We start from the raw sequence: 53,666 nt of genomic DNA, 5'->3' as shown, positions 1-53,666 counted from the left end.
CTGCGCCAGCGAGTTGACGATGTACGTCATGCGGGCGCGCGCATCCGGCGTGTACTTGGAGTCGGGGAAGCGGGTGACCAGCTCGCGGAAGGATTCGAAGGATTCCTTGGCCGCCTTCTGGTCGCGCTCCGACAGGTCCTGGCGGGAGATGAACGAGAACAGGCCCAGGTTGTCGTTGAAGTTGACGATGCCCTTGAGGTACAGCGCGTAGTCGAGCGCCGGGCTGGCCGGGTGCAGCTTGATGAAGCGGTCCAGCGTGGCCAGGGCCTGCGCCTGCTCGCCGCTCTTGTAGTAGGCGTAGGCGCGCTCCAGCTGGGCCTGCTGCGCCAGCGGCGTGCCGGCGGCGCGGCCCTCGAGCTTCTCGAACAGCGGGATCGCCTTGTCGAAGTTGCCCGAGTTCAGTTCGTCCTGCGCTTCCGAGTGGATGCGGTTCGGGCTCCAGGAGGCGGTCTTGTCCTCCTCCTTCATGCTGGAGCACGCGGCCAGCACGCTGGCGGCGAGCAGCACAGGGACGACCGATAATTTGCCTCGAACGAGCACGCGCAACTTTCTGGACCAAGAGGGCGAGCCATTATATCGACCGACCTGTCGCACACGGGCAGCGAAGACCTGCTGGAAGAGCCTGGCGCCGAGGCGGAGACGCGCCCCTTCGCGATCGGCGCCGCGCTGCACGGCGAGCGCCTGGACCGCGCGCTGGCGCAGCTGGTGCCGGAGTTCTCGCGCAGCTACCTGCAGCAGCTGGTGGAGGCCGGCGCCGTGCGCCTGGGCGCGACGGTGGCGACGCGGCCGGCGCAGCGCGTGCGCGCGGGCGAGGTCGGCACGATCGAGCTGCGGCCCACGCCGCAAAGCCAGGCCTTCCAGCCGGAGGACATCCCGCTGGCGGTGGTGCACGAGGACGCGCACCTGCTGGTGGTCGACAAGCCCGCGGGCCTGGTGGTGCATCCGGCGCCGGGCAACTGGAGCGGCACGCTGCTCAACGCGCTGCTCGCGCGCGATCCGCAGGCGCGCGCGCTGCCGCGCGCCGGCATCGTGCACCGCCTGGACAAGGACACCAGCGGCCTGATGGTGGTGGCGCGCACGCGCGCCGCGATGGATGCCCTCGTCGCCAGGATCGCCGCGCGCGAGGTCTCGCGGCAGTACCTCGCGCTGGCGCACCGCCCCTGGCAGGGCGCGCCGCACCGGCGCATCGAGGCCGCGATCGGCCGCGACCCGCGCAACCGCCTGCGCATGGCCGTCGTCGATCCGCAGCGGCATCCCGGCAAGCCCGCCGCCACGGTGGTGGACCTGCTGGAGCAGGGCGTGGCGGGCTGCGCCCTGCTGTGCACCCTGGAGACGGGGCGCACGCACCAGATCCGCGTGCACCTGGCGCACATCGGGCATCCGCTCGTGGCCGATCCGCTCTATGGCGGCGCCCTCGCGGCGGGCCTGCAGAGGCAGGCGCTGCACGCCGCGCGGCTGGCCTTCGTGCATCCGGTCACCGGGGTGTCGCTGGCCTTCCACGCCCCGCTGCCGCCCGAGCTGCGCGCGGCGTGGTCCGCGTGGGGCCTGCGTTACAATGAATCCGAACGGCTCGCGAGCCAGCCCGCGGCGGCCGCCTTCGATGGCGGGTCCGGCCCGGCACCCGCTCCGGCGCCCTTCCCAGGGGCCCGGACGCGGCGGCAAGAACAATAAAGCCCTTGGCCCAGAATCGCGGCGCCCCGGGAGGCGCCCCTTCCATCACGACAAGACGATGAATACGGCGGATGCCAAGCGCGTCCTCGAGACCGCGCTGATCTGCACGCAGCAGCCGCTGCAGGTGCGCGAGCTGCGCGTGCTGTTCGCCGACGAGCTCGGCGCCGACACCATCAAGGAACTGCTCGCCGAGCTGCAGCTGGACTGGGCGCAGCGCGGCGTGGAACTCGTCTGCGTGGCCAGCGGCTGGCGCTTCCAGAGCCGGCCCGAGATGCGCGAGTACCTCGACCGCCTGCATCCGGAGAAGCCGCCGAAGTACAGCCGTGCCGCGCTCGAGACGCTCGCCATCATCGCCTACCGCCAGCCGGTGACGCGCGGCGACATGGAAGACATCCGCGGCGTCACGATCAACACGCAGATCCTCAAGCAGCTGGAAGACCGCGGCTGGATCGAGGTGATCGGCCACCGCGAGGCCGCCGGCCGTCCGGCGCTCTACGCGACGACGCGCCAGTTCCTGGACGACCTGGGCCTCGCCTCGCTCGACCAGCTGCCGGAGCTGCAGGGCCCGGCGCAGCAGGGCGTGTTCGAGGCGCTGGCCCAGCAGGCCGGCGAACCGCAGCCCGAGCTGGCCATGGATGCCGAAGCGGGCGAGGGCGCCGAAGGGGGCGCCGATGCCGACGCCGCCGCGTCCGCGCAACCCGGCGAGGCCGAGCCGGCCCCGGCCGCCCCCAACGGCGCCGGCCTCGGCGACCATGATCCGGCGCAAGCCATCGAGACCTGAACCCATGAACGACCCGATCGACGCGATGGCCCGCACGCCTGGGGAAGACGGCCTGCGGGAAGACGAGCAGGCGCGCGCGCAGGAGCAGGCGCCGGAAGCCGACGAAGCCGAACTCGAAGCCGAAGCCGAAGACGAAGCCGAGGGCCAGCGCGAACCGGCCCCCGCGGCGTCCGCCGCCGCCGAGCCCGGCATCCGCTTCGAGGACGTCGTCACCGGCCGCTTCGACGAGGAGGAGCAGGACGCCGACGCGGCCGCGCCCAAGCGCGTGCTGGCGCCCCAGCCGGAAACGCCCAAGCTGCACAAGGTGCTGGCGCAGGCGGGCCTCGGTTCGCGGCTGGAGATGGAGCAGCTGATCATGGAAGGGCGGATCTCGGTCAACAACGAGCCCGCCCACATCGGCCAGCGCATCCAGTTCGGCGACCAGATCAAGGTCAACGGCAAGCCGATCAAGGTGCGCATCGCGCCGCCGCCGCCGCGCGTGATCGCCTACCACAAGCCGGTCGGCGAGGTCGTCACGCACGACGACCCGCAGAACCGTCCCACCGTGTTCCGCAAGCTGCCCAAGCTGCAGCAGGGCAAGTGGCAGTCGGTCGGCCGCCTGGACCTGAACACCGAGGGCCTGCTGCTGTTCACGAGCTCCGGCGAACTGGCCAACAAGCTCATGCACCCGCGCTTCGGCCTGGAGCGCGAGTACGCGGTGCGCGTGCTGGGCGCGCTCACCACGGAGGAGCGCCAGCGCCTGCTGGACGGGGTGGAACTGGAGGACGGCCGCGCCGCCTTCGGCACCATCGACGAGGGCGGCGGCGAAGGCTCCAACGTCTGGTACCGCGTGACGATCAACGAGGGCCGCAACCGCGAGGTGCGCCGCCTCTTCGAGGCGGTCGGCCACGCCGTGAGCCGCCTGATCCGCATCCGCTACGGCGCGATGGTGCTGCCGCGCGGCCTCAAGCGCGGCGCCTGGATGGAACTCGGCGAGCGCGACATCGACGCGCTCACCCGCGCGGCCGGCGTGCCCGGCCTGGCGCGGCAGGAAGGTCGCGAAGGCGGCGGCGAACGCGGCGGCAAGGGCGGCCGCAACAAGCGCCGCGGCGGCCCCCGCGGCGACGGCCCGCGCCCGCAGGGCGGCCCGTCCGCCCGCCAGGGCAAGCCGCAGCAGGGCCAGGGCCGGCGCAAGTCGGGCGGCGGCGGCGGTTCGGGCGGCGGCAGCCAGCCGGACCCGATGAAGACGTCGCTGGGCTACATCGGCGCCGACAGCTTCAACCGCCAGCGCCGCGGCGGCCCCGGCGGCATGCCCGGCGGCGGCGGCGGCCGAGGCGGCCCGCGCCGCGGCGGTGGCCGCGGGCGCGGCTGAGCGGGCGGCTCGCCACCAGAAGAACGCAGAGGACGCAAAGGTTTCGCAGAGGACGCGGAGAAAATCAGGAAATCTTTTTTCCTCTGCGTTCTCTGCGTAATCTCTGCGTCCTCTGCGTTCTGCTCTCCGGGAACCCGTGCGTCATGCCCGGCAAGAGCAGGGCCATGGAGCCCGGATTAGAATTGCGGGCTTTGCCGAACTTTTTGCCTCCGGCAAAACCCCAAACACAAGCCGAAGGAATACCGCAATGGCCATCGAACGCACCCTCTCCATCATCAAGCCCGACGCCGTCGCCAAGAACGTCATCGGCCAGATCTACGCGCGCTTCGAGGCGGCCGGCCTGAAGGTCATCGCCGCGAAGATGACCCACCTGTCGCGCCAGGAAGCCGAGCAGTTCTACGCCGTCCACAAGGAGCGTCCCTTCTTCAAGGACCTGGTGGACTTCATGATCTCCGGCCCGGTGATGATCCAGGTGCTGGAAGGCGAGGGCGCCATCCTGAAGAACCGCGACCTGATGGGCGCCACCGATCCCAAGAAGGCGGCCGCCGGCACCATCCGCGCCGACTTCGCCGACAGCATCGACGCCAACGCGGTGCACGGCTCCGACGGCCCCGAGACCGCGAAGAACGAAGTCGCCTTCTTCTTCCCGGCCATGAACATCTACTCCCGCTAAGCATGAAATGACGGCCAACCTGCTCGACTTCGACCTCGAGGGTCTGGCCGCGTTCTGCGCGCAGCTCGGTGAAAAGCGCTTCCGCGCCACCCAGCTGTTCCGCTGGATCCACCAGAAGGGCGCGCGCGACTTCGCCCAGATGACGGACCTGGCGAAGTCCCTGCGCGACAAGCTCCAGGGCAGCGCCCGCATCGAGGGCCTGCCCGTCCTCTCCCGGCACGAATCCGCCGACGGCACGATCAAGTGGCTGTTCGACGTGGGCAACGGCGACGCCGTCGAGGCCGTCTTCATCCCCGAGGACGACCGCGGCACGCTGTGCATCTCCTCGCAGGCGGGCTGCGCCGTGGGCTGCCGCTTCTGCTCCACGGGCCACCAGGGCTTCTCGCGCAACCTCACGACCGGCGAGATCGTCGCGCAGCTCTGGTTCGCCGAGCACTTCCTGCGCGCGCACCTCCGAACGAACGGCGAGCGCGTCATCTCCAACGTCGTGATGATGGGGATGGGCGAGCCGCTGCAGAACTATTCGGCCCTCGTGCCGGCGCTGCGCACGATGCTGGACGACCACGGCTACGGCCTGTCGCGCCGGCGCGTGACGGTCTCCACCTCCGGCGTCGTGCCCATGATCGAGCGCCTCGCGCAGGACTGCCCGGTGGCGCTCGCGGTGTCGCTGCATGCGCCCACCGACGACCTGCGCGACAAGCTCGTGCCGCTCAATCGGAAGTACCCGGTCGCGGAGCTGCTCGATGCCTGCGAGGCCTACCTCGCGCACGCGCCGCGCGACTTCATCACCTTCGAGTACGTGATGCTCGATGGCGTGAACGACCTGCCGGAGCACGCGCAGGCGCTGGTGCGGCTGCTGCAGCAGCATCGCGGCCGCGGCATCTCGTGCAAGCTCAATCTGATCCCCTTCAACCCCTTCCCCGCCTCCGGGCTGGTGCGTTCCCCGCAACAGCGCGTGCAGGCTTTCGCGAAAATCCTGAGTGATGCTGGTATCGTGACGACGGTGCGGAAGACGCGCGGCGACGACATCGACGCCGCCTGCGGCCAGCTGGCCGGCGACGTGAAGGACCGCACGCGGGTCGACCGGCGCATCGCGCAGCAACGGATCGTGATGCTCAAGCCGGTCCCCGCCGACACCACGAAGGAGGCGTAGGGGATCATGACGATGGCCATGGCGGCGCGAAGCCGCTTCACGGCGCGGTGGCTGGCGGCCGCCGCGCTCGCGGGGGTGCTGGGCACCACGCTCACCGGTTGCGCCACCCCGCCGGCGCAGGAAACCAGCCTGGCCGACGTCGTGACGCCCTCGCAGGAGAGCGATGCCCGCCGCCGCGCCCGCATCCGCCTGCAGCTCGCCTCCAGCTACTACGAGGAAGGCAAGACCGAGGTCGCGCTCGACGAGCTGAAGCAGGTGCTGGCCGCCGATCCGACCTTCAGCGATGCGTACAACCTGCGCGGCCTGATCTACATGCGCCTGGGCGAGAACGCGCAGGCCGAGGACAGCTTCAAGCGCGCGCTGGCCCTCAACCCGCGCGACGCCGACGCCCACCACAACTACGGCTGGCTGCAATGCGAGCTGGGCCGCTACCCGGAGGCGGCGCGCTCCTTCGAACAGGCGCTGGCCAACCCGCTCTACGGCTCGCGCTCCAAGACGCTGATGGCGCAGGGCATCTGCTACGCGCGTGCCGGCCGGCTGGCCGAGGCCGAGCGGCAGCTCGCGCGCTCTTACGAGCTCGACGCCGGCAATCCCATCACGGGCTACAACCTCGCCAACCTGCTGTTCCGCCGCGGCGAGTACGAGCGCGCGCAGTTCTACATCCGCCGCCTGAACAACAGCGAACTCGCCAACGCCGAATCCCTGTGGCTCGGCATCAAGGTCGAGCGCAGGATGAACGATCCGCTGGCCATGGGCCAGCTCGCCGAGCAACTGCGCAAGCGCTTCCCGAACTCGCGCGAGCGCATCGCGCTCGACAAGGGAGCCTTCGATGACTGAGGCCGGCGCCCCCGTCGAGGACGGCGTGACGGCGGGCGCGCTGCTGCGGCAGGCGCGCGAGGCCGCCGGCCTGCACGTGGCCACCCTGGCCGCGAACCTCAAGGTGCCCGTGCGCAAGCTCGAGGCGCTGGAGGAGGACCGCTACGACCTCCTGCCCGACGCCGTGTTCGTGCGCGCGCTCGCCTCCAGCGTCTGCCGCACGCTCAAGATCGACGCGCAGCCGGTGCTGGAGCGCCTGCCGCAGACGGCCTCGCCGCGGCTGCCGGACGAGGGCAAGGGCATCAACGCGCCTTTCCGTTCGCCCAGCGACGGTCCCGGCCCCGGCCTGCTGGACCAGGTCACGCGGCCGGTGGTGCTGACCGTCGTGGCGCTGCTGCTCGGCGCGCTGGTGCTGATCTTCCTGCCGGTGGCCCAGCGCGGCTACGACAGCGTCACGCAGGCCGCCCGGGTCGATCCCGTGATGCCGCCCCCCGGCGCCGCCGCCAACGTGCCGGCCGCCCCGGTGCCGGTCGAGAGCGCCGGCCCGGCGCCGGCGAGTCCGGCCATGCCGGCGTCGGCCTCGGGCGCGGTGCCGACGCCCGCCGCGGTCAGTGCCGCCCCGCAGGCCAGCGTGGCGCCCGGCGTGCCTGCCGCCGCCCCGGCCGCGACGAGCGCGAGCGCCGTCGCCGCCGCGCCGACATCGGTCGCCGCCAGCGGACCGATCAACGCCAGCGGCACCATCACCTTCCGCACCCGCGGCCCCTCGTGGATCGAGGTGACCGACGCCACCGGCGCCACCGTGTTCCGCAAGCTGATGGAGGCCGGCGAAAGCGCCGGCGCCTCCGGCACGCTGCCGCTGTCGGTCGTCGTCGGCAGCGTCGAGGCGACCGAGGTGCAGGTGCGCGGCAAGCCGTTCAACCTGGGGTCCGTCGCCCGCGACAACGTGGCCCGTTTCGAAGTGAAGTGATGTCCGCTCCCTGCCTGCCCATCGCACCCGCGGCGCCCAAGGCGCGCCGTTCCGCCCAGGCGCGCGTCGCCTGGGGCGCGAACGTGGTCACGGTGGGCGGCGACGCGCCGGTGCGCGTGCAGTCCATGACCAACACCGACACCCAGGACGCGATCGCCACGGCGATCCAGGTGAAGGAACTGGCGCTGGCGGGCAGCGAGCTGGTGCGCATCACGGTCAACACGCCCGAGGCGGCGCAGCAGGTGCCCTACATCCGCGAGCAGCTCGATCGCATGGGCATCGCGGTGCCGCTGATCGGCGACTTCCACTACAACGGCCACCGCCTGCTGCAGGAGTTCCCGGCCTGCGCCGAGGCGCTGTCCAAGTACCGCATCAACCCCGGCAACGTGGGCAAGGGCGACAAGCGCGACCGCCAGTTCGCGCAGATGGTCGAGGCCGCGCTGCGCTGGGACAAGCCGGTGCGCATCGGCGTCAACTGGGGCAGCCTCGACCAGGAGCTGCTCGCCGCGCTGATGGACGAGAACGCGCGCCGCGCCCAGCCCTGGGACGCGAAGCAGGTGATGTACGAGGCGCTGGTCACCTCCGCGATCGAATCCGCGAAGCGCGCCGAGGAACTGGGCATGCGCCACGAGCAGGTGCTGCTGTCCTGCAAGGTGAGCGGCGTGCAGGACCTCGTGGCCGTCTACCGCGAGCTCGCGCGCCGCTGCGACTACCCGCTGCACCTGGGCCTCACCGAGGCCGGCATGGGCACCAAGGGCACGGTCGCTTCCGCCGTGGCGCTGGGCCTGCTGCTGCAGGAGGGCATCGGCGACACGATCCGCGTGTCGCTCACGCCGCAGCCGGGCGAGCCGCGCACGCAGGAGGTGGTGGTCGCCTCCGAGATCCTGCAGGCCCTGGGCCTGCGCAGCTTCGTGCCGAGCGTGACCGCCTGCCCGGGCTGCGGCCGCACGACCAGCACCACCTTCCAGGAGCTGGCCAAGCAGATCGACGACTACCTGCGCGCGCAGATGCCGGTGTGGCGCGCGAAGTACCCGGGCGTGGAGACGATGAAGGTGGCCGTCATGGGCTGCATCGTCAACGGCCCGGGCGAGAGCAAGCATGCCGACATCGGCATCAGCCTGCCCGGCACCGGCGAGGCGCCCGCCGCGCCCGTCTTCATCGACGGGCAGAAGGCGATGACGCTGCGCGGCGAGAACATCGCCGCCGAATTCCACCAGATCGTCGAGAACTACATCGAGAAGCGCTTCGGCAGCGTCGAAGCGCACGCCTGAAGGCGAGTGAATGGCTGAAAAACTGAGTGCCGTCAAGGGCATGAACGACATCCTGCCGGCGTCGGTGCCGCGCACGGAGAAGCTGCCGGATTCGGCGCTGTGGCAATGGTTCGAGTCCGGCGTGCGCACGGTGATGGCGCGCTACGGCTACCAGTACCTGCTGACCCCCATCGTGGAGCCGACGGCGCTGTTCGTGCGCGGGCTGGGCGAGGTGACCGACATCGTCGAGAAGGAGATGTACTCCTTCGTCGACTCCATGAACGGCGACCGGCTCACGCTGCGCCCCGAGGCCACGGCCGGCATCGTGCGCGCGATGAACGAGCACAACGCGCTGTACAACGGCCCGCTGCGCCTGTGGACCATCGGCCCGATGTTCCGCCACGAGCGGCCGCAGAAGGGCCGCTACCGGCAGTTCCACCAGCTCGACGTCGAGGCGCTGGGCTTCGCCGGGCCGGACGTGGACGCCGAGATGATCCTCATGGCGCGCGCGCTCTGGCGCGAGCTGGGCCTGGTCGAAGGCCGCGACGTGCGCCTGGAGATCAACAGCCTGGGCCAGCCGGACGAGCGCCGGCAGCACCGCGAGGCGCTGGTGCGGTACTTCGAGCAGCACGCCGACGCCCTCGACGCCGACGCGCAGCGCCGCTTGCACAGCAACCCGCTGCGCATCCTGGACAGCAAGAACCCGCAGATGCAGGCGCTGATCGAGGAGGCGCCGAAGCTGATCGACTACCTGGGCGAGGCCTCCCGCGCCCACTTCGACGCCGTGCGGGCCACGCTCGAGGCCGTCGGCCTGGCCTACCGCGTCAACCCGCGCCTGGTGCGCGGCATGGACTACTACAACCTGACGGTGTTCGAGTGGGTGACCGACCAGCTCGGCTCGCAGGGCACGGTCTGCGGCGGCGGCCGCTACGACGGCCTGATCGAGCAGCTGGGCGGCAAGCCGGCGCCGGCCGTGGGCTTCGGCCTGGGCATCGAGCGCCTGCTTCTCCTGCTGCAGGAGCTGAAGGTGCCGGTGCCCGATGCCGCGCCCGACGCCTACGCCGTGGTGCCGCCCGGCGCGCCGCTGCCGCTGGTGATCGCCACGCTGGAGGCGCTGCGCGCCGCCGGCCTGCGGGTGCAGCAGCATGCCGGCGGGCCCGACGGCCCCGGCAGCATGAAGTCGCAGTTCAAGAAGGCCGATGCGAGCGGCGCGCGCTTCGCGCTGATCTTCGGCGCCGACGAGGTCGCGCAGGGGCAGGTGGCGGTGAAACCGCTGCGCGGCGGCGGCGAGCAGGTGCTGCGTCCGCTGGCCGATGTCGCCTCCTGGGCCGCCTCCCTGCGGCCCTGACCCTACAATTCGCCGCCATGGCACGACACCTCGACCTCGAAGAACAGGAACAGCTTGAAGAGTTCAAGCATTTCTGGAAGCAGTACGGCAACCTGATCAGCTGGGTGCTGATCGTGGTGTTCGGCAGCTACGCCGCCTGGAACGGCTGGAACTACTGGCAGCGCTCGCAGGCGGTGCAGGCCTCGGTGCTCTACGACGAGGTGGAGCGCGCCGCCGCCGGCGGCGACACCGGCCGGGTGGAGCAGGCCTTCAAGGACATCCAGGACAAGTACGGTCGCACCACCTACGCGCGGCAGGCGGGCCTGCTGGCCGCCAAGTCGCTGGCCGAGCACGGCAAGACGGACGCCGCCAAGGCCGCCCTGCAATGGGTCGCCGACGGCGCCTCCGACGAAGGCTACGAGGCCGTCGCGAAGCTGCGCCTCGCCGCGCTGCTGGCGCAGTCCAAGGCCTACGACGAGGCGCTCAAGCAGCTCGGCTCCGGCATGCCGCAGCCCTTCGAGGCGCTGGCCGCCGACCGGCGCGGCGACATCTACGAGCTGCAGGGCAAGAAGGACCAGGCCAAGGCCGAATACCTCAAGGCCTGGCACGGCCTGGGCGCCGACGCCGACTACCGCGCCCTGGTCGAAGTGAAGCTGACCGCCCTGGGCGTCGACGTCTCCACCCTCAAGCCGGCGGCGGAAAGCGCCCGTTCATGAGCCGGCGCGGCGCCCTGGCCCTGCGCACGGCGCTGGCGGCGGCCCTGCTGTCGCTGGCGGCCGGCTGCTCGCTGCTGCCGGCCGGCTGGGGCGGCGGCGTGGAGAAGCCCAAGCCCGCCGAACTCCAGCCCGATCCGCACCTGATCGGCGTGCGCCAGGCCTGGTCGGCCCAGGTCGGCAAGGTCGATTTCCCGCTGGTGGTGGCCGTCAGCGGCAACGTCGCCGCCGTCGCCGCGAGCGACGGCACGGTGGTGGGCCTCGACGCCCGCACCGGCCGCGAGCAGTGGCGCGGCAGCGCCGGCGCGCCGCTCGCCGCGGGCGTCGGATTCGACGGCAGCACGGCGGCGGTCGTCACGCGCGACAACGAGCTGGTCGCGCTGTCCAGCGGCAAGGTCGCGTGGCGCCAGAAGCTGGGCGCGCTGTCGTACACGCCGCCCCTGGTGGCCGGCGCCCGCGTGTTCGTGCTGGGCGGCGACCGTTCGGTGAGCGCCTTCGACGGCGGCACCGGCCGGCGCCTCTGGTCGCAGCAGCGCCCCGGCGAGCCGCTGGTGCTGCGCCAGGCCGGCGTGATCCTCGCCGTCGGCGACACGCTGGTGGTGGGGCAGGGCGGACGCCTCGCGGGCCTCAACCCGCTCAATGGCAGCGTCCGCTGGGAAGCGACCATCGCGAGCGCCCGCGGCATCAACGACGTCGAGCGCCTGGTGGACCTGGTGGGCGGCGTCAGCCGCGTCGGCGACTCCGTCTGCGCCCGCGCCTTCCAGGCCGCCGTGGGCTGCGTCGACACCGCGCGGGGCCAGACCGTCTGGACGCAGCGCGCCAACGGCGCCGAGGGCCTGAGCGGCGATGCCGCCAACGTGTTCGGCACGGAGCGCGACGACCGCGTGGTCGCGTGGAAGCGCGAGGACGGCCAGCGCGCCTGGACGAACGACCGCCTGCTGCACCGCGAACTGGGCGCGCCGCTGGCCCTGGGACGCTCGATCATCGTCGGCGACGGCTTCGGCTTCGTGCACCTGCTCTCCCGCGAGGACGGCACGCTGCTCACGCGCCTCGCCACCGACGGCTCCGCGATCGCGGCCGCGCCCGTGACGGCCGGCAACAGCCTGCTGGTGGTCACGCGCAACGGCGGCGTGTTCGCCTTCGTCCCCGAATAAAGGATTTCTCCGAATGAAGCCGGTGATGGCCCTGGTGGGCCGCCCCAACGTCGGCAAGTCGACGCTGTTCAACCGGCTGACCAAGACCCGCGATGCCATCGTGGCGGACTTCGCCGGGCTCACGCGCGACCGCCACTACGGCAACGCGCGCCAGGGGCGCCACGAATTCATCGTGATCGACACGGGCGGCTTCGAGCCGACGGCCGAATCGGGCATCTACAAGGAGATGGCCAAGCAGACGCAGCAGGCCGTCGCCGAGGCCGACGTCGTCGTCTTCGTCGTGGATGCCCGCGCCGGCCTCTCGGCGCAGGACCACGACATCGCCAACTACCTGCGCAAGCTGGGCAAGCCCACCGTGCTGGCGGCCAACAAGGCCGAAGGCATGCAGGGAGGCGTGCAGCTCACCGAGTTCTACGAGCTCGGGCTGGGCGAGATCCACGCCGTATCCGCCGCCCACGGGCAGGGCATCCGCAGCCTCGTGGAGGCCGCCTTCGAGCCGCTGCACCTGCCCGAGGAAGACGAGTCGGCCGCCGACGGCCCGCCCGGCACCATCAAGCTGGCCGTGGCCGGCCGGCCCAACGTCGGCAAGTCCACCCTGATCAACGCCTGGCTGGGCGAGGAGCGGCTGGTGGCCTTCGACCTGCCGGGGACCACGCGCGACGCGATCTCGGTGCCCTTCGAGCGGGCGGGGCAGAAGTTCGAGCTGATCGACACCGCCGGCCTGCGCCGCAAGGGCAAGGTCTTCGAGGCGATCGAGAAGTTCTCGGTGGTGAAGACGCTGCAGGCCATAGCGTCGGCCAACGTCGTGCTGCTGCTGCTGGACGCCACCCAGGGCGTGACCGACCAGGACGCCCACATCGCCGGCTACATCCTCGAGTCCGGCCGCGCCGTGGTGCTGGCCGTCAACAAATGGGACGCGATGGACGACTACGGCCGCGAGCTGGTGCGCCGGCAGGTCGAGCAGCGGCTGCCCTTCCTCAAGTTCGCCGAACTGCATTTCATCTCGGCCCAGAAGCGCCAGGGCCTGGGGCCCCTGTGGGGCTCGATCGCGCACGCCTACAAGTCCGCCATGGTCAAGATGACCACCCCGGTGCTCACCCGGCTGGTGCACGAGGCGGTGCAGTTCCAGTCCCCCAAGCGCTCGGGCATGTTTCGGCCCAAGCTGCGCTACGCCCACCAGGGCGGCATGAACCCGCCGGTCATCGTGGTCCACGGCAACTCGCTGGAGCACGTCACGGACGCCTACAAGCGCTTCCTCGAGGGGCGCTTCCGCAAGGAGTTCAACCTGGTCGGGACCCCGCTGCGGATCGAGATGCGCACCTCGAAGAATCCGTACGCCGACAAGGACTGATTCCGGCCGAACGGCCATGGCCGGGCTGCAGCCGGCGCGCCGCCGCGGCCGCTTGCTGTGGTAATGTGCAACTTCCAACAACGCCGGAACACGGAGAATATCGTGAGCAACAAAGGGCAGCTACTACAAGACCCCTTCCTGAACACCCTGCGCCGGGAGCACGTGCCGGTCTCGATCTACCTGGTCAACGGCATCAAGCTGCAGGGCCAGATCGAGTCGTTCGACCAGTACGTGGTGCTGCTTCGCAATACCGTGACGCAGATGGTCTACAAGCACGCCATCTCCACCATCGTGCCCGGCCGCGCCGTGAACTTCTCGGCGGCCGAACCCGGCGAGGGCACCGCCGCCTGAACCTGTCCCGCACCCCGGCCCGCGCCTTCCGGCGCCGGGCCCGTCCCTCCTGGTTGCCGGCTTGACCGCATCGCCCGAACGCCCGGCCGCCGCCACCATCCTGGTGGGGGTGGACCTGGGGCTGCCCCATTTCGACGCCGAACTCGAGGAGCTGGGCCAGCTGGCCCAGACCGCGGGGATGGAGCCCGTCGCCCGCGTCACGGCGCGCCGCAAGGCGCCCGACGCGGCGCTGTTCGTCGGCCGCGGCAAGGCCGACCAGATCAAGCAGCTCGCGGAGGAGATGGGCGCCAGCGAGATCCTGTTCGACCAGGCCTTGAGCCCGGCGCAGCAGCGCAACCTGGAGAAGTACACCGGCCTGCCGGTGAACGACCGGACGCTGCTCATCCTGGAGATCTTCGCCCAGCGCGCCCGCAGCCACGAAGGCAAGCTGCAGGTGGAGCTCGCGCGCCTGCAGTACCTCAGCACGCGGCTGGTGCGGCGCTGGTCGCACCTGGAGCGGCAGACCGGCGGCGCCGGCGTGCGCGGCGGCCCGGGCGAGAAGCAGATCGAACTGGACCGGCGCATGATCGACGACGCCATCAAGCGCACGCGCGAGCGGCTGGTGAAGGTCAAGCGCCAGCGCGCCACCCAGCGGCGCCAGCGCGAGCGGCGCGAGACCTTCACGATCTCGCTCGTGGGCTACACCAACGCCGGCAAGTCGACGCTGTTCAACGCGCTGGTGAAGGCGCGCGCCTATGCGGCCAACCAGCTGTTCGCCACGCTGGACACCACGACGCGCCAGCTCTACCTGCAGGACGGCGAGGGCGGCGGCCGCTCGGTCTCGCTGTCCGACACGGTGGGCTTCATCCGCGACCTGCCGCACGGCCTGATCGACGCGTTCCAGGCGACGCTGCAGGAAGCGGCCGACGCCGACCTGCTGCTGCACGTGGTGGACGCGGCCAACCCGCACCACCCGGAGCAGATCCAGGAAGTGCAGCGGGTGCTGCACGAGATCGGCGCCGGGGACGTGCCGCAGCTGCTGGTGTTCAACAAGATCGACGCGCTGCCCGAGGGACAGCGTCCCCGCCAGGCGGCCGACCGCATCGCGCTGGAGGGCCGCCTGGTGCCGCGCGTCTTCGCCAGCAGCCGCACCGGCGAGGGCCTGCCGGCCTTGCGCGCGGAGCTGCTGCGCATCGTCGAGTCGGCGCACGGCCGGGACGACGTTCCGGCTGGCTCAGCCTGAGGCTTTTCCGATTGGGCACAATGCACCTGCCGACCACAGAGAAATCGAACGAATGAACCTTCCTTTCCGCAGCCTGTCCTTCGCCGGGCTGAGAGGCCGCATCCGGGGCATGTTCAACCTCAACGACCCGCGCTGGGGGCGCGGCGAGGACAAGAACGAGGGCCAGCGCTCCGAAGGCAACAAGGGCCCGAACCAGGGCCCGCCCGACCTCGACGAGCTCTGGCGCGACTTCAACCGCAAGCTCGGCGGGCTGTTCGGCGGCCGCCGCGGCGGCGGGGGCGGCACCGGTGGCGGCGGCAACGGCAACTTCCAGCCCGACATGAAGAGCGCCTGGGTCGGCGCCGGCCTGGTCGCGCTGGTCGTCGTCGGGATCTGGTTCCTGACCGGCATCTTCATCGTGCAGGAAGGCCAGCAGGCGGTGATCACGCGCTTCGGGCGCTACCACGCGACCGTCGGCGCCGGCTTCAACTGGCGCCTGCCGTTCCCGATCGAGCGGCACGAGATCGTGCAGGTGACGCAGATCCGCGTGGTGGACATCGGCCGCGACAACGTGATCCGCGCCACCGGCCTGAAGGAATCGGCCATGCTGACCGAGGACGAGAACATCGTCGAGGTCAAGTTCGCCGTGCAGTACCGCCTGAACGACGCCCGCGCCTGGCTGTTCGTCAGCAAGAACCCGCAGGAAGCCGTCGTGCAGGCCGCCGAGAGCGCCGTGCGCGAGGTGATCGGCAAGATGAAGATGGACTCGGCCCTGGCCGAGGAGCGCGACCAGATCGCGCCGCGCGTGCGCGAGCTGATGCAGACGATCCTGGACCGCTACGGCATCGGCGTCGAGGTCGTGGGCATCAACATGCAGCAGGGCGGCGTGCGCCCGCCCGAGCAGGTGCAGGCCGCCTTCGACGACGTGCTGCGCGCCGGCCAGGAACGCGAGCGCGCCAAGAACGAGGCGCAGGCCTACGCCAACGACGTGATCCCGCGCGCCGCCGGTACCGCGTCGCGCCTGGCGCAGGAAGCGCAGGGCTACAAGGCGCGGATCGTCGCGCAGGCGCAGGGCGACGCGCAGCGCTTCAAGCTGCTGCTGGCCGAGTACCAGCGCGCCCCGCAGGTCACGCGCGACCGCCTCTACCTGGAAAGCATGCAGCAGATCTACGGCAACGTGACCAAGATCCTGGTGGAGTCGCGCCAGGGCGGCAACATGCTGTTCCTGCCGCTCGACAAGATCCTGCAGCAGGTGGCCGCCGGCGCCGCCGCCGCGCAGCCGCAGGAGCAGGCGCCCGCGACGCAGGCGCCGCCCCCGCCCACATCGTCCTCCAGCGCCTCGGACGCGCGCACCCGCGACAACGGCCGCAGCCGCGAGAGGGAGACCCGCTAAATGAACCGCCTCGGATTCATCATCACCTCGCTGCTGGTCCTGCTGGCCCTGGTCAGCTCCATGCTGTTCGTGGTCGACCAGCGCCAGTTCGGCGTGGTCTACGCCCTGGGCCAGGTCAAGGAAGTGATCAGCGAGCCCGGCCTCAAGTTCAAGCTGCCCCCGCCGCTGCAGAACGTGAGCTACATCGACAAGCGCCTGCTGATGCTCGACAGCGTGGACACCGAGCCCATGCTGACGGCGGAGAAGCAGCGCGTGGTGATCGACTGGTACGTGCGCTGGCGCGTCACCGACCCGCTCGCCTACATCCGCAACGTGGGCCTGGACGAGGCCGCCGGCGCCAACCAGCTCAATCGCGTGGTGCGCAACGCCTTCCAGGAGGAGATCAACCGCGTGACCGTCAACGAGCTGCTGTCGTCCCGGCGCGAGCGCCTGATGGCGGACGTGAAGCGCGAGGTGATCGAGGCCGTGAAGGGCGCCAAGCCCTGGGGCATCGACATCATCGACGTGCGCATCACGCGGGCCGACTACGTCGAGGCGATCACCGAGTCGGTCTACCGCCGCATGGACGCCGAGCGCAAGCGCGTCGCCAACGAGCTGCGCTCCACCGGCGCCGCCGAGGGCGAAAAGATCCGCGCCGACGCCGACCGCCAGCGCGAGGTGGCAATCGCCAACGCCTACCGCGATGCGCAGAAGGTCAAGGGCGAGGGCGACGCGGAGGCCGCGGCGATCTACGCCGAGGCCTTCGGCCGCGACCCCGCCTTCGCCCAGTTCTACCGCAGCCTGGAGGCGTACAAGTCCAGCTTCAGCAAGAAGAGCGACGTGGTCGTGGTGGACCCGGCCGGCGTGGAGTTCTTCCGGACCTACCGCAACGGCCTGTCGGGCAGCGGCGCCGCCGCCTCCGGCCCGCGGCGCTGAGCATCTTGGACAGCGACGTCTTCTGGACCGCGCTGGCCTTCATGCTGGTGCTGGAGGGCCTGTTCCCCTTCCTGTCGCCGGGGGGCTGGCGCCGCACCTTCCTGAAGCTGATGGAGCTGCGCGACGGGCAGCTGCGCTTCTTCGGGCTCACGAGCATCCTGCTGGGCGTGATCACGCTCTGGTGGCTGCACTAGGGGCCGCCTTCCCCGCCTCCGGGGGGAGGGCATGGCACCCCCGGTAGAATCACGGTTTTAACAGCCCCGCATTCCCATGTCCGCCTGGGTCCTGCCGGATCACATCGCCGATGTGTTGCCTTCCGAGGCCCGGCACATCGAAGAACTGCGCCGCGAGCTGCTCGACACCGCCCGTGCCTACGGCTACGAGCTGGTGATGCCGCCCATGCTGGAGCACCTGGAGTCGCTGCTCACCGGCACCGGGGAGGCCCTGGGCCTGCAGACCTTCAAGCTGGTCGACCAGCTCTCCGGCCGCATGCTGGGCCTGCGCGCCGACACCACGCCGCAGGTCGCGCGCATCGACGCCCACCTGCTGAACCGCCGGGGCGTCACCCGCCTGTGCTACTGCGGCCCGGTGCTGCACACGCGCCCGGCCGGCCCGCACGCCACGCGCGAGCCGCTGCAGTTCGGCGCCGAGATCTACGGCCACGCGGCGCTGGAAGCCGACGTCGAGGCCCTGCTGCTGGCGCTGGACTGCCTGAAGACCACCCACGTCGAGCCGCTGACCGTCGACATGGCCGATGCGCGCATCGTGCGCACGCTGCTGGCCGGCGTCGGCGTGGCCAACGAGCGCCTGGCCGCCGTCCACGCGGCGCTGGTCACGAAGGACGCCACCGAGCTGGCGGCGCTCACGAAGGAATTCCCCGCCGCCGCGCGCGAGCCGCTGCTGGACCTGGTGGGCCTCTACGGCGACGAGAAGGTGCTGGCCGAGGCGGCGCGGGTGCTGCCGCAGGTGCCGGCGATAACGCAGGCGCTGCAGGAACTGAAGTGGCTGGCCGGCCACGTGACGGGCGCGCAGGTGCGCTTCGACCTGGCCGACCTGCGCGGCTACGCCTACTACAGCGGCATGCGCTTCGCGGTGTACACGCCGGCGGCGAGCGACGCGCTCGTGCGCGGCGGCCGCTACGACGAGGTGGGCGCCGTGTTCGGCCGCAACCGCCCGGCCGTCGGCTTCAGCCTGGACGTGCGCCAGCTGGTCGGCGTGGCCGCCCAGCGCCCGCTCAAGGCGGCGATCCGCGCGCCCTGGCTGGATGCCGGCGCCGACGCCACCGGGCTGCGCGCCGCCATCGCGGCGCTGCGCCGCGACGGCGAGACCGTGGTGTGCGTGCTGCCGGGCCACGAAAGCGAGGTCGACGAGTTCCAGTGCGACCGCGAACTCGCCCGCGATGCGGACGGCCGCTGGGCCGTGCGCCCCCTGTGAACCGAATCATTTTCCCGAAGAGCAAGTCATGACGAAGACGAAGGGCCGCAACGTGGTCGTGGTCGGCACCCAGTGGGGTGACGAAGGCAAGGGCAAGCTGGTGGACTGGCTCACCGAGATGGCGCAGGGCGTGGTGCGCTTCCAGGGCGGCCACAACGCCGGCCACACGCTGGTGATCAACGGCGTGAAGACCGCGCTGCACCTGATCCCCAGCGGCATCATGCGTCCGGGCGTGAAGTGCTACATCGGCAACGGCGTGGTGCTGTCCACCGCCAAGCTGCTGGAGGAGATCGAGGGCCTGGAGAAGGCCGGCATCGAGGTGCGCTCCCGCCTGCGCATCAGCGAGGCCTGCCCGCTGATCCTGCCCTTCCACGCGGCGCTGGACGTCGCCCGCGAAGCCGCGCGCGAGAAGGGCGGCAGCGAGAAGATCGGCACCACCGGCCGCGGCATCGGCCCCTCGTACGAGGACAAGGTCGCGCGGCGGGCGCTGCGCGTGCAGGACCTGAAGCACCCGGAAAGCTTCGCGGCCAAGCTGAAGGAACTGCTGGAGTTCCACAACTTCGTGCTCACGCAGTACCTGCACGCCAAGCCGCTGGACTACCAGCAGGTGCTGGACGAGGCGCTGCGCCACGGCGAGGTGGTGCGGCCCATGATGGCCGACGTGTCGCGCGAGCTGAACGAGGCGCACCTGCACGGCGACAACCTGCTGTTCGAGGGTGCGCAGGGGACGCTGCTGGACGTGGACCACGGCACCTATCCCTACGTCACCTCCAGCAACTGCGTGGCCGGCAACGCGGCCGCCGGCGCGGGCGTCGGCCCGGGCATGCTGCACTACATCCTGGGCATCACCAAGGCCTACTGCACGCGCGTCGGCGGCGGCCCGTTCCCGACCGAGCTGGACTGGGCGACGCCGGGCACCGTGGGCTACCACCTCTCCACCGTGGGCGCCGAGAAGGGCGTGACCACGGGCCGCTCGCGGCGCTGCGGCTGGTTCGACGCGGCGCTGCTGAAACGCAGCGCGCAGGTCAACGGCCTCACGGGCCTGTGCATCACCAAGCTCGACGTGCTCGACGGCCTGGAGCAGCTGCAGCTGTGCACCGGCTACGAGCTCGATGGCCAGTACGTGGACATCCTGCCGCTGGGCGCCGACGAGATCGCGCGCTGCAAGCCGGTGTACGAGACCATGGAAGGCTGGAGCGAATCGACCGTCGGCGTGACCGAGTACGACCAGCTGCCCGTGAACGCGCGCCTGTACCTGCAGCGCATCGAGCACGTGACCGGCGTGCCGGTCGATATCATCTCGACCAGCCCGGATCGCGACCACACGATCATGATGCGCCACCCCTACCTGGCCTGAACAGAGGAAACCACGGCATGTTGACGGAAGACGGCAAGCACCTGTACGTCAGTTACGACGAGTACCACAACCTCTGCGAGAAGCTGGCGCTGCGCATCCACCAGTCCGGCTGGGAGTTCGACACCATCCTGTGCCTGGCCCGCGGCGGCATGCGGCCGGGGGACATCCTCTCGCGCATCTTCGACAAGCCGCTGGCCATCATGTCCACGAGCTCCTACCGCGCCGAGGCCGGCACGGTGCAGGGCCACCTGGACATCGCCCACTACATCACCACCCCGCGCGGCGAGATCGCCGGCCGCGTGCTGCTGGTCGACGACCTGGCCGACTCGGGGCACACGCTGCACAAGGTGGTGGACATGCTGCGCACCAAGTACGCCAAGATCACCGAACTGCGCAGCGCCGTGATCTGGACCAAGGGCCTGAGCACCTTCACTCCCGACTACTCGGTCGACTTCCTCCCCACCAACCCCTGGATCCACCAGCCCTTCGAAAGCTACGACTCCATGCGGCCGGAGAAGCTGCTGGAGAAGTGGAAGGTCTGAGGGCCTGAACTTGTCATCCCGGCCCCGCGCCGGGATCCATCTCCCCGGGTACGATGCCGGCATGCGCAAGCCGGTCACCGACCTCATCCACCATCCCTACACGCCGCCCGCGGGCTTCGCCTCGCCGCAGCCGGGCGTGTTCAAGGCCTCCACCGTCATCTTCCCGAACGTCGCGGCCATGCGAGCGCGCGACTGGAAGCACAAGAACGGCTACACCTACGGCCTGCACGGCACGCCGACCACGTTCACGCTGGAGGAGCGCATCGCCGCCCTGGAAGGCGGCACGGAATGCGTGCTGGTGCCCAGCGGCCTCGCGGCGATCGCGAACGTGGGCATGGCGCTGCTCCAGTCGGGCGACGAGGTCCTGCTGCCCGACAACGTCTACGGGCCCAGCCGGGCGCTCGCCGAAGGCGAATTCCGCGGCTGGGGCATCGCGCACCAGCTGTACGACCCGCTGAAGCCGGCCGACCTGGAATCGCGCATCGGGCCGAAGACCAAGCTGGTGTGGCTGGAAGCCCCGGGCTCGGTCACGATGGAGTTTCCCGACCTCCCGGAACTGGTGCGCATCTGCCGCCGCAAGGGCGTGACCTGCGCGCTGGACAACACCTGGGGCGCGGGCTTGGCCTTCCGTGCCTTCGACCTCGTCCCGGGCGAGGACCTGGCCGTGGACATCGCCATGCACGCGCTCACCAAATACCCGAGCGGCGGCGGCGACGTGCTGATGGGAAGCATCGTCACGCGCGACGCGGCGCTGCACGAGCGCCTGAAGCTCACCCACATGCGCATGGGCTGGGGCGTGGCCGGCAACGACGCGGAGGCGGTGCTGCGCTCCCTGCCCAGCCTGCCGCTGCGCTACCGGGCGCAGGACCAGGCGGCGCGCGTGCTCGCGCAGTGGCTCGCCGGCCGCGAGGAAGTGGCGCAGGTGCTGCATCCGGCGCTGGCCGGCGCGCCGGGGCACGAACACTGGCAGGCGCTGTGCGGCGAGCAGGGCTTGGCCGCGGGCCTGTTCTCCATCGTGTTCCACGAGCGCTTCGCGACCCCTCAGGTCGATGCGTTCTGCGACGCGCTGCGGCTGTTCAAGCTGGGCTACTCGTGGGGCGGGCCGGTGAGCCTGGTCGTGCCGTACGACATCCCGTCCATGCGCAGCCGCTGGCCGCACAAGGGCACGCTGGTGCGCCTGGCGATCGGGCTGGAGGACGTCGAGGACCTGCGCAGCGACCTCGAACAGGCCCTGAAGGCGCCTTCGTAGGCTGGCGGTGAGCCGGCAGGCGAACCCCAGCGACGCGCGAAGCGCTGGGGTTCGCTGCGCTCACCGCCAGCCTACGAAGACAGCAGCTCGCGGGCGAGGGCGCTCATCGATCGTGGCGTCCGATCCCCCGGCGCGATCGCCCGCGCCTGCGCGAAGCCCTTGAAGTTCCGCTCGGTCGAACTCGCGTAGCCCGGGTCGTAGTGCTTCACCAGCAGCTCGCGCACGACCGGCTCGATTTCCCCCGCGCGCACCTGCGCTTGCCAGGCCTCCACTTGCTCGCGCCCGCGCAGCTGCACCAGCGCGTCCAGCCGCCTGCAGAACAGGTCCGGGTCGTCGCGGAAGAAGGCGTAGTCCTCCAGCAGCAGCTGCACGCGCTCGTCGTCGGGCAGGTCCAGGCGCAGGCAGGGACTCGCGCGCATCGCGGCGATCAGCGCCTCCGGCACGGCCACGTTGCCCACCTTGCGGCTTTCGCTTTCCACGTACACCGGCCGGCCCGGGTCGAAGCCGCGCAGCTTCTCCCACACCAGGGTGTCGAAGCGCTTCTGCGCCGGCTGCGGCTGCCCCGGGATCAGGCCCAGCACCGAGCTGCGGTGGCTGGCCAGGGCCTCGAGGTCGAGCACCTGCGCGCCGGCCGCTTCCAGGGCCTGCAGCAGGCGCGTCTTGCCCGAGCCGGTCGGGCCGCAGATCACGCGGTAGGCGAGGCGCTGCGCCAGCGCCGGCAGCTCGGCCAGCACGGCGGCGCGGAAGGCCTTGTAGCCGCCCTCGACGATGTGCACGGCGAAACCGATCTGCCCCAGCACCAGCGACAGCGCGCCGCTGCGCTGGCCCCCGCGCCAGCAGTACACCAGCGGCTTCCAGTCCCTGGGCTTGTCCATCACCTCGCGCTCGATGTGGCGGGCGATGTTGGCCGACACCAGCGCGGCGCCGCGCTTGCGCGCCTCGAAGGGACTGACCTGCTTGTAGAGCGTGCCCACCTCGTGGCGCTGCGCGTCGTCCAGCGAGGGCCAGTTGATGGCGCCGGGCAGGCGGTCCTCGGCGTACTCCGACTCGCTGCGCGCGTCGATCACCGCATCGAACTCGGCCAGCCGCGCGATCGCGTCCGGCGCGGAAATCGGCCGCACGCTCATTTCAGCAGCTTCCGCAGCGCCGGCCAGACGTTCTCCAGGATCCGCGGATGCGCCTCGGAGCGCGGATGGATGCCGTCGGACTGGAAGAGGGCGCGGGCGTCGGGCGCATCGGCCACGCCGGCCAGCAGGAAGGGCACCAGCCCCGCCTTGTGCTCGCGCGCGACCTTCTCGAACAGCGCCGCGAAGCGCCGGGTGTAGTCGCTGCCGTAGTTGGGCGGCACCTGCATGCCCACGAGCAGCACGCGCGCGCCGGCCTTCTGCGCCGCCTCGGTCATGCGCGCGAGGTTGTCCTCCGTGCTGGCGAGCGCCAGGCCGCGCAGGGCGTCATTGGCGCCCAGCTCCAGGATCACGTGGGTGGGATGGTGCTGCGCCAGCAGGGCGGACAGGCGCGAGCGGCCGCCCGCGGTGGTGTCGCCGCTGATGCTGGCGTTGACCACCTTCGCCGGGATCTTCTCGGCGGCGAGCCGCTGCTCCAGCAGCGCGACCCAGCCGGTGCCGCGCTTCAGGCCATACTCGGCACTCAGCGAATCGCCGACGACCAGGATCACCGGCGCGGGCGCGGCGAGCGCCGGCGCCAGCGCACCGGCCGCCAGCAGGGCGGCCACCAGCTCACGCCGCCGCCAACAACGAAACCGCATGTCTGAATCCATCATCTCCGTCGAACACGTCTTCAAGTCGGTCACCGATTCCACGGGGACGCTGGACATTCTCCGCGATATCGATTTCTCCCTGGCGCCGCGGGAAACCGCGGCGATCGTCGGCGCCTCCGGCTCGGGCAAGAGCACGCTGCTGTCCATCGTCGCCGGCCTGGACACGCCCACGCGCGGCACGGTGCGGCTGGCGGGCGAGGACCTCTTCGCCATCGACGAGGACGACCGGGCGGAACTGCGGGCGCGCAAGGTGGGCTTCGTGTTCCAGAGCTTCCAGCTGATGGGGAACCTGACGGCGCTGGAGAACGTGATGCTGCCGCTGGAGCTCGCCGGCCGCGCCGACGCCCGCAAGGCCGCCACCGAGATGCTGGGCCGCGTCGGCCTCTCGGAGCGGCTGGGCCACTATCCCAAGGTCCTTTCGGGCGGCGAACAGCAGCGCGTCGCGCTGGCCCGCGCCTTCGTGGTCCAGCCGGCCGTGCTGCTGGCCGACGAGCCGACCGGCAGCCTGGACTTCGCCACCGGCGAGACCGTGATGCAGCTGATGTTCGACCTCAACCGGGAGCAGGGCACGACCCTCGTGCTGGTCACCCACGACCGCGCCATCGCCGAACGCTGCGAACGCCGCATCACGATCGAGGCGGGGCGGATCGTGCAGTGACCAGCCGAACTACAGGACGCAAAAGTCGCGAAGGTTCCGCAAAAGAACGCAAAAGGAAGGCAACTTTTTTTTGGCTGTCTTTTGCGACCTTTGCGTAGCCTTTGCGACCTTTGCGTCCGGCTGTCCGTATTCCTTCTGCGCTCGATAATCACCCGATGTCCGCCCCCAAGGTCCTGTTCGGCTTCCATGCCGTCGGCGTGCGCCTGCGCACTGCGCCGAAGTCCATCCTCGAGCTCTATGTCGACGCCACGCGCAGGGATGCGCGCATGCGCCAGTTCCTGCAGAAGGCGCAGGAGGCCGGCTTGCGGCCCATCGAGGCCGATGGCCTGCGGCTGGCGCGGCTCGCGGGCAGCGCCGGCCACCAGGGCGTCGTCGCCCGCGTGGAAGCCCTGCAGGCCACGACCTCGCTGGACGACCTGCTCGACGGACTGCAGGTGCCCCCGCTGCTGCTGGTGCTCGATGGCGTGACCGATCCGCACAACCTGGGCGCCTGCCTGCGCGTGGCCGACGGCGCCGGCGCGCACGCGGTGATCGCGCCCAAGGACCACGCCGTGGGCATCAACGCCACGGTCGCCAAGGTGGCGAGCGGTGCCGCCGAGACGGTGCCGTACTTCATGGTCACCAACCTCGCGCGCACCCTGGGCGAGCTGAAGGAGCGCAACATCTGGTGCCTGGGCCTGAGCGACGAGGCGACGCAGACGCTGTACCAGTCGGACCTGAAGGGCGCCACGGCCCTGGTGCTCGGCGCCGAGGGCACCGGCCTGCGCCAGCTGACGCGCAAGACCTGCGACGCGCTTGTGTCCATCCCGATGCTGGGCGCCGTCGAGAGCCTGAACGTCTCGGTGGCCAGCGGCATCTGCCTGTACGAAGCGGTGCGCCAGCGGCAGTGAACGGGAAGGTCCGCGACTGGCTCCGCGCGGCATGCCGCATCGTGCTGCTGAGCGGCGCCGGCATGAGCGCCGAATCGGGCGTGCCGACCTTCCGCGATGCCCAGTCCGGGCTGTGGGCCAAGTTCCGGCCCGAGGAACTGGCGACGGAAGCGGCCTTCCGCGCGAAGCCGGAGATGGTGTGGGACTGGTATGCGCAGCGCCGCGAGGCCATCGCGCGGGTCCGGCCGAACGCGGGGCACCTGGCGATCGCGCAGTTCCAGCAGCGCCATCCCGGCCGGCTCACCGTCGTCACCCAGAACGTCGACGGCCTGCACCAGCGGGCCGGCTCGCCGGGCGTGCTGGCCCTGCACGGCAACATCGCGGAAGACCGCTGGCTGGATCCGCCGAGGCGCTGCTGCAATGTCGATCGCCTGCCGCCGGGCCGTCCGCCGCGCTGCCCGGCCTGCGGCAACCTGCGCCGGCCGGCGGTGGTCTGGTTCGGGGAGATGCTGCCCGTGGCGGAGCTGGAAGCAGCGGAAGCCGCGGCGGCCGCCTGCGACCTGATGCTGGTGGTGGGGACCTCGGGAGTCGTCTATCCGGCCGCGGGCCTGGCGCGCACGGCCCGCGGCCGCGTCGTGATCGTCAACCCCGAACCCAGCGCGCTGGATGACGCGGCGGACGCGGTGCTCGCCGGCACGGCGGCCGGGATCCTGCCGGCCTTGCTGGCGGATTGAAGCTCACACCAGGCCGAACCAGCCGAGCAGGGCGCCTGCGCCCAGCAGCCACAGCAGGTGCAGCCGCGTGCGCCACACGATCACGGTACTCACGATCGTCACCGCCCACAGCGACCAGTTCGCGAGCGCGTAGCCGGTGCCCGTCGCCAGGATCCAGCCGGTGGCGATCAGCAGGGCCACCACCAGCGGCGCCATCCCCTGCTTGAACGCGCGCACCGCGCGCCGGTCGCGGTTGCGGTGGCTCCAGTGCGCCGTGAGGTACACGAGCATCGAGCTGGGCAGGATGATGCCGCCCAGGCACAGCAGGGTGCCCAGCAGCGCCGCCCACAAGCCGCCGGCATTGAGGCCGACGTTCCAGCCCATGAGGGCCGTGAACAGCACGTTGGGCCCCGGCGCCGCCTGCGCGATGGCGATGGACGCGCTGAACTGCGGGTCGGTGAGCCAGGCCTTGTCCTCCACCAGGAAGCGGTGCATGCCGGGCGCGGTGGTGATCGCTCCGCCCACGCACAGCAGCGACAGCGCGAGGAAATGCCCGAACAGCGACAGCCAGTCGGCCAGGTGCAGCTGGATGGGGTTCACGGCGACAGCTTCCGGTACGCGAGCACGCAGCTCACGAGGCCCAGCGCCAAGAGAGACCAGATCAGCGGCAGCTTCAGCCAGGCCATCGCGCCGAACATCAGCACGCCGAAGACGAGGCACAGGGGCGGGCCCAGCACGTTCTTGCGCAGCGCAGGCAGCAGCTTCAGTCCCGTGGCCGTGATGAGTCCCGCGGCGACCGCGCCCATGCCGCGCAGCGCGCCGGCCACCTGCGGGCTGGACGCGTAGTGCGCGTAGACCAGCGCGAGGCCCAGGACCACGAGCAGCGGGAAGACCAGGATGCCGGCGAGGGCGGCCAGCGCGCCGCGCAGGCCGAAGTAGCGGGCGCCCAGCGTGATGGACAGGTTCACCACGTTGGGCCCCGGCATGATCTGCGCCACCGCCCATTCCTCGATGAACTCCTCGCGCGTCATCCAGCGCTTGTTCTCCACCAGCTCGCGCTGCACGACGGCCAGCACGCCGCCGAAACCCTGCAGGGCGAGCAGCGAGAAGGAGACGAACAGGTCGGTGAGGGACGCGGGACGGGCGCTGGCCTCGGCGGGCAAGGCTTCGGACGGGGACGACATGCGCGCGATTATCCGTGGCGGCGGGCCGCTTGCACCGGCGCCGGCGCGGTCGCGGCCCACAGGCCGATCGCGATGAGCGCCAGCGCGCCCAGCATGTCCGGCGCGAGCGGCTCGCCCAGCAGCGACCAGCCCAGGACGGCCGCCGTGACCGGGTTCAGCGCGAGGAACACCGTCACGCGCGTGGGCGATTCGTGCTTCAGCGCGTACAGCCACCAGAAGTAGCCGATGCCGCTGGAGAAGCCGATGAACAGCACCACGCCCCAGGCGGAGGCGCCCAGCCCTCCGATCCGGGCAGGCCAGCCCTCGCCAAGCGCGATGACGGCCAGGAACAACACCGAGGCCAGCATCGCGAACGCCGACACGGGCACGGTGGGATAGCGTTGCAGCCAAGGGCGGTACAGCACGCTGCACAGCGCGCCGACGCAGGCCGAGGCGAACACGGCGAGCTCGCCCCACCAGCCTCCGGCGTGCCCGGCCTGCAGCTTGGGCGCGAGCGAGAGCGCCACGCCGGCGATCGACAGCAGCACGCCCGCGGCGAGCCGCGGCGTCACCTGCTCGCGCCCCAGCGCCGCGCCGAGCAGCAGCGTGAGCAGCGGGAAGAGGCTGAAGATCAGCGCCGCCGGCGCCGCGGCCACCGTCTGCAGGCCCCAGTTCAGCAGCGCGATCAGGATGCCGAACTGGCCCGTGCCCAGGGCCGCCATCGCCAGCAGGTCGCGCGCGGGCGGACGTTCGCGCAGGCCCCGCAGGGCGGCGAGCGCGAAGGGCAGCAGGCACAGGAAGCCGATCGCGTAGCGCAGCATGGCGAGCGTCAGCGGCGGCACTTCGGCCACGACGAAGCGCGACGCGACGATGGCCGCGCCCACCTGCACGCCGGTGGCGGCGGCGGCCGCGAGGGCGAGGTTCAGAGCTTCAGCTCCCAGGTCTCGCTCACCAGCCGCTGGCCGAAGGCCTCGGCGGGTTCGCTCTCCTTCAGCACGAAGCCGCGTGACGCGTAGATGCCCCGCGCGGCGACGAGGATGCTCTGCGTCCACAGCACCATCCGGCGATAGCCGGCGGCGCGCGCGAAGGCGATGCATTCGTCGACGAGCCGCCCTCCGAGGCCCAGCCCCCGGGCCTCCGGCCGCAGGATCAGCAGGCGCAGCTTGGCGACGGTGTCGGACTGCCGCACGACGAACACCGAGCCCGCGCGCTCCCCGTCGACCTCCGCGATCCAGCCCTTCTCGCGCCCCGGGCGGAACTCGCGGATGTACTTCGCCGCGATCTCCGCCACCAGGGCCTCGAAGGTGGCGTCGAAGCCGTACTCGCGCGCATAGACCTCGCCGTGCTGCTGCACCACCCAGCCCAGGTCGCCCGGACCGGGATCGCGCAGGACCACCTGCCGCTCGTTCGCCGCGCCGGGCTCGAGCAGCTGGTGCACGGTGGACAGGGCTTCGATCAGGCGCGGGCGCGCGGCCGCGGGCACCGTCGCGAGCAGGGCGGCCGTCTCGTCGCGGGACTTCTGCTGCAGGGGCGCGAAGGTGGCGTAGCCGGCTTCCGTGAGACGCAGCAGGTGCTGCCGGCCGTCGCTCGGGGAGGGCTCCCGCGCGATCCAGCCGCGGTCCTCGAAGCGGCGCAGGATGCGGCTGAGGTAGCCGGGGTCCAGTTCCAGGTCGCGCACGAGCTCGCGCGCGGTGAGCGGCGGGCGGTGCGCCAGCTCGTAGAGCACGCGCACCTCGGTGAGCGTGAAGTCGGTGTCCAGGTAGCGCTTCAGCACGCCGATGCGCTGCGTGTAGAAGCGGTTGAAGGCGCGCACGGCCTTCACGTGCGACTTGGCGACGGCGGAACCCATCCCGGCAGTGTCGCCGAAATTCCTTGCCGCAGTCAACGATCTGCGGCGACCCCGGGCCTCAGTACTTCGGCTCGAAACGTCGGATCGCGTCCTTCACCTGCGGCGCCACCACGAAGCCGGGGCCGTGCTTCGCCGCCAGGACTTCCGCCCGGTGCAGGAAGGCGTCGATTCCCGTGCCGTAGATGAACTGCATCGCCCCGCCGGTCCAGCCCGGGAAGCCGATGCCGAAGATCGAGCCGACGTTGGCGTCGTGCACGCTGGTGAGCACGCCTTCGGCCAGGCAGCGCGCGGTCTCGATGGACTGCCGGTACAGCAGCCTGTCCCTGAGTTCCTGCAGGTCCCAGGCGGCGTCGGGCTTCTCGAAGAGCTCCTTCAGCCGGGGCCACAGGAACTTCTTCGCGCCTTTCTCCGCCGGGTACTCGTAGAAGCCGGCGCCGGCGGCCCGGCCGTTGCGGTCGAACTCCTTCACCATGCGCTCCACCAGCAATTCGCCGGGCGTCGCGATGTAGGTCCGGCCCTCGGCGCGGAAGTCGGCACGCGTCTGGTCCAGCACGTGCACCGACAGCGACAGCGCCGTTTCGTCCAGCACCGCGAGCGGCCCCACCGGCATGCCGGCCTGGAGGCCGGCCTGTTCCACCACCGCGGCCGGGATGCCTTCGCCGACCATCGCCGCGCCTTCCATCACGAAGGTGCCGAACACCCGGCTGGTGAAGAAACCGCGCGCGTCGTTCACCACGATCGGGATCTTGCCGAGCGCCTGCACGTAGTCGTAGGCGCGCGCCACCGTCTCGTCGTCGGTCTCGCGGCCGCGGATGATCTCCACCAGCCGCATCCTGTCCACGGGACTGAAGAAGTGGATGCCGACGAATTTCGCCGGCCGGGCGCTCGCCTGCGCCAGGCCGCTGATCGGGAGGGTGGAGGTGTTGCTCGCGAAGAAGCCGCCGGCGGCCAGCAGCGGCTCGGCCTCGCGCGTCACCCTGGCCTTCAGCTCGCGGTTCTCGAACACCGCCTCGATGATCAGGTCGCAGCCCTGCAGGTCGGCCGCGCGCTCGGTCGGCGTGATGCGCGCGAGCAGCGCCTGCTGCTCCACCGGTTGCATCCGGCCCTTGTCCACGCGCGCCTGCGCGAGCCTGGCGCCATGGGCCTTGCCGGCCTCGGCCTTCTCCAGGGAGACGTCCTTCAGCACCGTGGCGATGCCGCGGCTGGCCTGCGCCCAGGCGATGCCGGCGCCCATCATCCCGGCGCCGAGGATGCCCACCTTCGCCGGCTTCCAGCGGCCTTCCACCGGCGGGCGCGACTCGCCGGCCTTGATCGCGTTCAGGTCGAAGAAGAAGGTGTTGATCATGTTCCGCGCCACCGGCGAGACGATCACCTTCGCGAGCCAGCGGCTCTCGATGCGCAGCGCCGTGTCGAAGTCCACCAGCGCGCCTTCCACCATGGCGGCCAGCGCCGCCTCGGGGGCAGGGTAGAGGCCGCGCGTCTTCTGCTTCAGCATGGCCGGCGCGACGGCCAGCATGCCCGCGATCTTCGGGTTGGCGGGCGTGCCCCCGGGCATGCGGTAGTCCTTCGCGTCCCAGGGCTGCTGCGCCTGCGGGTTCGCGGCGATCCAGGCGAGCGCCGCGCCGCGCAGCGCGGACGCGTCCGGCACCAGTTCGTGCACCAGCCCGAGCTCCAGCGCCTCGCGCGGGCCGAACAGCTTGCTTTCCAGGATGTACGGCTGCGCGCCCACGAGGCCCAGCAGGCGCGTCATCTTGGTGATGCCGGAAGCCCCGGGGATCAGCCCCAGCGTGATCTCCGGCAGGCCCAACTGGATCTTCGGATCGTCGACCGCGATGCGGTGGTGCGCGGCCAGCGCGAGTTCCCAGCCGCCGCCCAGCGCCGCGCCGTTGAGGCAGGCGACGACCGGCTTGCCCAGCGTCTCCAGCGTGCGGAAGTTCTTCTTGACCCGCTCGATCTCGTGGAACACGCGCGGCCCGTCCTGCGGCTGCAGGCGCATCGTGGCCTTGAGGTCGGCGCCGGCGAAGAAGGTGGACTTGGCCGACGCGAGCACGATGCCCCGCAGCGCGTCGCGGTCCTGGACGACGCGCTGCACCGCCTCGCCGAGGTCCTGCTGCCAGGCCTCGCACATCGTGTTGACCGGCGAGCCCGGCTCGTCGAAGGTGAGCGTCGCGATCCCGTCGGCGAGTTCGTAGCGGATGGTCTTCATCAGACCGCCTCGACGATGGTCGCGATGCCCATGCCGCCGCCCACGCACAGCGTGGCCAGGCCGTAGCGGAGCTTGCGGCGGTGCAGTTCGTCCACCAGCGTGTTGAGGATCATGGCGCCGGTGGCGCCGAGCGGATGGCCCATCGCGATCGCCCCGCCGTTGACGTTGAGCTTCTCGTGCGGCACGCCCATCTCGCGCATGAACTTCATGGGCACGGCGGCGAAGGCCTCGTTGACCTCGAACAGGTCGATCTGGTCCACCGTCATGCCCGCCTTGGCGAGCGCCTTGCGGGCGGCCGGCATCGGCCCGGTGAGCATGATGGTCGGGTCGGCGCCCGAGAGCGCCGCCGCGACGATGCGCGCGCGCGGCTTCAGGCCGTGCGTGCGGCCGGCGGCCTCGCTGCCGATGAGGACGGCCGCGGCGCCGTCGACGATGCCCGAGGAGTTGCCGGCGTGGTGCACGTGGTGGATGCGCTCGACCTGCGGATAGCGGCTGATCGCCACCTGGTCGAAGCCCATCGCGCCCAGCTGCTCGAACGCGGGCTTCAGGGAGGCCAGGCCTTCCATCGTGGTGTGCGGCTTGATGAACTCGTCCTGCTCCAGGATCACCTGGTCCAGGAAGTCCTTGACGGGCACCACGCTGCCGGCGAAGAAGCCGCCCTCGCGGGCGCGCGCGGCGCGCTTCTGCGATTCCAGCGCGTACGCGTCCACGTCCTCGCGGTCGAAGCCTTCGAGCGTGGCGATCAGGTCGGCGCCGATGCCCTGCGGCACGAAGGCGGTGGCCGCATTCGTCTCCGGGTCCTGTGCCCAGGCGCCGCCGTCGGAGCCTATGGGAACGCGGCTCATGCTCTCCACGCCGCCGGCCACCACCAGGTCTTCCCAGCCGGAGCGCACCTTCTGCGCGGCCATGTTCACCGCCTCCAGGCCGGAGGCGCAGAAACGGTTGAGCTGGACGCCGGAACAGCGCCAGTCCCAGCCGGCCTTGAGCGCCGCCACCTTGGCGATCACCGAGCCCTGTTCGCCGATCGGCGAGACGACGCCCATCACGACGTCGTCGACCTGGCCGGTGTCGAAGTCGTTGCGGCGCTGCAGCTCGCCCAGCACGCCGGCCAGCAGGTCCACGGGCTTCACTTCGTGCAGGCTGCCGTCCTTCTTGCCCTTGCCGCGCGGGGTGCGGATGGCGTCGTAAACGTAGGCTTCGGTCATGCGGTCTCCTCGCGTTCGCCGCAGTATAGGCAGCGCCCCCGTGTCGCGCAGGCGACGGGTACGGGGTTTCTCGCATGTCGGGGCGGCCGCTCCGGCTCCTAGATTGGCTCCAGCCCGCCGATGCGAGCGGGCCTCCCCCGACTGAAGGAGATCCTCATGCAAGCCAGAAGGTACTCGCCACGCCTGCACGCGTGGCGCCTGGGCGCTTGCGCCCTGGCATCCCTGGTCCTCGCCGCGTGTGGCGGCGGGGGCGGCGACCCCGGCGCCAGCCTGCAACTGCAGGCATCCGGCAAGGGCGTGGGCCCGCTCGCGCTGCGCACCGTCAACAACCGCGCGGACCTGGTCAGCGGCGGCGACGCGCTGGTCGAGGTCTCGGGACCGCCGGGGCAGGTGCGCTCCGGCGCGGTGACGATCCGGCGCAACGGCGTGGACGTGACGTCCGACTTCACGACGACGGGCGAGGGCACCCTGCTGGGGCTCGTCACCGGCCTGGCCGACGGCGAGAACACGGTGGAAGCCAGCTTCCGCGACGGCCCCGCCGCGGCGCTCACGGTCACGAACGCGCCCCGGCAGGGACCGGTGCTCTCGGGCGCCCAGGTGAAGCCGTATTACTGCGCGACGCCGCTGCCGGTGCCGGGCTCGGGCATCGTGCCGACCACGCTGGCGAGCGGCCTGTCCGGCCAGCCGGACGCGGACTGCAACATCGCCACCGAGTACAAGCTGTACTACCGGACGACGGCGGCATCCTGCTCCACCAGCCTGCCCGACCCGAACCCGCCGCAGACCGCGCCGGCGAACGCCTGCTGGAAGCCGTACGACGCGAGCATCGCCGCCGCCGACATCGCGACGACCACCACCGACGCCGGCGTCACGGTGCCCATGATCGTGCGGGTCGAGCGCGGCACGATGAACCGCGGCATCTACGACATCGCGGTGCTGTTCGATCCCGCGGCCGGCTGGACGGCGCTCGCCCCGCAGGCCGGCTGGAACCGCAAGGTCTACTACAGCTTCGGCGCCAGCACCGGCCAGCCGCGGCGGCAGGCGCGCCCGGCGACGAACTGGACCTCGCTGGAGCAGCAGCTGCGGCGCGGCTACCTGGTCGTGCAGAACAGCATGAGCGACTCCTCGCGCAATTCCAACCGCGTGCTCATGAGCGAGACGGTGATGATGATGAAGGAGCACATCGCCGACACCTACGGCGCCATCCTGTACACGCTGGGCACCGGCTGCTCCGGCGGCTCCATCAACTCCAACATGAACGCCTCCATCAGCCCCGGCCTGCTGGACGGCGTGATCACCAGCTGCACCTACCCCGATTCGGAAACGACCTCCATGGAGGTCGGCGACTGCACGCTGCTGGTGGAGGCCTACCAGAAGATGCAGCTCGCCGGCATCTGGGTGGGGCGTCCGCCCGCGGAGATCAACGCGAAGAAGGCCGCGATCAACGGGCACGTCGACCAGACCGCCTGCCAGGCCTGGTTCAACCTGTTCGGCAGCAACGGCAAGGCCGGCCTCTACAAGCTGAGGCAGGTGTCCAACCATCTGACCGGCGCGATCACGGAAGCGGCCACGCCGACCAACAACTGCGAACTGCCGAACGAGGCGGTCTACGATCCCGCGAACCCCGTGGCGACGGCCGATCGCGCCCGTTGCAACGCCTGGTCCTGGGCCGAGTCGATCTGGGGCAGGGTCCCGGGCAGCGCCGCGGCGCGCGACACGCGCGACAACGTCGGCGTGCAGTACGGGCTGAAGGCGCTGCGCGACCACGCGATCAGCGCCGAGGAGTTCGTCACGCTCAACGAGATCGTCGGCGGCAGCGACCGCGACTCCACGCCGAGGGCGGCCCGCAGCATGGCCGATCCCGAGGCGCTGGCCATCGCGTACCGGGCCGGCATCGTCGGGTCGGGACGGCAGTTCGCCACGACGCCCATCATCGACCTGCGCGGCTGGGACGACTCGCTCATCACGCTGCCGCCCGGCACGCCGCCTTCGACCGGCATCCACCACATGTGGTTCAGCTGGGCGATCCGCGACCGGATCACGCGCGACTACGGCGATGCGGGCAACCAGGCGCTGTGGCGCTGGTCGCACGGCAACTTCTCCCTGCCGCCCGGCACCATGGCGCTCGAGGCGCTGTCCGCGATGGACCAGTGGCTCACGGACCTGGTGGCCAGCACCAGCACGGACACGATCGAACAGAAGGTGCGCGCCACGCGGCCGGCGAGCACGCGCGATTTCTGCATCCGCCCGTCCGACACGGCCACGCGCATCCACGACATGGACGTCTGCGACCAGGACCCGTTCCTGAAGCCCTCCCTGTCCCCGCGCCAGGTGGCGGGCGGCCCGCGCAGCGAGGACGTCCTGAAGTGCCAGCGCAAGCCGCTGGATGCGGCCGACTACGGCGACGTCACCTTCACCGGCGACCAGTGGGCGCGCCTGCAGGCGGTGTTCGCCACCGGCGTGTGCGACTGGAGCCGGCCCGGCGTCGGCCAGCAGGCCGCCGTGGGCCCGCTCAGCTTCCGCGCCGGCCCCGGCGGACAGCCCTTGCCGCCGGCCCCCGTGTCGCGAAAGAAGTAAGCTCCCCGCGCATGATCGAACGCACGCTTTTCGACGCCGGCCACGAGGCCTTCCGCGCCGCCTTCCGGCGCTTCGTGGACAGGGAAGTCGCCCCCTTCCACGCGGCGTGGGAGGAGCAGGGCTGCGTGGACCGCGAACTCTGGCGCAAGGCCGGGGCCGCCGGCTACCTGTGCCCGACGATGCCCGAGGCCTTCGGCGGTGCCGGCGTCGACAAGCTGTATTCGGTCGTGCAGATGGAGGAACTCGCGCGCGGCGGCTTCACCGGCGTCGGCTTCGGGCTGCACAGCGAGATCGTCGCGCCCTACATCCTCCATTACGGCACGCAGGAGCAGAAGGAGCGCTACCTCCCGAAGCTGGCCAGCGGCGAGATGGTGGGCGCCATCGCGATGAGCGAGCCGGCCGCCGGCAGCGACCTGCAGGGCATCCGCAGCACGGCGCTGCGCCAGGACGACGGCAGCTACCTGCTCCATGGCAGCAAGACCTTCATCACCAACGGCTGGCATGCCGACCTGGTGGTCGTGGTCGCCAAGACGGACCCTGCCGCGGGCGCGAAGGGCACGAGCCTGCTGCTGGTGGAGCGCGGCATGCCCGGTTTCGAGAAGGGCCAGCGCCTGAAGAAGCTGGGCCTGAAGGCGCAGGACACCTCGGAGCTGTTCTTCGACAACGTGCGCGTTCCGGCGGCCAACCTGCTGGGCGGCGAGGTCATGGTCAACCGCGGCTTCGTCTGCCTGATGGAGCAGCTGCCCTGGGAGCGCCTGCAGATCGCGGTGACCGCCGTGGCGGCGGCCCAGGCCGCGATCGACTGGACGGTGCAGTACGTGAAGGACCGGCGCGTCTTCGGCCAGCCGGTCGCGGCCTTCCAGAACACGCGCTACACGCTCGCAGAACTGCAGACTGAAGTGCAGGTGGCGCGCGTGTTCGTGGACCGCTGCCTGGAGCTGGTGCTCCAGGACAAGCTCGACACCGCCACCGCCAGCATGGCCAAGTACTGGACCAGCGACCTGCAGTGCAAGGTGATGGACGAGTGCGTGCAGCTGCACGGCGGCTACGGCTACATGTGGGAGCAGCCGATCACGCGCGCCTACGCCGACGCCCGCGTGCAGCGCATCTACGGCGGCACCAACGAGATCATGAAGGAGGTCATCACCCGGGCCATGGGACTGGGCGGAAAATAGGGCCCATGTTGCGTTCCCTGAAAGAGTTGTTCGACGCGCTGGCGCCGGAGGCGCGGCCGTCGCCCGAGCAGGAAGAGCACGCGCTGCAGCTGGCCTGCGCCGTGCTGCTGGTGGAAACGATGCGCGCCGAGCCCGACGTGCAGCCGCAGGAGCGCGCCGCCGTGCTGGCGGCGCTGCGCCGCAAGTTCGCGCTGCCGTCCGACGAGCTCGACCAGTTGGTGGCCGAGGCCGAGCAGGTGTCCCGCGGCGCCAACGACTTCTTCGCCTTCACCTCCACCATCAACGACCGCTTCGGCCAGCCGCAGAAGATCCGGATGGTCGAGTTCATGTGGCAGGTCGCCTATGCCGACGGCGCCATCGGCGCCAACGAGAACCACCTGATCTCCAAGATCGCCGGCCTGCTGCACGTCACCCACGGCGAGTACATCGGCGCCAAGCTGCGCGCGAAGGAAGCCGCCGGCCTGGGCGCGCCATGAAACACCTTCGCGCCGGGCCGGCTTCACAAGCCGCGCGCGGCGTGCTGGAGCAGCTCACGCGCGGACCGGCCCGCAGGCGCTGAGCGCCTGGGCGAGGCCTGGATCAATAGCGACCCGGATCGCGCGGATAGCGGTCGTCGCGGTTGACGATGCCGTCGCGGTCGCGGTCTCCCCAGGGGCCGCGCCGGCCTTCCGAGGAGGCGTAGTTGTCGCTGCGCACCCACGTGCCGCCCACCAGGTACCAGGAGCCGTCGGAGCGCTGTTCCCAGTGCGCGGCCTGCCAGGCGTAGCCCGGCCGCGCCGCCACCCATTCACCGCCGCGCCAGGTGTAGCGGCCGTTGTCCCACACGTAGTGGCCGGGCGACCAGATGTAGCCTTCGCGGGCCAGCGGCACCGCTTCGTACAGCGGCGCCGGCGGGGCGTAGCGCGGCACCAGCACCGACTGGTCGGGCGAGTTGTACACGGGCACGCCGCCGTAGTAGCTGGGGCCGTAGTTCGGGGCGTAGCCGGTGCCGGCCACGACGGCGGGCACGGCCTGCGCGACCGAGGCCAGGCCCAGCAGGGAGCCGGCCGCGAGCGCGGCGAGCAGGTTCTTGCGGTTCATGGATCACTCCTTGTCTGATGAGGACAAAGGTGCAGCCGCGCTGGCGCGAAGGGCATCGGACCGGGCCGCCACCCCCCGTCAGCTTCGTCTGGCGAGGAACCGATCAGCTGCGCGGCGGCGGGCAGGCGGCGGGCTGCGCGGCCGCCAGCTGGCAGGGCGGCACCGCCGCCGGCGCGGTCGCCGCGCGCGCGGGCATCGCGGTGAGGTACAGCGCCGTGGCGACCGTGCCCAGCGCGATCAGCATGGTCGCGAACAGCAGGTACCAGGGCCAGCTGACCGCCGGATGCAGGTAGGCCCACAGGTGCTCGGGCACCGGCGACGCCGGCGGCAGCGGACGGCGCGCGCGCTCGGCGCGGCGGATCCACAGGTCGTGCTCGGCGCGGCGGTGCGCGTCGGACAGCACTTCGTAGGCGGCGTTGATGGCGGCCATGGCCCGCGACGCATTGGCGTTGCCGGGCATCTTGTCGGGATGGTATTTCTGCGCCAGCTTGCGGTACGCGGCGCGGACGCGCTCGGGCGGCGCGTCACGCTCGACCTGCAGCACGTCGTAATAGGTGGGGAGGGTCCCGGCCATCGCTACGATTTTCATAGCTCCGTGCGCAGGCCGTCCAGAAAAAGCGCGCATGTCGTCAGCGGTTGTGGGCCCGCTGCTACAAAAAGAGCAGCTGGCTGCGGGGGGTCACGCGATCCGGTGGCGCAGCGAAGTGGCGAACAGGCGCGGGATGGGCATGTGGAAGCGCTGGCGCTGCTCGGCGAGCCCGCGCGCGTGCCGCGGCAGGCAGGAGGTCTCGTTGCGCGCGTCGACGGCCACCGCCGTCAGCGCGCCTTCGGCCGAGCGGTGGTGCTCGCCGCCGAAGATCTTGAACGCGCAGTCCGCTTCCCAGTAGGAGGACGGCCGGGTCCAGCAGACCTTGGCATAGCTGCAGAAGTGCTGGCCGTCGTCCGTCGGCGCCGCATAGGCCGCCAGGTAGAAGCCGTTGACCGGGCCCCAGATCCTTTCCATGTGTACTGCTCCCTGCTGCTTGCTTCGGCGGCAGTGTGCGGCACGAGCTGCTGGGCCGTGACGCGCGGGACAGCAGTTTGCGGCGTGGTCCTACACGGGTCAGAAGATGTCGGGCTCGCCGGCGGCCTCGCCGAACTGCGTGCGCAGGAAGTCCATGTCGCAGCCTTCGTCCGCCTGCAGGATGTGCTCGGTGAACATCCAGCCGTAGCCGCGCGCGAAGCGGGGGGCCGGCGGCGCCCACGCGGCGCGGCGCCGCGCCAGCTCCTCGTCGGTGACTTCCATCCGGATGCTGCGGCCGGGCACGTCCACGGCGATGCGGTCGCCGGTGCGCACCAGCGCGAGGTTCCCGCCCACAAAGGCCTCGGGCGCGACGTGCAGCACGCAGGCGCCGTAGCTGGTGCCGCTCATGCGGGCGTCGCTGATGCGCAGCATGTCCCGCTTGCCCTCCTTCAGCAGCTTCACCGGCATGGGGATCATCCCCCACTCGGGCATGCCGGGGCCGCCCTTGGGGCCGGCGTTGCGCAGCACGATCACGTGGTCTTCCGTGACGTCCGCCTGCGGGTCGTCCAGCATCTTCTTCATGGACGGGTAGTCGTCGAATACCAGCGCCGGGCCGCTGTGGCGCAGGAACTTCGCGTCCATCGCCGAGGGCTTGATCACGCAGCCGTCGGGCGCGAGGTTGCCCCGCAGCACCGCGAGCGATCCTTCCGCGTACACGGGATTCGCCAGCGGCCGGATGACGTCGTCGTCGAAGCACTCCGCGTGCGCGATGTTCTCGCCGAGCGTGCGGCCGTTGACCGTCTTCTGGTCCAGCCGGAGGAAGGGCGCCAGGCGCTGCATCAGCGCCGGCAGGCCGCCCGCGTAGTGGAAGTCCTCCATCAGGTAGGCGCTGGTCCCGTTGGGGCGGATGTTGGCCAGCACCGGGACTTCGCGGCTGATGCGGTCGAAGTCCTCCAGGCCGATCTCCTGCCCGGCGCGGCGCGCCTGCGCGATCACGTGGATGATGGCGTTCGTGGAGCAGCCGAGCGCCATGGCGACGGTGATGCCGTTGAGGAAGGCCTCGCGCGTCTGCACCTGCGAGGGCCGCAGGTCCTCGTGCACCATCTCCACGATCCGCCGGCCGCACTGCGCCGCCATCCGCTGATGGCTGGCGTCGACGGCGGGGATGGAGGTCGCGCCCGGCAGCGTCATGCCGATCGCCTCGGCGATGGAGGTCATCGTGCTGGCCGTGCCCATGGTCATGCAGGTGCCGGCGCTGCGGGCGATGCCGCCGATGATGGACTGCCACTGCGGCTCGCTGATCGTGCCGGCGCGGCGCTCGTCCCAGTACTTGAAGGCGTCGGAGCCCGAGCCCAGCGTCTGCCCCCGCGACATGCCGCGCAGCATGGGGCCGGCGGGCAGGAAGATCGCGGGCACGTCGGCGCTGGTCGCGCCCAGCAGCATGGCCGGCGTGGTCTTGTCGCAGCCGCCCATGAGCACCACGCCGTCCACCGGGTAGGCGCGGATCATCTCCTCCACCTCCATCGCCAGCATGTTGCGATAGAGCAGGGCGGAGGGCTTGATCAGGTTCTCGCCGAGCGAGACCGTCGGCAGTTCCAGCGGGAAGCCGCCGGCCTGCAGCACGCCGCGCTTGACCTCGTCCACCCGCTGCTTGAAGTGCTGGTGGCAGGGGTTGTAGTCGTTCCAGTTGTTCAGGATCGCGATGACGGGCTTGCCCTCCCAGTCCTTCGCGTCGTACCCCATCTGCATCACGCGGGAGCGATGGTTGAAGGAGCGGAAGTCGTCGCGGTCCAGCCAGCGCTGGCTGCGGAGTTTCTGGAGCTTGGCCATGGCGCATTGTTGCAGGCCATAAAAAATCCCCCGGGGCACTGCTGCCCCGAGGGGATAAGTAGCCGGGAAAGAAACTTGAAAAAGAACCCGGCTCACTGCGTGAGACTGCCGTTGCCGGGCCGGGGTTCCCCTGCCGCGGGACGGCCCTGCGCGGTGCGGCGGAATGGCAACGCGGGCCTTCGTGAATTTGTCACGTGCGCATCCGCACCCCCGAGGCGCATGCGTAATTGATCTCGCCTCCGAGGAACCCTTTCTGTAGGATGACTCTGACAAGGGATGCCGCAACACATGTCCGACCTGACCGCCAAGGAAGACCCCGTGGACGCCGCCGACGACGGCACCGCGCCCTCGCTCTGGCTCAGCCTGAAGAAATTCGCCTCCCGCGTCTCCGACTGGTTCACGATCCAGTCCACCGCGGTGAAGCTGATGGTGATCGCGGTCGCCATCCTGATCCCCGTCACCGCGAGCTACTCCTTCGTCCTGTGGCAGCGCCAGGCCGCCGTCGCGGAGGAAGTGAAGGCCATGGCCGGCGCGTCCGGCGCCGACGCGCTGTGGACGCTCGACGAGAAGCTGCCCGTGGTCTTCGGCTCCGGCTCGGTGCTCGGCTTCCTCGACACCCACGCGGTGGACCGCATCACGGTGATCTACAAGCCGCTGATGTGGAACGTCTCGGAGCGCATCGTGCTGATCGCCTCCGGCGGCAAGCAGTACGCCTACTACCCCAGCGACATGGAGACCAAGATCTTCACGGACAAGGCGGTCTCCGCCGCCTGGGGCAGCAAGATGGTGTTCATCCCGCGCGCGGAACTGAGCCCGGCCAGCCTGTCCATGCTGGAGAAGCTGGACGAGCGCTTCGCCGGCGCCCGCCCGCAGTCCGAGAAGGACGGCTGGAAAGCCGGCGTGAGCGGCGTGCTCTCGGCGGCCCTCACGATCGGCCTGCTGGGCTTCCTCGCCTTCCACCTGAAGGGCCAGTTCAAGTCGCTGCGCTTCATCGAGCCGAACCAGGTGCACGGCTCGATCGACGACCTCGTGGGCATGGACGACATCAAGTCCGAGGTGCGGCAGATCAAGGACCAGTACGAGCGCCGCGCGGAATACGCCGAGTACGGGATCAACAAGCCGTTCAACGTCATGTTCAGCGGCCCCGCGGGCACCGGCAAGACCAAGCTGGCGAGCTACCTGGCCAAGGAGCTGAACCTGCCGATCCTGTTCCACTCGGCGGCCAACCTCGAGACCGGCTACGTCGCCGGCGGCTCCAACACGCTGGCGCGCATCGCCTCCATGGCCAAGCGCCGCAAGCGCTGCATCGTCTTCCTGGACGAGGCGCAGGACCTGTTCATGAAGCGCGGCGGCCACCGCAAGTTCGACGACGACACGCAGAACATGCTGCTGGCGATCCTGGACGGCGTGCGCACCAAGAGCGACGCCGAGATCATCTGGATCGTGGCCTCGAACTTCAACAGCGAGTCCATGCCCATGGACGACGCGATGCTGCGCCGCTTCCAGATGAAGGTGGACTTCCGCCTGCCGAATAAGGAGGAGCGCCTCGCCATCGTGGAGCACTACCTCGAGCAGCGCGCCGACAAGGTCGCCGAGTCGCTCGACCTGCGCCACCTGGTGGAGGTGACGGAGGGCCGCAGCCCGGCGGACCTGGAGACCATCGTCAACCAGGCCGGCATCAGCGCGGTCCAGGGCGGCGAGCTGATCGACGGCGAGACGCTGATGCGCGCCGCCGAGCGCGTGATGGTGGGCAACGTCAACGCCAACACCACCAAGGAGCGCGAGCGCGACCGCCGCATCATCGCGATCCACGAGTGGGGCCACTTCCTGGTGGACTTCGAGCTGGAGCGCAAGCGCGCCGGCGGCGACTGGGACAAGATCCTCGCCGAGATGAAGACCATCAAGATCTCGCTGAAGGCCAACCCGCGCAACAACGCGCTGGGCTTCGTCTTCCACAAGCAGGGCTCCAACCTGCTGAAGACCAAGGCCGACATCGAGCACGACGTGCGCGTGCTGCTGGGCGGCATGGCCAACGAGGAGCTGTTCTTCGGCGAGGAGGGCACCACCAACGGCGCCCACAACGACATCACGCGCGTCACCAAGCTGCTGCACCACGCGGTGGCGGAGATGGGCATGTACCGCAAGACGCGCCTGAACTTCGGCGCGCTGAACGACTCGGGCAACCGCACGGTGGACGAGGAGACGCGCTCGATCATGGAGATGCAGAGCGAGCGCCTCTACGGCGAGACCAAGGCCACGCTCACGCGCCTGAAGCCGCTCACCGAGCACCTGGCCGGCAAGCTCATGGAGGCGGGCGAGATGAGCCTGAAGGAGGCGCTGGCGGAAATCCGCGCCTTCGAGCTGGCCTGCTTCAGCTTCGACTCGCGCGTGGGCCTGAACGGCTCCAGCAACAACGGCAACGCGCTGCCGGCGCCGGACGCGGCCGCCTGACCGTCATCCCCGCGGAGGCGGGGACCCGGGGCTCCTTACTTCTTCGGTGCCGGCTTCGCTGCCGGTGCCGCCGCGCCCGTCGGCACGCCCAGCCGCTTCGCGATCGTGTCCTCGAGGGCCCGGAAGCGCTGTTCCACCTGGCCGCGCGTGTCGGCGACGACCTTTTCCACGAGCGCGCGCTGCACCTCGCCGCCGGCGGACTGGAAGCGGGCGAGCAGCGGCGACTCGAGCATCGCCACGAGCTGCTTCAGTTCGTCCTCGGTGAACTTCTCCTCCAGCAGCGGCCCCGCGGTGGTCGGGGCGATCTTCATCGCGCGGTCGCGCACCAGCGCGGTGGTCTCGTCGGCGAACTTGCGGACGTCGGCCTGGATGTCCTTGGCCACCGCTTCGCGCTTGTCGGCGGGCACGCGCTGCTGCAGCGCGCCTTCCGCGCGATCGAGCAGCGGCATGAGGGGCTCCTCCACCAGCCCGCGCGCCATCTTGTCGATGGCCGGCTGCTGGATCTTGAGGATGCGGGCGACGAGCTCCTTCTTCGCGGGCGAGGAAGGCGCGGGTTGGGCCTGCACGGAGGCGCAGGCGGCGGCGATCGCGAGGATCAGCAGGGGCTTCTGGAACATCGGCGCAGTGTAATGCCTGCACCGGGGCGCCGCCCCTCAGGAGCTCGGTCCTTCGCGGCGCCGGCGGGCGCCCATGCGGCCGCGGCCGCGGCGCTCCGCCGGGTCGGCCGTGGCGACCGGCCGGGCGATCACCTCGGTGATGTCGACCGGCATGCGCGGCGTGTCCTTGCGGTAGTGCGTCCAGGCCTTGCGGGCCAGTCCGGAGGTGATGGCGAATGCGATCAGCTTGCGCAGCAGCATGGCAGGCTCCCTTTTCCCTGCATGGTCCGGCCGGGGCGCGGCGCGGCTTGTAGGCTCCGCGCCAGCGCCGGGGCAGGACGGGGCATGGCGCGGCCGTCGTGCCGCCTACACCCGCCGGAACCGCCGACCCACGGCAGCGGGCTCGCCTGTCCTGCCGCGCCAGCCCGGGGCGCCACCTAGTCTTCAGCCATCGGCAAGGAGGAATGACCATGTCCGAAGACGCAAGCAAGCTCGCCGCGGAACAGCTCCTGATCCACCTGGAGCCCGAGTGGGAGCGCCGCAACTGGTGCCAGTGGCTCGGCTGCAGCGAGCACGAGCTCGAGCACGCCGTCACCTACGTGGGCCACGACCCCGACAACGTGCGGCGGTTCCTGCGGCAGGCGCGCTGAGGCCCCGGCCGGCGCGAACGAGGCAGAACGTTACCGCTTGTGTCCCTCCGCCGGCCGCGCCGGGGCCGGCACTAGACTCCGGCAGAAGTGGAAGACGGCATCCTGCACCTCGATGAAGCCAGCGCGCGGCAGCTGGTGCTGGTGCGCGCGATCGAGGACGTGGACACGCAGGGCAAGCTGCTGAGCGAAGTCGAGCGCGAGCGGCTGGAACAGGAGGCGCTCGAAGCCAGCCGCCATCCCGGCACCGGCGGCCTCGACTTCGCGCGCTACCTGCAGGCGCGCGCGCGCCGCATGCTGGCCGCGGTGGAGAACCGCAACCCGCGCATCGCCGCGCTGCAGGAGGGCGAGCCCTGGCAGCAGTGGCTGGCATGGGGCCTGCCGCTGGCGGCCTGCGTGCTGGGCGCGGCGATCGACCGCGTGGACAACCCGCAGCAGGTGAACATGCTGTCGCCGCCGCTGCTGGGCGTGCTCGCCTGGAACCTCGCGATCTACCTGCTGATCGTCGTCTCGGCGCTGCTGCCGCGCGCGGCCGCCCTGCGCGGACCGCTCGCCCCCTTGCAGCGCTGGCTGTCGGGCGCGCCGGCGCGCGCGCGCCGCACGGGCCGGCTGCGCGCGGACGTGCTGGCGCGCTTCCACCAGCAGTGGATGCAGGCCGCCGGCACGCAGCAGTGGCTCTGGTGGAAGCAGTTGCTGCACCTGTGCGCGGCCGGCTGGGCGCTCGGGCTGGCCGTGTCGGTCGTGCTGGGGGGCGTGGTGCGCGAGTACCGCGTCGGCTGGGAGAGCACGCTGCTGGGCGTCGAGCAGGTCCATGCCTTCCTGAGCGCGCTGTTCGCGCCCGTGGTGGCGCTGCTGCCCTTCCAGGCCTTCTCCGTCGCCGACCTGCAGCGCATGGCCTTCCATTCCGGCTCCGCCATCGGCGTGGACGAGGCGCGCCGCTGGGTGTGGATGTACGTCGCCCTGCTGGCCATCGTCGTCGTCGCGCCGCGCCTGCTGCTGGCGGCCTTCACCGCGTGGCAGCGCAGGCGGCACGGGCGGGCCATCGCCATCGACCTGCGCGACCCGTACTACGTGCAGGTGCTCGCGCGCGTGAGCCCGGCGCGCGTCACCTGGAGCGTGGTCGCGCCGGAGGGGCCCGCCCGCGAGGCGCTGCTGCGCATGCTGCGCGAGGTCGCGGAACATCCGCCGCCGCGCACGCCGGCGCCGTGGACCGTGCTCGGCACGCCCCGCGGCGACGTGCTGCGCGTGTTCGAGGTGCCCGCCGGCTTCCACCCGCCATCGCCGGCGGTGACCGCGCAGGCGGCCGGCGGCGCCGCGGCCCAGGCCTGGCTGCAGGACCTGCTCGGTCGCTTCAAGACGGCGCCGCGCCCGCAGGACCGCGACGCGGTGCAGGCAGCGCTGGCGGACACCGACCTGATGCTGCTGCTGCCCGCAAGCGCCGCCGACGTGCAGGAAGCGACGCGCCTGCTGCACTGGGTCGCGCAGCCGGCGCTGGTGCTGGTGCAGGGGGACGACGCGCCCTACCGGGCCGCGGTGCAGCGCCTGGGCCTGGCCGCCGAAGTGCTGCCGCTGGCGGGCAGCACGGGGCACTGGCTGTGCGACCCGCTGCTGCTGGCCGCGGCCGGCGCGCGCATCGCCACCAGCAAGCGCGCCGGCTTCGAGCGCCTCGCCGCCACCTGGCAGGAGCGCAACGCGGCGCGTTTCGCCGAGGCGATGCGGCTCGTGGCCGGCGAACTGGCGCGGGCCGCGCGCGACGCGGAGGAAGTGGGCAGCGCGCCCGCGAGCCTGCGCCAGCTGGTGAGCACGGCGGACCGCGAGGCGGCGCAGCAGGCGCGCGAGGCCGCGCGTTCGGCGCTGCTGCAGCGGCTGCACGCCGGCGAGGCGACGCTGTTCGGCGAGCTGGTGCGCCTGCACCGCACCGGGGCGCCGCTGGCCACCTTGCCGGCCACGCGCATGGAAGGCGGCTTCAGCGAGCAGCAGACGGTGGACACGCCGCAGGCCGGCATGGCGGGCGCGGCGACCGGCGCCGCCATGGGCGCCGGCATCGACCTGATCACGGGCGGCCTCACGCTCGGCGCGGCGACCGCGCTGGGCGCGATGATCGGCGGCGGTGCCGCCTACGTGGCCGCGGCCTGGAAGAACCGCGGCAGCGCCAGCGGCCAGCCGCAGGTGCAGCTCGGGGACGAACTGCTGCAGGCGTTCACGGAAAGCCTGCTGCTTGCCTACCTCGCCGTCGCGCACCGCTCGCTGGAGGCAGGCGAGGGCGCGGCCCCGCCGGCCTGGCGCAGCGAGGTCGTGGCGGCGGTCGCGGCGCGGCGCGGGGAGCTGGCGGCGCTGTGGAAGCAGCTGCGCGAGGAGCGCGACCCGGGCGCGGCGATCAGCGCGCTCGCGCAGGAGCTGGAAGGGATCGGCCGGGGGGTACTGGGTCGCATCTGAGGGCGCGGCCCACGGTGGGGTTCGCGCTGCTCACCTGCCGCGGCCTGCGGCCGCGCCACCCTACGAGGAAGCGCGGAGCCCGTACGGTGGCGGCGGCAAGGAGGAAGGTGGGAAATCGCCGAGCCCGTAGGGTGGCGGCGGCAGATGCCGCCGGAAGGTGAGCGGAGCGAACCCCACCGCAGCATCAACCCTGCTTCGCCGCGGCGGCGGCCCGCAGCAACTCCTCCACCGCCGGCAGCTCCGCCGGCTTGGTGAGGTGCCGGTCGAAGCCGGCCTCGCGCGTGCGCTGGCGGTCGTCCTGCGTGCCCCAGCCCGTGAGGGCCACCAGCAGCGTCTTCTGCATGCCGGGCAGGAGGCGCAGGCGGCGGGCCACGTCGTAGCCCGTCATGTCCGGCAGGCCGATGTCCAGGAACACGACATCCAGCGGCTGCGACTGCGCGACCTGCAGCGCCTCGGCGCCGGTGTGCGCGATGTGGGCCGCGTGGCCCTCGATGTCCAGGAGCACGCCCAGGCTTTCGGCGGCGTCGGTGTTGTCGTCCACGACCAGCACCTGCAGCTGGTCGGCCCGCGAGGGCGCGTCGGTGGGGTTCATGGCGGCTTTCACCTCCGAATCTGCGGCGAGCAGGGGCAGGCGGACAGTGAACGTGCTGCCCTGGCCCGTGCCCGCGCTGCTGGCCGACACGCTGCCGCCGTGCAGGGCCACCAGGCTCTGCACCAGCGACAACCCGATGCCCAGTCCCCCCTGCGGCTTGGCCGCGCCGCCGGGGACCTGGGCGAACATCTCGAATACCTTGTCCAGTGCGTCCGGGGCGATGCCGACGCCGCTGTCGGTCACCGACAGCACGGCCTCGCCGCCTTCCACCCGCACCTTCAGGGCGATGCGGCCGCCCTGGGGCGTGTACTTGGCCGCGTTGTTCAGCAGGTTGCTGACGACCTGCGCGATGCGCGTCGGGTCCGCGTCCATGGGCAGGGGCCGCGGCGGGACTTCGACCGTCAGCTTGTGCCCGGCGGCATCGATCACGGAAGCGCTGGTTTCCACCGCGGTGGCGACCACGTCCTTCAGATCGATGTGCTGCCGGCGCAGCTCCACCTTGCCGGTGCTGATGCGCGCGACGTCCAGCAGGTCGTCCACGAGGTGCACCATGTGCTGCACCTGCCGCTCCATCATCTGGCGGGTCTTCTCCAGCAGCTCCGGCTGCGAGGAGCCCATGCGCATCAGGTGCAGCCCGTTGGACAGCGGCGCCAGCGGGTTGCGCAGCTCGTGCGCGAGCGTGGCGAGGAACTCGGTCTTGCGGCGGTTGGCCTGCGCCAGTTCCTCGTTCAGGCGGCGCAGGTCCTGCTCGGCGAGCAGCCGCTGCGTGATGTCGGAAAAGAGGATCGCCACCAGGTCGCTGCCGGGCCGGCCGAGGCGCGTCGCATAGACGTCGAACCAGCGGTTCATGGCCTTCGCGTCCTCGACGAAGCGCGTGGCCTCGCCGGTGCGGGCCACCTGGTCGTAGAGGCCGAACCAGCGCGTGTCGTGGTTCGGCACCAGCTCGCGGATCGTCTTGCCGACCGCGTCGCGCAGGCCGGTGTGCATGGCGAAGGCCTCGTTGGCCTCCTCGAAGCGGTAGTCGCGCACCTGGCCGTCGGGGGCGCGCAGCAGCTTGACGACGCAGAAGCCCTCGTCGATCGACTCGAACAGGGCGCGGTAGCGCTCCTCCTTCGCCTCCAGCCGCTGCTCGAAGTCGCGCCGCTCGCGCAGGCGCAGTTCCTCCTTGCTGCGATAGAGCTCGACGAAGACGCCGACCTTGGCCTTCAGCACCTCGGAGCGCAGCGGCTTGGCCAGGAAGTCCACCGCGCCGAGCGCGTAGGCGGACAACTGGGCCTCGTCGGGGTCGTCGCCCGCCGTGACGAACAGGATGGGGGTGAAGCGCGAGCGCGGACGGGAGCGGATCTGGCGCGCCACCTCGAAGCCGTCCATGCCCGGCATGCGCACGTCCAGCAGCACGGCGGCGAAGTCCTGCTGCTCCAGCGCGGCGAGCGCCCTCGGCCCGGATTCGGCGCGCACGAGGTCGACGCCGAGCGGGTCGAGCGCGGCCTCCAGCGCGAGCAGGTTGGCGGGCTGGTCGTCGACGAGCAGGACGTGGGCGGTGATGGCGGTGTGGGGCACGGCTTGGCAAACCCGGTCACGCCCGGGCACGGCCGCAGTCTAAGCTCCGGCGCAGCTGCGCGGGGCCGGGCGCGCGCGTTGGCGGATTTGTCTGGCGCGCATGACGGACAAGACCGCCGCCGCGCATCGCACCCGTCCTACGCCGTGCCCGCGCGCGCAGCAAAAAGGGCCGGCAGGCCGGCCCTCGCAACCCTTGCGGGAGACTTCCCTTATTGCTTCTTCTCGGCGACCTTGTCGGCGTCGTCGCGGTCCGGCGCGGGCGTGACCTCCACCTTCGGCAGCGTCACGGTTTCCTTCTGCGCGTGGACGTCGACGTCGGGCACGGTCACTTCCTTCTCCGTGGTGGTCACGTCCACCTTGGGCGCGTCGACGTCGTACTTGGGCAGCGTCACGTCGCCTTCCTGGGTCTTGGAGACCTCGTACTTCGGCACGTCGACGTTGCCTTCCTGGGTCTTCTGCACGTCGCAGCCCGCGAGGAGCATGGAAGTGGCGGACACGAGGCCGGCGATCACGAAAGCGGTTTTACGCATGGCAATGGACTCCCTTCGATGTGATGCCCTGCATTCTGGGGTGGGGTCCAAAGCCCGGCTGTAAGACCCGGACGCCTGCCACCGTCCGACGGCCGCCAGCGGCGGTGCTTCAGGTGCGCCTACGCGGCAGCGGCGTCAGGAGCGCGGTTCGTCGTCCTGCGGCGGGTCGCCCGGGCGGGCGGCGCCGCGCCGCTTCTCCAGCTTCTGCAGGGTTTCGAGCGCGCTCGCCGAACCCTCGCCGCTGTGGCGTTCGGCCGGCCAGGCCGGCTTCGGTTCCGCCTTCGGGGCGGGGCGGGCGGGCCAGGAACGTGGCGTGCGTTTCAAAACGGTCTTCCTGCAGGCTGCCTGCCGAATGTCCCTCGCGCGGCGCGGCGGTTTGTCGGATCGGCGATGCAGAAGCGGTAGGACAAGGCCGCATCCGGCCGGGCGCGGCTACCATGCGGCCCAGGAGGTGCCCCATGAAGAACGAGATCCCGGCCCAGGCCCAGGAACTGTTCCATGCGCGCGAGGTGCGGTCGCTGCGCAACGACCTGGCGCTGGCGCTGCGGGCCGCCGCCCACCACGGCCTGGGCGAAGGCGTGTGCAACCATTTCAGCATCGCGCTGCCGCAGCGGCCCGAATGGTTCCTGCTCAATCCGCGGGGACTGCACTGGGGCGAGGTGCAGGGGCACGACATCGTGCTCGTCGACGCCGAGGGCCAGCGGCTCGCCGGCGCGCACCCGGTCGAACCCACGGCGATGTTCATCCACGCCGCGGTGCACCGCATCGCCGGCAAGGCCTGCGTGCTGCACACCCACATGCCCTACGCGACGGCGCTCACGCTGACCGACCAGCGCGGGCCCGACACCACCCTGTCGCAGAACGCCATGCGCTTCCATGGCCGCATCGCGATCGACGACGCATACAACGGCCTGGCGCTCGACGCCGGCGAGGGCGAGCGCATCGCGCGCGCGATGCGCGGCGCCGACGTCGCCTTCCTGGGCAACCACGGCGTGATCGTCTGCGGCGAGAAGATCGCCTGGGCCTTCGACGACCTGTACTACCTGGAGCGCGCCTGCATGCACCAGGTGCTGGCGCAGTCCACGGGCCGGCCGCTGCGGCCCGTTCAGCCCGAGCTGGCGGCGCGCGTGGCGGCCCAGACGATGGGCGAGCGCATGCAGTCGGACCTGTTCTTCGACAGCCTGCGCCGCACGCTGCGCTGAGGCGCCGCCGCCAGCTGGAAGGCCGAGGGCTCGATCGCGTAGAGCAGCAGGCGGCGCGGCCGCGCTTCCTCGAAGCGGTCGCCGGCCTGCAGGACCACGTCGCGCGGGTCGCCGTCCAGCGTGAGCCACAGGCAACCGGCCGTGCACAGGATGCGCGCTCCCGACGCGTCGGGGATCTCGAAGAGCTGCCGGGCGGGCAGCGAGACGGTCGGTCCGGGTTCCATCGCGAGCTCCTTTGCATGCACGATGCGAATCAATATACTGGCCGCTCCCTGACTCACGAAGCGGCGGATTTGCATGTCTGGCATGCATGAACGGAATGCGAACACGGCGGCCCTGCCGCGTTCGCGGCAGCTGCGGCTGGACCTGCTGCACACCTTCGAGGCGGCGGCGCGCCACCTGAGCTTCACGCGCGCGGGGGCCGAGCTGTTCCTGTCGCAGTCGGCCGTGAGCCGCCAGGTGCAGCAGCTCGAGGAAAGCATCGGCGCGCCGCTGTTCGAGCGCCGCCACCGCGCGCTCGCGCTCACCGAGCCGGGCCGGATCATGCGCCGTGCCGTGGAGGACAGCCTGGAGCGCCTGCGCGATGCCGCCGCGCGCGTGCGCAGCAGCGCCGGCCGCCAGCAGCTCACGCTGACCTGCACGCCCGGCTTCGCGGCCTTCTGGCTGATCCCGCGGCTCGCCCGCTTCACCGCGGCCCATCCCGACGTGGACGTGCGCATCTCCGCGACGCTCGACCTGCTGGACCTGGAACGGCGCGGCGTCGACGTCGCCGTGCGCTTCGTCCCGAGCGGCGAGGGGCAGGGGCCGCTGCTGTTCGAGGAGGAGGTGCAGCCGATGTGCGCGCCGCAGCTCCTGCGCGATCCGGCCCGGCCGCTGAAGACGCCGGCCGACCTCGAGCGCCACACCCTCCTGACGGTCCAGATGCAGGACGGCCCGCTCACCGTCGACTGGGAACCCTGGCTGCGGCTGATGGGACAGGAGGCGCTGCCCATGGCCCACAGCCTGCGCTTCACGCTGTACGGCGAGGCCGTGGCCGCCGCCGTCGCAGGGCAGGGCGTGGTCATCGGGCGGCTGCCGCTGCTGGCGGACCTGGTGCGGCAGAAGAAGCTGGTCGCGCCCTTCCGCAGCCCCGCAGCCTCGCGCCGCGGCTACTTCGTCACCCTCGCGCCGCAGGCGGCGCACAACCCGAGCGCGCGCGCCTTCGCCGACTGGCTGGTCGCCGAGGCGCGACAGGCGGGCGCGCCCGCCCTCGCAAGGAGAAGCTGATGGCAACGCTGCACCAGGCATTCGAAGTCCGGGCCGCCGCCGACGCGGCCTGGGCGCTGCTGCGCGATTTCGGCGGGCTCACCCGCCTCGCGCCCGGGTTCGTCACCGCCTGCACGGTGGAAGAGGAGGGGCAGGTCCGCCTGGTCACCTTCGCCAACGGCTTGCAGGCGCGCGAGCGGCTCGTGACGCTGGACGACGCGGCGCACCGCCTCGTCTACACCGTGGTCGGCGGGCGCACGACGCACTACAACGGCGTGGTCGAACTGCAGGCCCTGGGCGCGGACCGCTGCCGCTTCGCCTGGACCGTCGACCTGCTGCCCGACGCGCTCGCGCCCGCTATCGGGCAGATGATGCGGCAGGGGGCGGAGGCGATGCGGCAGGGACTGACGCCACCGGCTCGCTAGCCGCGCCCGACCAGCCCTGGCCGACGCGGTAGCGCGCCACCTGCATCTCGTTGGCGCGGAAGCCGCTGGGCCATTGCGCCAGCACGTTGCCCGCCTCGTCCATCTCCAGGCGCGGCGCCTCCTTTCCGGGCGGCGTGCCGCTCACGGCGGGCCGGGGCAGGGCGCCCGGCAGCACGTCGGGCCGGGTCCAGGCGCTGCCGTCGAAGCGGCTGTAGCGCAGGCTGTGGATGTTGCCGACCGTGTGGTGCCACACGGCCATGGCGCTGCCGCGCCCGTTGCCGGCGACGCGCGCGTCGCTGGACTCGCCGTAGATCTGCTCCAGCGGCTTTGCCGGCGTCCAGCCGCCGCCGCGCGTCCAGGCGGAGGCCTGCACGGTGCCCCCCTCCAGCCAGACGGCGACGGCCGCTTCATCGCCGGTGCGCGCCACCTGCGGCTGCGCTGCCGCGGGGGCGGGCGGGGGCGGGATCGGCTCGGCGTCGGCGAGCGAGCCTTCCGCGGGCGGGGCGGAGCCGCCCATGACGGCGGCGTGCTTCCCGTCGGCGCCATCGCGGCATCCGGCAAGCGCGCCGACGGCGGCGAGCACGAGGGCGCAGACGACGGCTCTCCCGCGCATGCTGTCCACCGGCTTCAGCCGCTCTTGCGCCGGGTCGCCGGCTTGGCGCTTGCGCGGGCCGTGGTGCTCGTCTTGCGGGCCGCGGCCTTTTTCAGCGGGGCGGCTTCGTCGTTGGCGGCCGCTTCCTCGCGCCGCGCCGCCTTCTTCCCCGCCGGCGCGGGCGCGGCATTGCCCTTGAGGCTGCGCCGCAGCAGCTCGGTCAGGTCGATCACCTCCGCGCCCGCGCCGGCCTCTTCCTCGCCCGGCAGCGGCGCCACCGTGCGCAGGCCGCCTTCGCGCGACTTGCGTTCGACCAGCTCCATGAGCTTGTCGCGGAACTCGTCGTGGAACAGGTCGGGCTGCCAGTCGCCCGCCATCGCCTCGACCAGCTGCTCCGCCATCTTCAGTTCCGCGGCGCTGACCTTCACGTCGTCGCCCGGCCACCCGAGTCCGGCGGTGTCGCGCACCTCCTCCGACCAGCGCAGCAGGTTCAGCACCAGGCCGTCGCCGTGGGGCAGCAGCATCGCGAGGTGCTGCTTGGTGGAGATCACCACGCGCGCGAGGCCCACCTTGCCGGTGCGCTCCAGCGTCTCGCGCAGCAGCGCGAACGGTTTCTGGCCGCCCTTGCCGCCCGGGCTCACGTAGTACGGCTTGTGGAAGAAGACGCTGGGGACCTGCTCGCGCTCGACGAAGGCCTCGATGTCGATGGTCTGCGTGGAGCGGGGCAGGGCTGACTTGATCTCGTCCGGCGTGAGGACGACGAACTGGTCCTTCTCGACCTCGAAGCCCTTCACGATCTCCTCGCGGGGCATGGCCTCGCCCGTGGCCTTGTTGACCTGCCGGTTGCCCACGCGCGTCATGGTGGACTTGTCCAGCAGGTTGAACTTCATGCGGGATTCGGCGGTCGCGGAGTGCAGCGTCACCGGGATGTGGACCAGCCCGAAGCTGATCGCCCCCTTCCAGAGCGTGCGTGAACTTGTGGGTGCGGGCATGGGCTTTCCTTGGTCAGCCCATCCACGGTAGGGGAGCGGCCGCGCCGCCCCTGTAGGACGGCGCAGCGAGCGGGTGCAGGGCGTGCCTGCACCCGGGCCGGGTCAGCTGCCGCCCTTGTGCGCGCGCTTGCCGGGGTTCTTCTTGCTGCGCGTGGCCGTGCCGCGCTCGCGGCTGATCTTCTGGCCCGTGCCTTCCTTGGCGATGCGGTAGCCCTCGGCGGTCTTCGGTGCCGGCGTGCGCTTGCGGTCGGCCTCGGTGACGATCTTGTTGCCCATGAATCGATTTCCAGGTGAATGCTGTTGCGAAGCTACGGACAATACACCACGCCGCCCTGCTGGACGCACGGGCCGGCCGGGCCGGGCACGGCGGGAAGCACGTGTCGCAGGTGCGTACCGTCATTCGTCCAGCAGCCGGAAGGGTCGCAGGTGGCCGGCAGGGCCGGGCGCTCGATGGCCACGGCCGGGGGTGGCAGCACCGGCGCGGGCAGCGGCGCGGGCGGCACCGGCACGGTGACCTGCGGCGGCGCCACGACCTCCGGTGCACGCGCGACGCGCCCGGGCCGCGCGGGCGGCGTCGCGCTTCCGAGGCAGGTTCCCGCCGCGGCGGACCGCAGCGCCTCGATGCGTGCCGCGCTCGCGCCGCC

Annotated in this window: 56 protein-coding genes (2 of these 56 cut by a window edge); 33 read left to right on the top strand and 23 right to left on the bottom strand. The window is 71.3% G+C overall.

Features of this window, described 5'->3' with window-relative positions:
- Window positions 1-540, bottom strand: partial view of an outer membrane protein assembly factor BamD gene (locus tag ACY0MJ_RS05540; RefSeq protein WP_462637326.1) — the 5' portion only. Its footprint begins 264 nt before the window's first position; the window shows 540 of its 804 coding nt (coding positions 1-540); the start codon lies at window positions 538-540; the stop codon falls past the left edge of the window.
- Between the two features lie 45 nt (window positions 541-585).
- Between ACY0MJ_RS05540 and ACY0MJ_RS05535 the strand changes: the two genes are divergently transcribed.
- The 21 genes from ACY0MJ_RS05535 to ACY0MJ_RS05435 all read left to right on the top strand — a co-directional run bounded on the left by ACY0MJ_RS05535 (window position 586) and on the right by ACY0MJ_RS05435 (window position 21,649).
- Entirely contained in the window at window positions 586-1,671 is a 1,086-nt protein-coding gene (locus ACY0MJ_RS05535; protein WP_462637474.1) for an RluA family pseudouridine synthase, read from the top strand.
- A 58-nt stretch (window positions 1,672-1,729) separates the two neighbouring features.
- Window positions 1,730-2,452, top strand: a complete 723-nt coding sequence (scpB, locus tag ACY0MJ_RS05530) for an SMC-Scp complex subunit ScpB (protein ID WP_462637325.1) — start codon at window positions 1,730-1,732, stop codon at window positions 2,450-2,452.
- Entirely contained in the window at window positions 2,343-3,803 is a 1,461-nt protein-coding gene (locus tag ACY0MJ_RS05525) for a pseudouridine synthase (protein WP_462637324.1), read from the top strand. The genes scpB and ACY0MJ_RS05525 overlap by 110 nt, the downstream gene beginning before the upstream one ends.
- Before the next feature lie 247 nt (window positions 3,804-4,050).
- Window positions 4,051-4,476: a nucleoside-diphosphate kinase gene (ndk, locus tag ACY0MJ_RS05520; RefSeq protein WP_462637323.1), complete on the top strand. Its 426-nt coding sequence runs from the start codon at window positions 4,051-4,053 to the stop codon at window positions 4,474-4,476.
- Window positions 4,477-4,483: 7 nt separating this feature from the next.
- Window positions 4,484-5,629 carry a dual-specificity RNA methyltransferase RlmN gene (rlmN, locus tag ACY0MJ_RS05515; protein ID WP_462637322.1) on the top strand — a complete coding sequence of 382 codons (1,146 nt, stop codon included), beginning with the start codon at window positions 4,484-4,486 and terminating at the stop codon, window positions 5,627-5,629.
- Between the two features lie 6 nt (window positions 5,630-5,635).
- A complete protein-coding gene (gene pilW / locus ACY0MJ_RS05510) occupies window positions 5,636-6,466 on the top strand; it encodes a type IV pilus biogenesis/stability protein PilW (RefSeq protein ID WP_462637321.1) in 831 nt (276 codons plus the stop codon).
- Window positions 6,459-7,412: a helix-turn-helix domain-containing protein gene (locus ACY0MJ_RS05505; RefSeq protein WP_462637320.1), complete on the top strand. Its 954-nt coding sequence runs from the start codon at window positions 6,459-6,461 to the stop codon at window positions 7,410-7,412. Before pilW ends, ACY0MJ_RS05505 begins: the two co-directional genes overlap by 8 nt.
- Window positions 7,412-8,683, top strand: coding sequence for a flavodoxin-dependent (E)-4-hydroxy-3-methylbut-2-enyl-diphosphate synthase (gene ispG, locus ACY0MJ_RS05500; RefSeq protein WP_462637319.1), 1,272 nt, complete (start codon window positions 7,412-7,414; stop codon window positions 8,681-8,683). The genes ACY0MJ_RS05505 and ispG overlap by 1 nt, the downstream gene beginning before the upstream one ends.
- 10 nt (window positions 8,684-8,693) lie before the next feature.
- Window positions 8,694-10,010, top strand: coding sequence for a histidine--tRNA ligase (hisS, locus tag ACY0MJ_RS05495; RefSeq protein ID WP_462637318.1), 1,317 nt, complete (start codon window positions 8,694-8,696; stop codon window positions 10,008-10,010).
- A gap of 17 nt (window positions 10,011-10,027) precedes the next feature.
- Window positions 10,028-10,705: a YfgM family protein gene (locus ACY0MJ_RS05490; RefSeq protein WP_462637316.1), complete on the top strand. Its 678-nt coding sequence runs from the start codon at window positions 10,028-10,030 to the stop codon at window positions 10,703-10,705.
- Window positions 10,702-11,856 carry an outer membrane protein assembly factor BamB gene (bamB, locus tag ACY0MJ_RS05485; RefSeq protein WP_462637314.1) on the top strand — a complete coding sequence of 385 codons (1,155 nt, stop codon included), beginning with the start codon at window positions 10,702-10,704 and terminating at the stop codon, window positions 11,854-11,856. Before ACY0MJ_RS05490 ends, bamB begins: the two co-directional genes overlap by 4 nt.
- 13 nt (window positions 11,857-11,869) lie before the next feature.
- A complete protein-coding gene (gene der / locus ACY0MJ_RS05480; protein WP_462637313.1) occupies window positions 11,870-13,207 on the top strand; it encodes a ribosome biogenesis GTPase Der in 1,338 nt (445 codons plus the stop codon).
- Between the two features lie 102 nt (window positions 13,208-13,309).
- Complete coding sequence (gene hfq, locus ACY0MJ_RS05475) at window positions 13,310-13,558, top strand: RNA chaperone Hfq (protein WP_462637312.1); 249 nt, start codon at window positions 13,310-13,312, stop codon at window positions 13,556-13,558.
- A gap of 61 nt (window positions 13,559-13,619) precedes the next feature.
- Window positions 13,620-14,780, top strand: coding sequence for a GTPase HflX (gene hflX, locus ACY0MJ_RS05470; RefSeq protein ID WP_462637311.1), 1,161 nt, complete (start codon window positions 13,620-13,622; stop codon window positions 14,778-14,780).
- Window positions 14,781-14,832: 52 nt separating this feature from the next.
- Entirely contained in the window at window positions 14,833-16,152 is a 1,320-nt protein-coding gene (hflK, locus tag ACY0MJ_RS05465; RefSeq protein ID WP_462637310.1) for an FtsH protease activity modulator HflK, read from the top strand.
- Entirely contained in the window at window positions 16,153-17,067 is a 915-nt protein-coding gene (gene hflC, locus ACY0MJ_RS05460; protein WP_462637309.1) for a protease modulator HflC, read from the top strand.
- Window positions 17,068-17,072: 5 nt separating this feature from the next.
- Window positions 17,073-17,261, top strand: a complete 189-nt coding sequence (locus tag ACY0MJ_RS05455; RefSeq protein WP_462637308.1) for a DUF2065 domain-containing protein — start codon at window positions 17,073-17,075, stop codon at window positions 17,259-17,261.
- A gap of 76 nt (window positions 17,262-17,337) precedes the next feature.
- A complete protein-coding gene (locus tag ACY0MJ_RS05450) occupies window positions 17,338-18,501 on the top strand; it encodes an ATP phosphoribosyltransferase regulatory subunit (protein ID WP_462637307.1) in 1,164 nt (387 codons plus the stop codon).
- A gap of 28 nt (window positions 18,502-18,529) precedes the next feature.
- On the top strand, window positions 18,530-19,858 hold the full coding sequence (locus ACY0MJ_RS05445; RefSeq protein ID WP_462637306.1) for an adenylosuccinate synthase: 1,329 nt from the start codon (window positions 18,530-18,532) through the stop codon (window positions 19,856-19,858).
- 17 nt (window positions 19,859-19,875) lie between these two features.
- Window positions 19,876-20,400 (top strand): phosphoribosyltransferase, encoded by a 525-nt coding sequence (locus ACY0MJ_RS05440; protein ID WP_462637305.1) that lies wholly within the window; start codon window positions 19,876-19,878, stop codon window positions 20,398-20,400.
- A 61-nt stretch (window positions 20,401-20,461) separates the two neighbouring features.
- Entirely contained in the window at window positions 20,462-21,649 is a 1,188-nt protein-coding gene (locus ACY0MJ_RS05435; RefSeq protein ID WP_462637304.1) for a PLP-dependent transferase, read from the top strand.
- Between the two features lie 71 nt (window positions 21,650-21,720).
- Here the strand turns inward: ACY0MJ_RS05435 and mnmH are convergent, their stop codons facing one another.
- On the bottom strand, window positions 21,721-22,776 hold the full coding sequence (mnmH, locus tag ACY0MJ_RS05430) for a tRNA 2-selenouridine(34) synthase MnmH (protein WP_462637303.1): 1,056 nt from the start codon (window positions 22,774-22,776) through the stop codon (window positions 21,721-21,723).
- Window positions 22,773-23,414: an arylesterase gene (locus ACY0MJ_RS05425; RefSeq protein WP_462637302.1), complete on the bottom strand. Its 642-nt coding sequence runs from the start codon at window positions 23,412-23,414 to the stop codon at window positions 22,773-22,775. Before ACY0MJ_RS05425 ends, mnmH begins: the two co-directional genes overlap by 4 nt.
- Here ACY0MJ_RS05425 and ACY0MJ_RS05420 point away from each other — a divergent pair.
- The 3 genes from ACY0MJ_RS05420 (at window position 23,413) to ACY0MJ_RS05410 (ending at window position 25,687) form a co-directional block, all read left to right on the top strand.
- Complete coding sequence (locus ACY0MJ_RS05420) at window positions 23,413-24,084, top strand: ABC transporter ATP-binding protein (protein WP_462637301.1); 672 nt, start codon at window positions 23,413-23,415, stop codon at window positions 24,082-24,084. The genes ACY0MJ_RS05425 and ACY0MJ_RS05420 overlap by 2 nt on opposite strands.
- Before the next feature lie 155 nt (window positions 24,085-24,239).
- Window positions 24,240-24,974: a 23S rRNA (guanosine(2251)-2'-O)-methyltransferase RlmB gene (gene rlmB, locus ACY0MJ_RS05415; RefSeq protein ID WP_462637300.1), complete on the top strand. Its 735-nt coding sequence runs from the start codon at window positions 24,240-24,242 to the stop codon at window positions 24,972-24,974.
- A complete protein-coding gene (locus ACY0MJ_RS05410; protein WP_462637299.1) occupies window positions 24,971-25,687 on the top strand; it encodes an SIR2 family NAD-dependent protein deacylase in 717 nt (238 codons plus the stop codon). The genes rlmB and ACY0MJ_RS05410 overlap by 4 nt, the downstream gene beginning before the upstream one ends.
- A gap of 3 nt (window positions 25,688-25,690) precedes the next feature.
- Here ACY0MJ_RS05410 and ACY0MJ_RS05405 read toward each other — a convergent pair whose 3' ends face one another.
- Genes ACY0MJ_RS05405 through ACY0MJ_RS05380 form a run of 6 tightly spaced genes read right to left on the bottom strand, consistent with a single transcriptional unit; the run spans window position 25,691 to window position 32,089 of the window.
- A complete protein-coding gene (locus ACY0MJ_RS05405) occupies window positions 25,691-26,266 on the bottom strand; it encodes a chromate transporter (RefSeq protein ID WP_462637298.1) in 576 nt (191 codons plus the stop codon).
- Window positions 26,263-26,850, bottom strand: a complete 588-nt coding sequence (locus ACY0MJ_RS05400; protein WP_462637297.1) for a chromate transporter — start codon at window positions 26,848-26,850, stop codon at window positions 26,263-26,265. The genes ACY0MJ_RS05405 and ACY0MJ_RS05400 overlap by 4 nt, the downstream gene beginning before the upstream one ends.
- Before the next feature lie 8 nt (window positions 26,851-26,858).
- Window positions 26,859-27,755, bottom strand: a complete 897-nt coding sequence (locus tag ACY0MJ_RS05395; RefSeq protein ID WP_462637473.1) for a DMT family transporter — start codon at window positions 27,753-27,755, stop codon at window positions 26,859-26,861.
- Window positions 27,752-28,678, bottom strand: coding sequence for a bifunctional helix-turn-helix transcriptional regulator/GNAT family N-acetyltransferase (locus ACY0MJ_RS05390; RefSeq protein WP_462637295.1), 927 nt, complete (start codon window positions 28,676-28,678; stop codon window positions 27,752-27,754). Before ACY0MJ_RS05390 ends, ACY0MJ_RS05395 begins: the two co-directional genes overlap by 4 nt.
- A 58-nt stretch (window positions 28,679-28,736) precedes the next feature.
- Complete coding sequence (locus ACY0MJ_RS05385) at window positions 28,737-30,884, bottom strand: 3-hydroxyacyl-CoA dehydrogenase NAD-binding domain-containing protein (protein WP_462637294.1); 2,148 nt, start codon at window positions 30,882-30,884, stop codon at window positions 28,737-28,739.
- Entirely contained in the window at window positions 30,884-32,089 is a 1,206-nt protein-coding gene (locus tag ACY0MJ_RS05380; RefSeq protein WP_462637293.1) for an acetyl-CoA C-acetyltransferase, read from the bottom strand. Before ACY0MJ_RS05380 ends, ACY0MJ_RS05385 begins: the two co-directional genes overlap by 1 nt.
- Before the next feature lie 156 nt (window positions 32,090-32,245).
- Between ACY0MJ_RS05380 and ACY0MJ_RS05375 the strand changes: the two genes are divergently transcribed.
- Genes ACY0MJ_RS05375 through ACY0MJ_RS05365 form a run of 3 tightly spaced genes read left to right on the top strand, consistent with a single transcriptional unit; the run spans window position 32,246 to window position 36,317 of the window.
- Window positions 32,246-34,666 carry a DUF6351 family protein gene (locus ACY0MJ_RS05375; protein ID WP_462637292.1) on the top strand — a complete coding sequence of 807 codons (2,421 nt, stop codon included), beginning with the start codon at window positions 32,246-32,248 and terminating at the stop codon, window positions 34,664-34,666.
- 11 nt (window positions 34,667-34,677) lie between these two features.
- A complete protein-coding gene (locus tag ACY0MJ_RS05370; RefSeq protein ID WP_462637291.1) occupies window positions 34,678-35,841 on the top strand; it encodes an acyl-CoA dehydrogenase family protein in 1,164 nt (387 codons plus the stop codon).
- Between the two features lie 5 nt (window positions 35,842-35,846).
- Window positions 35,847-36,317: a tellurite resistance TerB family protein gene (locus ACY0MJ_RS05365; RefSeq protein WP_462637290.1), complete on the top strand. Its 471-nt coding sequence runs from the start codon at window positions 35,847-35,849 to the stop codon at window positions 36,315-36,317.
- A gap of 103 nt (window positions 36,318-36,420) precedes the next feature.
- Here the strand turns inward: ACY0MJ_RS05365 and ACY0MJ_RS05360 are convergent, their stop codons facing one another.
- From ACY0MJ_RS05360 to araD, 4 genes are all read right to left on the bottom strand, one after another.
- Window positions 36,421-36,921, bottom strand: coding sequence for a hypothetical protein (locus tag ACY0MJ_RS05360; protein ID WP_462637289.1), 501 nt, complete (start codon window positions 36,919-36,921; stop codon window positions 36,421-36,423).
- Window positions 36,922-37,024: 103 nt separating this feature from the next.
- Window positions 37,025-37,495: a J domain-containing protein gene (locus ACY0MJ_RS05355; RefSeq protein ID WP_462637288.1), complete on the bottom strand. Its 471-nt coding sequence runs from the start codon at window positions 37,493-37,495 to the stop codon at window positions 37,025-37,027.
- A 105-nt stretch (window positions 37,496-37,600) separates the two neighbouring features.
- The gene (locus ACY0MJ_RS05350; protein ID WP_462637287.1) at window positions 37,601-37,924 is read right to left on the bottom strand and encodes a hypothetical protein; all 324 of its coding nucleotides are present in this window, start codon (window positions 37,922-37,924) and stop codon (window positions 37,601-37,603) included.
- Between the two features lie 99 nt (window positions 37,925-38,023).
- A complete protein-coding gene (gene araD, locus ACY0MJ_RS05345) occupies window positions 38,024-39,754 on the bottom strand; it encodes an L-arabinonate dehydratase (protein ID WP_462637286.1) in 1,731 nt (576 codons plus the stop codon).
- A gap of 288 nt (window positions 39,755-40,042) precedes the next feature.
- Here araD and ACY0MJ_RS05340 point away from each other — a divergent pair, with 288 nt between their 5' ends.
- Window positions 40,043-42,205 (top strand): AAA family ATPase, encoded by a 2,163-nt coding sequence (locus ACY0MJ_RS05340; RefSeq protein WP_462637285.1) that lies wholly within the window; start codon window positions 40,043-40,045, stop codon window positions 42,203-42,205.
- 35 nt (window positions 42,206-42,240) lie between these two features.
- Here the strand turns inward: ACY0MJ_RS05340 and ACY0MJ_RS05335 are convergent, their stop codons facing one another.
- Both ACY0MJ_RS05335 and ACY0MJ_RS05330 read right to left on the bottom strand, forming a co-directional pair.
- The gene (locus tag ACY0MJ_RS05335; protein ID WP_462637284.1) at window positions 42,241-42,822 is read right to left on the bottom strand and encodes a DUF2059 domain-containing protein; all 582 of its coding nucleotides are present in this window, start codon (window positions 42,820-42,822) and stop codon (window positions 42,241-42,243) included.
- 36 nt (window positions 42,823-42,858) lie between these two features.
- Window positions 42,859-43,062, bottom strand: coding sequence for a hypothetical protein (locus ACY0MJ_RS05330; RefSeq protein WP_462637283.1), 204 nt, complete (start codon window positions 43,060-43,062; stop codon window positions 42,859-42,861).
- Window positions 43,063-43,271: 209 nt separating this feature from the next.
- Here ACY0MJ_RS05330 and ACY0MJ_RS05325 point away from each other — a divergent pair, with 209 nt between their 5' ends.
- Window positions 43,272-43,451, top strand: a complete 180-nt coding sequence (locus ACY0MJ_RS05325) for a DUF3606 domain-containing protein (RefSeq protein WP_462637282.1) — start codon at window positions 43,272-43,274, stop codon at window positions 43,449-43,451.
- Window positions 43,452-43,538: 87 nt separating this feature from the next.
- Window positions 43,539-45,884 (top strand): DUF3482 domain-containing protein, encoded by a 2,346-nt coding sequence (locus tag ACY0MJ_RS05320; protein ID WP_462637280.1) that lies wholly within the window; start codon window positions 43,539-43,541, stop codon window positions 45,882-45,884.
- Window positions 45,885-46,068: 184 nt separating this feature from the next.
- Here the strand turns inward: ACY0MJ_RS05320 and ACY0MJ_RS05315 are convergent, their stop codons facing one another.
- The 3 genes from ACY0MJ_RS05315 to ACY0MJ_RS05305 form a co-directional block, all read right to left on the bottom strand.
- A complete protein-coding gene (locus ACY0MJ_RS05315) occupies window positions 46,069-48,036 on the bottom strand; it encodes a response regulator (RefSeq protein WP_462637279.1) in 1,968 nt (655 codons plus the stop codon).
- 209 nt (window positions 48,037-48,245) lie between these two features.
- Entirely contained in the window at window positions 48,246-48,566 is a 321-nt protein-coding gene (locus ACY0MJ_RS05310) for a hypothetical protein (protein WP_462637278.1), read from the bottom strand.
- Between the two features lie 135 nt (window positions 48,567-48,701).
- Complete coding sequence (locus ACY0MJ_RS05305; protein ID WP_462637277.1) at window positions 48,702-48,890, bottom strand: hypothetical protein; 189 nt, start codon at window positions 48,888-48,890, stop codon at window positions 48,702-48,704.
- A gap of 134 nt (window positions 48,891-49,024) precedes the next feature.
- Between ACY0MJ_RS05305 and ACY0MJ_RS05300 the strand changes: the two genes are divergently transcribed.
- On the top strand, window positions 49,025-49,768 hold the full coding sequence (locus ACY0MJ_RS05300; protein ID WP_462637276.1) for an aldolase: 744 nt from the start codon (window positions 49,025-49,027) through the stop codon (window positions 49,766-49,768).
- On the opposite strand, the gene ACY0MJ_RS05295 is transcribed toward ACY0MJ_RS05300, so the two are convergent.
- On the bottom strand, window positions 49,672-49,992 hold the full coding sequence (locus ACY0MJ_RS05295) for a DUF2917 domain-containing protein (RefSeq protein ID WP_462637275.1): 321 nt from the start codon (window positions 49,990-49,992) through the stop codon (window positions 49,672-49,674). The genes ACY0MJ_RS05300 and ACY0MJ_RS05295 overlap by 97 nt on opposite strands.
- Before the next feature lie 82 nt (window positions 49,993-50,074).
- Between ACY0MJ_RS05295 and ACY0MJ_RS05290 the strand changes: the two genes are divergently transcribed.
- Complete coding sequence (locus ACY0MJ_RS05290; protein ID WP_462637274.1) at window positions 50,075-51,034, top strand: LysR substrate-binding domain-containing protein; 960 nt, start codon at window positions 50,075-50,077, stop codon at window positions 51,032-51,034.
- Entirely contained in the window at window positions 51,034-51,438 is a 405-nt protein-coding gene (locus tag ACY0MJ_RS05285; RefSeq protein WP_462637273.1) for an SRPBCC family protein, read from the top strand. The genes ACY0MJ_RS05290 and ACY0MJ_RS05285 overlap by 1 nt, the downstream gene beginning before the upstream one ends.
- Here the strand turns inward: ACY0MJ_RS05285 and ACY0MJ_RS05280 are convergent.
- The 4 genes from ACY0MJ_RS05280 to ACY0MJ_RS05265 all read right to left on the bottom strand — a co-directional run.
- The gene (locus ACY0MJ_RS05280) at window positions 51,371-52,051 is read right to left on the bottom strand and encodes a hypothetical protein (protein ID WP_462637272.1); all 681 of its coding nucleotides are present in this window, start codon (window positions 52,049-52,051) and stop codon (window positions 51,371-51,373) included. The genes ACY0MJ_RS05285 and ACY0MJ_RS05280 overlap by 68 nt on opposite strands.
- 14 nt (window positions 52,052-52,065) lie before the next feature.
- The gene (gene ku / locus ACY0MJ_RS05275; protein ID WP_462637271.1) at window positions 52,066-53,022 is read right to left on the bottom strand and encodes a non-homologous end joining protein Ku; all 957 of its coding nucleotides are present in this window, start codon (window positions 53,020-53,022) and stop codon (window positions 52,066-52,068) included.
- 102 nt (window positions 53,023-53,124) lie between these two features.
- On the bottom strand, window positions 53,125-53,298 hold the full coding sequence (locus tag ACY0MJ_RS05270) for a hypothetical protein (RefSeq protein WP_462637270.1): 174 nt from the start codon (window positions 53,296-53,298) through the stop codon (window positions 53,125-53,127).
- Between the two features lie 32 nt (window positions 53,299-53,330).
- Window positions 53,331-53,666, bottom strand: partial view of a hypothetical protein gene (locus tag ACY0MJ_RS05265; protein ID WP_462637269.1) — the 3' portion only. Its footprint extends 120 nt past the window's final position; 336 of the gene's 456 nt are visible here — the last part of the coding sequence; its start codon lies off the right edge, out of view — the gene reads right to left on this strand; the stop codon is at window positions 53,331-53,333.

The sequence above is a fragment of the Ramlibacter sp. bp-362 genome, assembly GCF_054956735.1.
Note: the sequence above shows the minus strand (reverse complement) of the source record. Positions and strands in the feature narration are given on the sequence as shown.

What these genes read in the sequence shown, in the direction of transcription:
- ACY0MJ_RS05505 (WP_462637320.1), top strand. Translation starts at nt 6,459, where the DNA reads ATGACTGAGGCCGGCGCCCCCGTCGAGGACGGCGTGACGGCGGGCGCG.
- hflK (WP_462637310.1), top strand. Translation starts at nt 14,833, where the DNA reads ATGAACCTTCCTTTCCGCAGCCTGTCCTTCGCCGGGCTGAGAGGCCGC.
- ACY0MJ_RS05435 (WP_462637304.1), top strand. Translation starts at nt 20,462, where the DNA reads ATGCGCAAGCCGGTCACCGACCTCATCCACCATCCCTACACGCCGCCC.
- hisS (WP_462637318.1), top strand. Translation starts at nt 8,694, where the DNA reads ATGGCTGAAAAACTGAGTGCCGTCAAGGGCATGAACGACATCCTGCCG.
- ACY0MJ_RS05400 (WP_462637297.1), bottom strand. Translation starts at nt 26,850, where the DNA reads ATGTCGTCCCCGTCCGAAGCCTTGCCCGCCGAGGCCAGCGCCCGTCCC.
- rlmN (WP_462637322.1), top strand. Translation starts at nt 4,484, where the DNA reads ATGACGGCCAACCTGCTCGACTTCGACCTCGAGGGTCTGGCCGCGTTC.
- ACY0MJ_RS05290 (WP_462637274.1), top strand. Translation starts at nt 50,075, where the DNA reads ATGCATGAACGGAATGCGAACACGGCGGCCCTGCCGCGTTCGCGGCAG.
- ACY0MJ_RS05300 (WP_462637276.1), top strand. Translation starts at nt 49,025, where the DNA reads ATGAAGAACGAGATCCCGGCCCAGGCCCAGGAACTGTTCCATGCGCGC.
- ACY0MJ_RS05355 (WP_462637288.1), bottom strand. Translation starts at nt 37,495, where the DNA reads ATGGCCGGGACCCTCCCCACCTATTACGACGTGCTGCAGGTCGAGCGT.
- ACY0MJ_RS05360 (WP_462637289.1), bottom strand. Translation starts at nt 36,921, where the DNA reads ATGAACCGCAAGAACCTGCTCGCCGCGCTCGCGGCCGGCTCCCTGCTG.
- ACY0MJ_RS05280 (WP_462637272.1), bottom strand. Translation starts at nt 52,051, where the DNA reads ATGCGCGGGAGAGCCGTCGTCTGCGCCCTCGTGCTCGCCGCCGTCGGC.
- mnmH (WP_462637303.1), bottom strand. Translation starts at nt 22,776, where the DNA reads ATGAGCGTGCGGCCGATTTCCGCGCCGGACGCGATCGCGCGGCTGGCC.
- der (WP_462637313.1), top strand. Translation starts at nt 11,870, where the DNA reads ATGAAGCCGGTGATGGCCCTGGTGGGCCGCCCCAACGTCGGCAAGTCG.
- ACY0MJ_RS05270 (WP_462637270.1), bottom strand. Translation starts at nt 53,298, where the DNA reads ATGGGCAACAAGATCGTCACCGAGGCCGACCGCAAGCGCACGCCGGCA.
- bamB (WP_462637314.1), top strand. Translation starts at nt 10,702, where the DNA reads ATGAGCCGGCGCGGCGCCCTGGCCCTGCGCACGGCGCTGGCGGCGGCC.
- ACY0MJ_RS05490 (WP_462637316.1), top strand. Translation starts at nt 10,028, where the DNA reads ATGGCACGACACCTCGACCTCGAAGAACAGGAACAGCTTGAAGAGTTC.
- scpB (WP_462637325.1), top strand. Translation starts at nt 1,730, where the DNA reads ATGAATACGGCGGATGCCAAGCGCGTCCTCGAGACCGCGCTGATCTGC.
- ACY0MJ_RS05330 (WP_462637283.1), bottom strand. Translation starts at nt 43,062, where the DNA reads ATGCTGCTGCGCAAGCTGATCGCATTCGCCATCACCTCCGGACTGGCC.
- ACY0MJ_RS05370 (WP_462637291.1), top strand. Translation starts at nt 34,678, where the DNA reads ATGATCGAACGCACGCTTTTCGACGCCGGCCACGAGGCCTTCCGCGCC.
- pilW (WP_462637321.1), top strand. Translation starts at nt 5,636, where the DNA reads ATGACGATGGCCATGGCGGCGCGAAGCCGCTTCACGGCGCGGTGGCTG.
- ACY0MJ_RS05335 (WP_462637284.1), bottom strand. Translation starts at nt 42,822, where the DNA reads ATGTTCCAGAAGCCCCTGCTGATCCTCGCGATCGCCGCCGCCTGCGCC.
- ACY0MJ_RS05425 (WP_462637302.1), bottom strand. Translation starts at nt 23,414, where the DNA reads ATGCGGTTTCGTTGTTGGCGGCGGCGTGAGCTGGTGGCCGCCCTGCTG.
- ACY0MJ_RS05380 (WP_462637293.1), bottom strand. Translation starts at nt 32,089, where the DNA reads ATGACCGAAGCCTACGTTTACGACGCCATCCGCACCCCGCGCGGCAAG.
- ACY0MJ_RS05295 (WP_462637275.1), bottom strand. Translation starts at nt 49,992, where the DNA reads ATGGAACCCGGACCGACCGTCTCGCTGCCCGCCCGGCAGCTCTTCGAG.
- ACY0MJ_RS05310 (WP_462637278.1), bottom strand. Translation starts at nt 48,566, where the DNA reads ATGCGTAAAACCGCTTTCGTGATCGCCGGCCTCGTGTCCGCCACTTCC.
- ACY0MJ_RS05350 (WP_462637287.1), bottom strand. Translation starts at nt 37,924, where the DNA reads ATGGAAAGGATCTGGGGCCCGGTCAACGGCTTCTACCTGGCGGCCTAT.
- hflC (WP_462637309.1), top strand. Translation starts at nt 16,153, where the DNA reads ATGAACCGCCTCGGATTCATCATCACCTCGCTGCTGGTCCTGCTGGCC.
- araD (WP_462637286.1), bottom strand. Translation starts at nt 39,754, where the DNA reads ATGGCCAAGCTCCAGAAACTCCGCAGCCAGCGCTGGCTGGACCGCGAC.
- ACY0MJ_RS05525 (WP_462637324.1), top strand. Translation starts at nt 2,343, where the DNA reads ATGCCGACGCCGCCGCGTCCGCGCAACCCGGCGAGGCCGAGCCGGCCC.
- ACY0MJ_RS05420 (WP_462637301.1), top strand. Translation starts at nt 23,413, where the DNA reads ATGTCTGAATCCATCATCTCCGTCGAACACGTCTTCAAGTCGGTCACC.
- ACY0MJ_RS05445 (WP_462637306.1), top strand. Translation starts at nt 18,530, where the DNA reads ATGACGAAGACGAAGGGCCGCAACGTGGTCGTGGTCGGCACCCAGTGG.
- ACY0MJ_RS05340 (WP_462637285.1), top strand. Translation starts at nt 40,043, where the DNA reads ATGTCCGACCTGACCGCCAAGGAAGACCCCGTGGACGCCGCCGACGAC.
- ACY0MJ_RS05365 (WP_462637290.1), top strand. Translation starts at nt 35,847, where the DNA reads ATGTTGCGTTCCCTGAAAGAGTTGTTCGACGCGCTGGCGCCGGAGGCG.
- ku (WP_462637271.1), bottom strand. Translation starts at nt 53,022, where the DNA reads ATGCCCGCACCCACAAGTTCACGCACGCTCTGGAAGGGGGCGATCAGC.
- ACY0MJ_RS05390 (WP_462637295.1), bottom strand. Translation starts at nt 28,678, where the DNA reads ATGGGTTCCGCCGTCGCCAAGTCGCACGTGAAGGCCGTGCGCGCCTTC.
- ispG (WP_462637319.1), top strand. Translation starts at nt 7,412, where the DNA reads ATGTCCGCTCCCTGCCTGCCCATCGCACCCGCGGCGCCCAAGGCGCGC.
- ACY0MJ_RS05385 (WP_462637294.1), bottom strand. Translation starts at nt 30,884, where the DNA reads ATGAAGACCATCCGCTACGAACTCGCCGACGGGATCGCGACGCTCACC.
- ndk (WP_462637323.1), top strand. Translation starts at nt 4,051, where the DNA reads ATGGCCATCGAACGCACCCTCTCCATCATCAAGCCCGACGCCGTCGCC.
- ACY0MJ_RS05285 (WP_462637273.1), top strand. Translation starts at nt 51,034, where the DNA reads ATGGCAACGCTGCACCAGGCATTCGAAGTCCGGGCCGCCGCCGACGCG.
- ACY0MJ_RS05325 (WP_462637282.1), top strand. Translation starts at nt 43,272, where the DNA reads ATGTCCGAAGACGCAAGCAAGCTCGCCGCGGAACAGCTCCTGATCCAC.
- ACY0MJ_RS05450 (WP_462637307.1), top strand. Translation starts at nt 17,338, where the DNA reads ATGTCCGCCTGGGTCCTGCCGGATCACATCGCCGATGTGTTGCCTTCC.
- rlmB (WP_462637300.1), top strand. Translation starts at nt 24,240, where the DNA reads ATGTCCGCCCCCAAGGTCCTGTTCGGCTTCCATGCCGTCGGCGTGCGC.
- ACY0MJ_RS05440 (WP_462637305.1), top strand. Translation starts at nt 19,876, where the DNA reads ATGTTGACGGAAGACGGCAAGCACCTGTACGTCAGTTACGACGAGTAC.
- ACY0MJ_RS05375 (WP_462637292.1), top strand. Translation starts at nt 32,246, where the DNA reads ATGCAAGCCAGAAGGTACTCGCCACGCCTGCACGCGTGGCGCCTGGGC.